The 57,671-nt window shown below is 34.1% G+C and carries 63 protein-coding genes, 7 tRNA genes, 1 other RNA gene and 2 pseudogenes (2 of these 73 running past the window's edge); 22 read left to right on the forward strand and 51 right to left on the reverse strand.

Annotated elements, in window-relative coordinates:
• A protein-coding gene (locus SSOP1_RS00985) for a DUF460 domain-containing protein (RefSeq protein ID WP_009990437.1) crosses the window boundary here: on the forward strand, positions 1-418 show its final stretch. 1,424 nt of this gene lie to the left of the window's left edge; the window shows 418 of its 1,842 coding nt (coding positions 1,425-1,842); the start codon falls outside the window, past its left edge; the stop codon is at positions 416-418.
• Here the strand turns inward: SSOP1_RS00985 and SSOP1_RS00990 are convergent.
• Both SSOP1_RS00990 and SSOP1_RS00995 read right to left on the reverse strand, forming a co-directional pair.
• Positions 392-1,606 carry a methionine adenosyltransferase gene (locus SSOP1_RS00990; RefSeq protein ID WP_009990439.1) on the reverse strand — a complete coding sequence of 405 codons (1,215 nt, stop codon included), beginning with the start codon at positions 1,604-1,606 and terminating at the stop codon, positions 392-394. The genes SSOP1_RS00985 and SSOP1_RS00990 overlap by 27 nt on opposite strands.
• A gap of 33 nt (positions 1,607-1,639) precedes the next feature.
• Positions 1,640-1,903, reverse strand: a complete 264-nt coding sequence (locus tag SSOP1_RS00995; RefSeq protein ID WP_009990440.1) for a U6 snRNA-associated Sm-like protein LSm6 — start codon at positions 1,901-1,903, stop codon at positions 1,640-1,642.
• A 106-nt stretch (positions 1,904-2,009) separates the two neighbouring features.
• On the opposite strand from SSOP1_RS00995, the gene SSOP1_RS01000 reads away from it, so the two are divergent.
• Positions 2,010-2,309 (forward strand): ArsR/SmtB family transcription factor, encoded by a 300-nt coding sequence (locus tag SSOP1_RS01000; protein WP_009990442.1) that lies wholly within the window; start codon positions 2,010-2,012, stop codon positions 2,307-2,309.
• Here the strand turns inward: SSOP1_RS01000 and pyrG are convergent.
• Positions 2,277-3,884, reverse strand: coding sequence for a CTP synthase (gene pyrG / locus SSOP1_RS01005; protein WP_009990444.1), 1,608 nt, complete (start codon positions 3,882-3,884; stop codon positions 2,277-2,279). The two genes, SSOP1_RS01000 and pyrG, sit on opposite strands and share 33 nt — an antisense overlap.
• A 90-nt stretch (positions 3,885-3,974) precedes the next feature.
• On the opposite strand from pyrG, the gene SSOP1_RS01010 reads away from it, so the two are divergent.
• Positions 3,975-4,652, forward strand: coding sequence for an orotidine 5'-phosphate decarboxylase / HUMPS family protein (locus tag SSOP1_RS01010; protein ID WP_009990446.1), 678 nt, complete (start codon positions 3,975-3,977; stop codon positions 4,650-4,652).
• A gap of 22 nt (positions 4,653-4,674) precedes the next feature.
• Positions 4,675-5,142, forward strand: a complete 468-nt coding sequence (locus SSOP1_RS01015; RefSeq protein ID WP_009990448.1) for a DUF1411 domain-containing protein — start codon at positions 4,675-4,677, stop codon at positions 5,140-5,142.
• An 11-nt stretch (positions 5,143-5,153) separates the two neighbouring features.
• On the opposite strand, the gene SSOP1_RS01020 is transcribed toward SSOP1_RS01015, so the two are convergent.
• The 5 genes from SSOP1_RS01020 to coaBC all read right to left on the reverse strand — a co-directional run bounded on the left by SSOP1_RS01020 (position 5,154) and on the right by coaBC (position 8,799).
• The gene (locus SSOP1_RS01020; RefSeq protein ID WP_009990449.1) at positions 5,154-5,573 is read right to left on the reverse strand and encodes a DUF2153 domain-containing protein; all 420 of its coding nucleotides are present in this window, start codon (positions 5,571-5,573) and stop codon (positions 5,154-5,156) included.
• A 42-nt stretch (positions 5,574-5,615) separates the two neighbouring features.
• Positions 5,616-6,005, reverse strand: a complete 390-nt coding sequence (locus SSOP1_RS01025) for a Trm112 family protein (RefSeq protein ID WP_009990451.1) — start codon at positions 6,003-6,005, stop codon at positions 5,616-5,618.
• Complete coding sequence (glmM, locus tag SSOP1_RS01030) at positions 6,002-7,369, reverse strand: phosphoglucosamine mutase (RefSeq protein ID WP_009990453.1); 1,368 nt, start codon at positions 7,367-7,369, stop codon at positions 6,002-6,004. Before glmM ends, SSOP1_RS01025 begins: the two co-directional genes overlap by 4 nt.
• Positions 7,370-7,433: 64 nt before the next feature.
• A tRNA-His gene (locus SSOP1_RS01035) sits at positions 7,434-7,507 on the reverse strand.
• A 50-nt stretch (positions 7,508-7,557) separates the two neighbouring features.
• Positions 7,558-8,799 (reverse strand): bifunctional phosphopantothenoylcysteine decarboxylase/phosphopantothenate--cysteine ligase CoaBC, encoded by a 1,242-nt coding sequence (coaBC, locus tag SSOP1_RS01040; protein ID WP_009990456.1) that lies wholly within the window; start codon positions 8,797-8,799, stop codon positions 7,558-7,560.
• Positions 8,800-8,831: 32 nt separating this feature from the next.
• On the opposite strand from coaBC, the gene rimI reads away from it, so the two are divergent.
• A complete protein-coding gene (gene rimI / locus SSOP1_RS01045; protein ID WP_173645072.1) occupies positions 8,832-9,335 on the forward strand; it encodes a ribosomal protein S18-alanine N-acetyltransferase in 504 nt (167 codons plus the stop codon).
• Here rimI and SSOP1_RS01050 read toward each other — a convergent pair.
• The 10 genes from SSOP1_RS01050 to SSOP1_RS01095 form a co-directional block, all read right to left on the reverse strand.
• Positions 9,316-9,822: a metallophosphoesterase family protein gene (locus SSOP1_RS01050; protein WP_009990458.1), complete on the reverse strand. Its 507-nt coding sequence runs from the start codon at positions 9,820-9,822 to the stop codon at positions 9,316-9,318. The genes rimI and SSOP1_RS01050 overlap by 20 nt on opposite strands.
• Positions 9,773-10,660 carry a triphosphoribosyl-dephospho-CoA synthase gene (locus SSOP1_RS01055; RefSeq protein WP_009990460.1) on the reverse strand — a complete coding sequence of 296 codons (888 nt, stop codon included), beginning with the start codon at positions 10,658-10,660 and terminating at the stop codon, positions 9,773-9,775. The genes SSOP1_RS01050 and SSOP1_RS01055 overlap by 50 nt, the downstream gene beginning before the upstream one ends.
• The gene (locus SSOP1_RS01060) at positions 10,632-11,531 is read right to left on the reverse strand and encodes a nucleotidyltransferase (protein ID WP_009990462.1); all 900 of its coding nucleotides are present in this window, start codon (positions 11,529-11,531) and stop codon (positions 10,632-10,634) included. The genes SSOP1_RS01055 and SSOP1_RS01060 overlap by 29 nt, the downstream gene beginning before the upstream one ends.
• Positions 11,495-12,385, reverse strand: coding sequence for a DUF1464 family protein (locus SSOP1_RS01065; RefSeq protein WP_014511509.1), 891 nt, complete (start codon positions 12,383-12,385; stop codon positions 11,495-11,497). The genes SSOP1_RS01060 and SSOP1_RS01065 overlap by 37 nt, the downstream gene beginning before the upstream one ends.
• A 180-nt stretch (positions 12,386-12,565) precedes the next feature.
• Positions 12,566-12,638 (reverse strand) — tRNA-Asp (locus SSOP1_RS01070).
• A 93-nt stretch (positions 12,639-12,731) separates the two neighbouring features.
• Positions 12,732-12,834 (reverse strand) — tRNA-Met (locus tag SSOP1_RS01075).
• A gap of 263 nt (positions 12,835-13,097) precedes the next feature.
• Positions 13,098-13,181, reverse strand: a tRNA-Ser gene (locus tag SSOP1_RS01080).
• Positions 13,182-13,212: 31 nt separating this feature from the next.
• Positions 13,213-13,521, reverse strand: coding sequence for a 30S ribosomal protein S10 (gene rpsJ / locus SSOP1_RS01085; protein WP_009990464.1), 309 nt, complete (start codon positions 13,519-13,521; stop codon positions 13,213-13,215).
• 24 nt (positions 13,522-13,545) lie between these two features.
• A complete protein-coding gene (gene tuf / locus SSOP1_RS01090) occupies positions 13,546-14,853 on the reverse strand; it encodes a translation elongation factor EF-1 subunit alpha (RefSeq protein ID WP_010922916.1) in 1,308 nt (435 codons plus the stop codon).
• Between the two features lie 45 nt (positions 14,854-14,898).
• Entirely contained in the window at positions 14,899-15,480 is a 582-nt protein-coding gene (locus SSOP1_RS01095; RefSeq protein WP_009990466.1) for a 30S ribosomal protein S7, read from the reverse strand.
• Positions 15,481-15,558: 78 nt separating this feature from the next.
• On the opposite strand from SSOP1_RS01095, the gene SSOP1_RS01100 reads away from it, so the two are divergent.
• Positions 15,559-16,035, forward strand: a complete 477-nt coding sequence (locus SSOP1_RS01100; protein WP_009990468.1) for a bifunctional nuclease family protein — start codon at positions 15,559-15,561, stop codon at positions 16,033-16,035.
• 71 nt (positions 16,036-16,106) lie between these two features.
• Here the strand turns inward: SSOP1_RS01100 and SSOP1_RS01105 are convergent, their stop codons facing one another.
• Genes SSOP1_RS01105 through SSOP1_RS01135 form a run of 7 tightly spaced genes read right to left on the reverse strand, consistent with a single transcriptional unit; the run spans position 16,107 to position 24,783 of the window.
• Positions 16,107-16,550: a 30S ribosomal protein S12 gene (locus tag SSOP1_RS01105; RefSeq protein WP_014511510.1), complete on the reverse strand. Its 444-nt coding sequence runs from the start codon at positions 16,548-16,550 to the stop codon at positions 16,107-16,109.
• 14 nt (positions 16,551-16,564) lie between these two features.
• Complete coding sequence (locus SSOP1_RS01110) at positions 16,565-16,996, reverse strand: NusA-like transcription termination signal-binding factor (RefSeq protein ID WP_014511511.1); 432 nt, start codon at positions 16,994-16,996, stop codon at positions 16,565-16,567.
• A 6-nt stretch (positions 16,997-17,002) separates the two neighbouring features.
• The gene (locus tag SSOP1_RS01115) at positions 17,003-17,320 is read right to left on the reverse strand and encodes a 50S ribosomal protein L30e (protein ID WP_009990472.1); all 318 of its coding nucleotides are present in this window, start codon (positions 17,318-17,320) and stop codon (positions 17,003-17,005) included.
• Between the two features lie 5 nt (positions 17,321-17,325).
• Positions 17,326-18,504: a DNA-directed RNA polymerase subunit A'' gene (gene rpoA2 / locus SSOP1_RS01120; RefSeq protein ID WP_009990475.1), complete on the reverse strand. Its 1,179-nt coding sequence runs from the start codon at positions 18,502-18,504 to the stop codon at positions 17,326-17,328.
• Positions 18,501-21,143: a DNA-directed RNA polymerase subunit A' gene (gene rpoA1 / locus SSOP1_RS01125; RefSeq protein WP_009990476.1), complete on the reverse strand. Its 2,643-nt coding sequence runs from the start codon at positions 21,141-21,143 to the stop codon at positions 18,501-18,503. The genes rpoA2 and rpoA1 overlap by 4 nt, the downstream gene beginning before the upstream one ends.
• Positions 21,144-21,148: 5 nt before the next feature.
• Entirely contained in the window at positions 21,149-24,523 is a 3,375-nt protein-coding gene (locus SSOP1_RS01130) for a DNA-directed RNA polymerase subunit B (RefSeq protein ID WP_009990478.1), read from the reverse strand.
• 5 nt (positions 24,524-24,528) lie between these two features.
• Positions 24,529-24,783 carry a DNA-directed RNA polymerase subunit H gene (locus tag SSOP1_RS01135; RefSeq protein ID WP_009990480.1) on the reverse strand — a complete coding sequence of 85 codons (255 nt, stop codon included), beginning with the start codon at positions 24,781-24,783 and terminating at the stop codon, positions 24,529-24,531.
• A 373-nt stretch (positions 24,784-25,156) separates the two neighbouring features.
• Between SSOP1_RS01135 and infB the strand changes: the two genes are divergently transcribed.
• Positions 25,157-26,959 (forward strand): translation initiation factor IF-2, encoded by a 1,803-nt coding sequence (infB, locus tag SSOP1_RS01140; RefSeq protein ID WP_009990481.1) that lies wholly within the window; start codon positions 25,157-25,159, stop codon positions 26,957-26,959.
• Here infB and ndk read toward each other — a convergent pair.
• Together ndk and SSOP1_RS01150 are read right to left on the reverse strand one after the other, a co-directional pair.
• Positions 26,948-27,364, reverse strand: coding sequence for a nucleoside-diphosphate kinase (ndk, locus tag SSOP1_RS01145; protein ID WP_009990482.1), 417 nt, complete (start codon positions 27,362-27,364; stop codon positions 26,948-26,950). The genes infB and ndk overlap by 12 nt on opposite strands.
• Before the next feature lie 3 nt (positions 27,365-27,367).
• Positions 27,368-27,553, reverse strand: coding sequence for a 50S ribosomal protein L24e (locus tag SSOP1_RS01150; protein WP_009990483.1), 186 nt, complete (start codon positions 27,551-27,553; stop codon positions 27,368-27,370).
• A 69-nt stretch (positions 27,554-27,622) separates the two neighbouring features.
• Between SSOP1_RS01150 and SSOP1_RS01155 the strand changes: the two genes are divergently transcribed.
• The 5 genes and pseudogenes from SSOP1_RS01155 to SSOP1_RS01175 all read left to right on the forward strand — a co-directional run bounded on the left by SSOP1_RS01155 (position 27,623) and on the right by SSOP1_RS01175 (position 31,249).
• Positions 27,623-27,874, forward strand: coding sequence for a 30S ribosomal protein S28e (locus SSOP1_RS01155; protein WP_014511512.1), 252 nt, complete (start codon positions 27,623-27,625; stop codon positions 27,872-27,874).
• A 9-nt stretch (positions 27,875-27,883) separates the two neighbouring features.
• The gene (gene upp / locus SSOP1_RS01160) at positions 27,884-28,534 is read left to right on the forward strand and encodes a uracil phosphoribosyltransferase (RefSeq protein WP_009990487.1); all 651 of its coding nucleotides are present in this window, start codon (positions 27,884-27,886) and stop codon (positions 28,532-28,534) included.
• 18 nt (positions 28,535-28,552) lie between these two features.
• Positions 28,553-29,968 (forward strand): annotated as a pseudogene (gatB, locus tag SSOP1_RS01165) (Asp-tRNA(Asn)/Glu-tRNA(Gln) amidotransferase subunit GatB); the annotation flags it as partial.
• A 1-nt stretch (position 29,969) separates the two neighbouring features.
• Positions 29,970-30,710: a phosphoribosyltransferase family protein gene (locus tag SSOP1_RS01170; protein ID WP_009990490.1), complete on the forward strand. Its 741-nt coding sequence runs from the start codon at positions 29,970-29,972 to the stop codon at positions 30,708-30,710.
• On the forward strand, positions 30,707-31,249 hold the full coding sequence (locus SSOP1_RS01175; protein WP_009990491.1) for an MBL fold metallo-hydrolase: 543 nt from the start codon (positions 30,707-30,709) through the stop codon (positions 31,247-31,249). Before SSOP1_RS01170 ends, SSOP1_RS01175 begins: the two co-directional genes overlap by 4 nt.
• Positions 31,250-31,470: 221 nt before the next feature.
• Here the strand turns inward: SSOP1_RS01175 and tes are convergent, their stop codons facing one another.
• The 4 genes from tes to purB all read right to left on the reverse strand — a co-directional run bounded on the left by tes (position 31,471) and on the right by purB (position 35,805).
• Complete coding sequence (gene tes / locus SSOP1_RS01180) at positions 31,471-33,219, reverse strand: tetraether lipid synthase Tes (RefSeq protein ID WP_009990493.1); 1,749 nt, start codon at positions 33,217-33,219, stop codon at positions 31,471-31,473.
• A 61-nt stretch (positions 33,220-33,280) separates the two neighbouring features.
• Positions 33,281-34,231, reverse strand: coding sequence for a thiamine-phosphate kinase (locus tag SSOP1_RS01185; protein ID WP_009990494.1), 951 nt, complete (start codon positions 34,229-34,231; stop codon positions 33,281-33,283).
• A gap of 57 nt (positions 34,232-34,288) precedes the next feature.
• Positions 34,289-34,376 (reverse strand) — tRNA-Thr (locus SSOP1_RS01190).
• A 55-nt stretch (positions 34,377-34,431) separates the two neighbouring features.
• A complete protein-coding gene (gene purB / locus SSOP1_RS01195; protein ID WP_014511514.1) occupies positions 34,432-35,805 on the reverse strand; it encodes an adenylosuccinate lyase in 1,374 nt (457 codons plus the stop codon).
• 55 nt (positions 35,806-35,860) lie between these two features.
• Between purB and SSOP1_RS01200 the strand changes: the two genes are divergently transcribed.
• The 5 genes from SSOP1_RS01200 (at position 35,861) to SSOP1_RS01220 (ending at position 41,476) form a co-directional block, all read left to right on the forward strand.
• Positions 35,861-36,874: a formate--phosphoribosylaminoimidazolecarboxamide ligase gene (locus SSOP1_RS01200; protein ID WP_014511515.1), complete on the forward strand. Its 1,014-nt coding sequence runs from the start codon at positions 35,861-35,863 to the stop codon at positions 36,872-36,874.
• Positions 36,875-37,924, forward strand: coding sequence for a formate--phosphoribosylaminoimidazolecarboxamide ligase family protein (locus tag SSOP1_RS01205; protein WP_009990498.1), 1,050 nt, complete (start codon positions 36,875-36,877; stop codon positions 37,922-37,924). It begins immediately after the preceding gene.
• 124 nt (positions 37,925-38,048) lie between these two features.
• Complete coding sequence (locus SSOP1_RS01210; protein ID WP_009990500.1) at positions 38,049-39,056, forward strand: adenylosuccinate synthetase; 1,008 nt, start codon at positions 38,049-38,051, stop codon at positions 39,054-39,056.
• Entirely contained in the window at positions 39,057-40,466 is a 1,410-nt protein-coding gene (locus SSOP1_RS01215; protein ID WP_009990501.1) for an NAD(P)/FAD-dependent oxidoreductase, read from the forward strand.
• Positions 40,467-40,492: 26 nt separating this feature from the next.
• Complete coding sequence (locus SSOP1_RS01220) at positions 40,493-41,476, forward strand: Lrp/AsnC family transcriptional regulator (protein WP_009990502.1); 984 nt, start codon at positions 40,493-40,495, stop codon at positions 41,474-41,476.
• On the opposite strand, the gene SSOP1_RS01225 is transcribed toward SSOP1_RS01220, so the two are convergent.
• From SSOP1_RS01225 to SSOP1_RS01250, 6 genes are read right to left on the reverse strand one after another with little or no spacing between them, the layout of a single operon-like run.
• Positions 41,453-42,262, reverse strand: coding sequence for a prephenate dehydratase (locus SSOP1_RS01225; protein ID WP_009990505.1), 810 nt, complete (start codon positions 42,260-42,262; stop codon positions 41,453-41,455). The genes SSOP1_RS01220 and SSOP1_RS01225 overlap by 24 nt on opposite strands.
• A gap of 28 nt (positions 42,263-42,290) precedes the next feature.
• Entirely contained in the window at positions 42,291-43,508 is a 1,218-nt protein-coding gene (ilvA, locus tag SSOP1_RS01230; protein WP_009990508.1) for a threonine ammonia-lyase, read from the reverse strand.
• A 23-nt stretch (positions 43,509-43,531) separates the two neighbouring features.
• The gene (locus SSOP1_RS01235) at positions 43,532-44,047 is read right to left on the reverse strand and encodes an HIT family protein (RefSeq protein WP_009990510.1); all 516 of its coding nucleotides are present in this window, start codon (positions 44,045-44,047) and stop codon (positions 43,532-43,534) included.
• 39 nt (positions 44,048-44,086) lie between these two features.
• The gene (gene radA / locus SSOP1_RS01240) at positions 44,087-45,061 is read right to left on the reverse strand and encodes a DNA repair and recombination protein RadA (protein ID WP_009990512.1); all 975 of its coding nucleotides are present in this window, start codon (positions 45,059-45,061) and stop codon (positions 44,087-44,089) included.
• 56 nt (positions 45,062-45,117) lie between these two features.
• On the reverse strand, positions 45,118-45,663 hold the full coding sequence (locus SSOP1_RS01245; protein WP_009990513.1) for a hypothetical protein: 546 nt from the start codon (positions 45,661-45,663) through the stop codon (positions 45,118-45,120).
• Positions 45,642-46,661 carry an RsmB/NOP family class I SAM-dependent RNA methyltransferase gene (locus SSOP1_RS01250; protein ID WP_009990515.1) on the reverse strand — a complete coding sequence of 340 codons (1,020 nt, stop codon included), beginning with the start codon at positions 46,659-46,661 and terminating at the stop codon, positions 45,642-45,644. Before SSOP1_RS01250 ends, SSOP1_RS01245 begins: the two co-directional genes overlap by 22 nt.
• 9 nt (positions 46,662-46,670) lie before the next feature.
• On the opposite strand from SSOP1_RS01250, the gene cyaB reads away from it, so the two are divergent.
• The 3 genes from cyaB to SSOP1_RS01265 are packed head-to-tail and all read left to right on the forward strand — an operon-like array spanning position 46,671 to position 48,503.
• Entirely contained in the window at positions 46,671-47,231 is a 561-nt protein-coding gene (cyaB, locus tag SSOP1_RS01255; RefSeq protein WP_009990516.1) for a class IV adenylate cyclase, read from the forward strand.
• On the forward strand, positions 47,194-48,030 hold the full coding sequence (locus tag SSOP1_RS01260; RefSeq protein WP_009990518.1) for an SAM hydrolase/SAM-dependent halogenase family protein: 837 nt from the start codon (positions 47,194-47,196) through the stop codon (positions 48,028-48,030). Before cyaB ends, SSOP1_RS01260 begins: the two co-directional genes overlap by 38 nt.
• Entirely contained in the window at positions 47,985-48,503 is a 519-nt protein-coding gene (locus SSOP1_RS01265) for a nicotinamide-nucleotide adenylyltransferase (protein ID WP_014511516.1), read from the forward strand. The genes SSOP1_RS01260 and SSOP1_RS01265 overlap by 46 nt, the downstream gene beginning before the upstream one ends.
• A 5-nt stretch (positions 48,504-48,508) precedes the next feature.
• Here the strand turns inward: SSOP1_RS01265 and SSOP1_RS01270 are convergent, their stop codons facing one another.
• Both SSOP1_RS01270 and SSOP1_RS01275 read right to left on the reverse strand, forming a co-directional pair.
• On the reverse strand, positions 48,509-49,048 hold the full coding sequence (locus tag SSOP1_RS01270) for an endonuclease dU (RefSeq protein WP_009990520.1): 540 nt from the start codon (positions 49,046-49,048) through the stop codon (positions 48,509-48,511).
• Entirely contained in the window at positions 49,029-50,222 is a 1,194-nt protein-coding gene (locus tag SSOP1_RS01275) for a Cdc6/Cdc18 family protein (protein WP_009990521.1), read from the reverse strand. Before SSOP1_RS01275 ends, SSOP1_RS01270 begins: the two co-directional genes overlap by 20 nt.
• A gap of 454 nt (positions 50,223-50,676) precedes the next feature.
• Between SSOP1_RS01275 and SSOP1_RS01280 the strand changes: the two genes are divergently transcribed.
• Positions 50,677-50,750 (forward strand) — tRNA-Ala (locus SSOP1_RS01280).
• 4 nt (positions 50,751-50,754) lie between these two features.
• Here the strand turns inward: SSOP1_RS01280 and SSOP1_RS01285 are convergent.
• The 7 genes from SSOP1_RS01285 to SSOP1_RS01315 all read right to left on the reverse strand — a co-directional run bounded on the left by SSOP1_RS01285 (position 50,755) and on the right by SSOP1_RS01315 (position 54,740).
• Positions 50,755-52,086: a tRNA(Ile)(2)-agmatinylcytidine synthase gene (locus tag SSOP1_RS01285; protein WP_009990523.1), complete on the reverse strand. Its 1,332-nt coding sequence runs from the start codon at positions 52,084-52,086 to the stop codon at positions 50,755-50,757.
• On the reverse strand, positions 52,083-52,334 hold the full coding sequence (locus SSOP1_RS01290) for an Lrp/AsnC ligand binding domain-containing protein (protein WP_009990524.1): 252 nt from the start codon (positions 52,332-52,334) through the stop codon (positions 52,083-52,085). The genes SSOP1_RS01285 and SSOP1_RS01290 overlap by 4 nt, the downstream gene beginning before the upstream one ends.
• A gap of 350 nt (positions 52,335-52,684) precedes the next feature.
• An RNA gene (rnpB, locus tag SSOP1_RS01295) (RNase P RNA component) lies at positions 52,685-52,988 on the reverse strand.
• Positions 52,989-53,012: 24 nt separating this feature from the next.
• Entirely contained in the window at positions 53,013-53,180 is a 168-nt protein-coding gene (locus SSOP1_RS01300) for a preprotein translocase subunit Sec61beta (protein WP_009990527.1), read from the reverse strand.
• A 24-nt stretch (positions 53,181-53,204) separates the two neighbouring features.
• Entirely contained in the window at positions 53,205-53,951 is a 747-nt protein-coding gene (locus SSOP1_RS01305) for a phosphoglycerol geranylgeranyltransferase (RefSeq protein WP_014511517.1), read from the reverse strand.
• Positions 53,902-54,225, reverse strand: coding sequence for a transcriptional regulator (locus SSOP1_RS01310; protein WP_009990531.1), 324 nt, complete (start codon positions 54,223-54,225; stop codon positions 53,902-53,904). The genes SSOP1_RS01305 and SSOP1_RS01310 overlap by 50 nt, the downstream gene beginning before the upstream one ends.
• Before the next feature lie 155 nt (positions 54,226-54,380).
• Positions 54,381-54,740: an SWIM zinc finger family protein gene (locus SSOP1_RS01315; protein WP_009990533.1), complete on the reverse strand. Its 360-nt coding sequence runs from the start codon at positions 54,738-54,740 to the stop codon at positions 54,381-54,383.
• 511 nt (positions 54,741-55,251) lie between these two features.
• Between SSOP1_RS01315 and SSOP1_RS16035 the strand changes: the two are divergent.
• A pseudogene (locus tag SSOP1_RS16035) lies at positions 55,252-55,425 on the forward strand (putative integrase); the annotation flags it as partial.
• A 21-nt stretch (positions 55,426-55,446) separates the two neighbouring features.
• On the opposite strand, the gene SSOP1_RS01320 reads toward SSOP1_RS16035, so the two are convergent.
• The 5 genes from SSOP1_RS01320 to SSOP1_RS01340 all read right to left on the reverse strand — a co-directional run.
• Positions 55,447-55,521: transfer RNA gene (locus SSOP1_RS01320), tRNA-Val, on the reverse strand.
• A 26-nt stretch (positions 55,522-55,547) separates the two neighbouring features.
• Positions 55,548-56,012: a RecB-family nuclease gene (locus tag SSOP1_RS01325; RefSeq protein ID WP_009990536.1), complete on the reverse strand. Its 465-nt coding sequence runs from the start codon at positions 56,010-56,012 to the stop codon at positions 55,548-55,550.
• The gene (locus SSOP1_RS01330; protein ID WP_009990537.1) at positions 55,984-56,961 is read right to left on the reverse strand and encodes a DNA cytosine methyltransferase; all 978 of its coding nucleotides are present in this window, start codon (positions 56,959-56,961) and stop codon (positions 55,984-55,986) included. Before SSOP1_RS01330 ends, SSOP1_RS01325 begins: the two co-directional genes overlap by 29 nt.
• A complete protein-coding gene (tfe, locus tag SSOP1_RS01335) occupies positions 56,939-57,475 on the reverse strand; it encodes a transcription factor E (RefSeq protein ID WP_009990539.1) in 537 nt (178 codons plus the stop codon). The genes SSOP1_RS01330 and tfe overlap by 23 nt, the downstream gene beginning before the upstream one ends.
• Positions 57,468-57,671, reverse strand: the 3' portion of a protein-coding gene (locus SSOP1_RS01340) for a tRNA methyltransferase (RefSeq protein WP_009990542.1). It continues 279 nt past the right edge of the window; the window shows 204 of its 483 coding nt (coding positions 280-483); the start codon falls outside the window, past its right edge; its stop codon occupies positions 57,468-57,470. Before SSOP1_RS01340 ends, tfe begins: the two co-directional genes overlap by 8 nt.

A 57,671-nucleotide genomic window follows, 5' to 3' on the forward strand; every position in this document is an offset into this window, starting at 1 on the left:
TAATAAGGAAATAGAGAGAGACAGGAAAATTTACGAACTAAATCTAAACCTACAGAATGCGTACAAGGTAATAAGTCAACTTGAGAATAAATTAAATTATAATGAGAAACAAATTGAGAAACTAAGGGAAGTGCTATATAAACTGTTAAATGGAAAGGCAATAGTAGTTAAGAAGGATAGTAGAGTTGGCGATATAGCATTTGATGGAAATAACATCTATATTGGAGAGGAAAAAGTTAACAATGAGATAGCGGAATACGCAGATAAGGAGATTATAATATTAGATAAACAGCTCTTGAACGATCTGGAAGTATTACGTAAAGAACTACAAATAGAAAGGTCTAAGAATATTGATATAAAAAGAATAATTGACGAGTATAGAAATAAAAGGTTAAAAGAGAGTAGCTTTCCCTTCTAATATTAGTTCAGTTAATTTATTGAAGGAACTTAACATTTCATCTACAATCCCGCTTATTTCATTTTTAGTCTCATCAGTAAGTTTGCCATCATAAGTAATTACATCAACATTAGCTATTAAAGGATCGTCTATTGGTCTCCCTATTTGCCCTAGAACTTGAACTTGCGAGAATTTCACATCCTTTACTTCTTGAGCTATTTTATTAGCTATAAGATTAGCTAAGACATTATATAGTTTACCAACATGATTAACGGGATTCTTTCCAGCAGTAGCTTCTAATGACATAGGCCTCATTGGTGTTATTAGCCCAACACCTCTATTTCCTCTCCCTGTCATTCCATCGTCACCATGTTCAGCAGAAGTACCAGTTACGGTTAAATAAAGTATATTCTTATCTATTTTATCTCCAGTATTAACATAAACTCTTACATTGTAGCCTGGAGCTATCTTTGATGCGAGATCTAGAATTTGATTCCTTACTTGTTCTTTTACGTTAATATAGTGGTTAACGTCTTCTATTAGTTCGCTAATTGTTGCCATCGCTATCGTAAGGTCTACCTCATTCCCTCTTCTTAACCCCATTACTTTGATATCTTCTCCTACTTCGGGTAGTTTGGCTTTGAATTGCTTTGAGTTCAAATGCCTCTCCGTTTCATAAACCAGTTTTTCTAATTTAGTTAATGGAGCAAAACCTACTCCAAAACTAGTATCATTAGATAGTGGAACTCTCTTGCTTGCCTCAAATATACCCACTAAATCACTTGAACCTTTGCCTATCTTATAGTCAACTATAACATGCCTTTCCGCATCGAGATATCTAAAGTTATTTCTGATCCACTCTTTTACGCTCTCTATAATGATAGTACCTACGGGGATTTGGTCTATCCCGCTTTCTGTTTTTACCTCAGTCGTAGCTCTGCCCGCAACTATGATATATATTGGTTGTATTATATCTCCACCTTTAAAACGAGGTGTAGCTTGTCCTCCAACCACCAATGTCTTATCTAAATTATGATGTAAAATCACACCATATTTTTTAAGATAATACAAGGAAAGCTTTCTGCTAGCTTCTTCAGCAACTGCATCCGCAATATAATCTGGATGACCTAATCCTTTTCTCTCTACTAGTTCTACTTGAAGTTTCTCTATATCTGAAAGGGGATTTAATTGCACATTTATATTTCTCATTATAGGTTCCTCAAACAAGTACTAATTTAAATTTTATTTCTCACTATTCATAACTGTCTCATAGTCAACACTAATAAATAGTATATTACTACCTCTTATAAGTACCCTACCGTATTTTGCTACTGGTTCAGAAGTACCTTCCCTAATTTCAGTACAATCTCTTAATACTAAATTCATAGTTCCGTCAGTTTGTTCTAATTTTCCAATGTACTCTGAGCCATCCTTAAGTTTTACCAGCACGATTCTATTTATTGCCGTTCTTAAACTCTTCAACGGATTTTCTACTTTTGCTTGCACAATATCTTCCCCCTATTTTCTAATTTAAATTTTATCTTCTAAGCTTTAACTTGATAGAATATATGCATTATTGTTTATTAGAGTTAGCAATTAGAAGCTAATATTTATGGAGCTAATAATTGATGATCCAGAAAAAATCTACGAAATTTCTAAGGCGTTATCTACAATGACTAGAATAAATATACTACAACTAGTCTCTATAACGCCGATGAGCATATCAGAGCTCACCGAAAAACTTAATATGAGTAAGGGAAACATAAGTTCTCATATTTCTGAGCTTGAAAATCTAGGTCTAGTTGAAGTTGAGTACCAGAATGGAATAAAAGGTATAAAAAAGATTATAAAAGCTAAATATGATAAAATTATAATAGTTTTAAAGACTAGCAACAGCTCTAATGAACCCTAAATATATCGGAGATGGATTCGTTGGCCTACTCTTGAATTCTGGATGAGCTTGGGTAGCTACGAAGAACTTATTAGATGGCAATTCTATAATTTCAACCAATCCATTTTCACTGATACCAGAAACTACTAATCCTGCATCTTCTAGTATATCTACATATTTAGGATTTACTTCATATCTATGCCTATGCCTTTCATATACGACCTTTTTACCATATAGTTGATAGGCAATCGTTCCTTCTTTTAATATAATCTTCTGAGCCCCTAGTCTCATAGTCCCTCCAAGTTGAGTTACATTTTTTTGTTCGTCTAGCAGTGTGATAACCGGATCTTTAGTATTTGGATTAATTTCAGTTGAATTGGCTTCACTCAGACCTAAAACATCTCTAGCAAATTCAACAATAGATAATTGAAAACCGAAGCATATACCCAAGAATGGTATATTATGTTCTCTAGCGTACTTTATAGCCTTAATTTTACCTTCAGCTCCTCTACTTCCAAATCCAGGTAAAACTATTATTCCATTTACATTTCCTAAGATCTCATTTAAATTCTTGGTATCACTTTCTAGATCAGTTGATTCTATCCATATAAGTTTAGGCCTTACTCCTATATAGGCTGAAGCATGATAAATTGCTTCCTTGATACTAATATAACTATCCTTTAGTTTTGTATATTTTCCAACTAATGCGATATTAATAGTCTTTTTGCTATTAATTCCTTTTATATTATTGACAAAGCTTATCCAATCTGTCAAGTCTACTTGTCTATCCTCTAATTTAAGCCTACTAAGTATCTTAGAAACCAATTTCTGGCTTTCTAGGATAATGGGCACTTCATAAGATGTTTCTACATCGTAGCTAGAAACTATATGATCTACCTTAACGTTAGTAAACAGAGCAATTTTACGTCTGGTTTCATCATCTAAGGGCAGTGTTGCTCTACCTACAATGAAATCTGGTTGTATTCCAATTCTTCTTAATTCTTGTACACTATGCTGCAATGGTTTCGTTTTCAGTTCTCCAGTTACAGACAAATATTCTACTAAAGCTATATGCACAAAAATAACATTATCCTCACCTTCTTCTAGTTTAAGTTGCCTAACAGCTTCTAGGAATGGTAAGCTTTCTATATCACCTACCGTGCCACCTATTTCTACTAAGGTAATTTCTGCGTTATTTATCTTACTCGCATATCTTATCATATCCTTTATCTGATCCGTAACGTGGGGAATAATTTGTACGGTTTGACCTAGATATTTACCTTCTCTTTCCTTTTTTATAACCTCGAAATATACCTTGCCTGCTGTTATATTATTGTACTTTGTCATATTAACATCCATAAATCTCTCATAATGACCTAAATCTAAATCTGTCTCGGCCCCATCCTCAGTTACAAATACTTCACCATGCATATAAGGATTCATTGTACCTGCATCGACATTAATATATGGATCTATTTTTACTGCAGTTACATTATATCCTCTTCTTTTGAGTAGCATGCCAATAGAGGCAACTAACGTACCTTTACCAACACTTGACAAAACTCCACCTGTAACGACTATGTACTTGTTTGGCACTAATATCCACAGTAATTTGCCTTTACTGCTATAAAATAAAAAGTCACTGTCAATTACTTTAAGTACTTTTAAAGCACATATTTACCTTAAATGAGAGAGGTACTACTTGAAAAACTTCGTACTGAAAAATTTTTACAGATAGCTTTAGATTTTATAGATATCAATGATGCAATAAAAGTGGTTAATGAAGTCAAAGATCTAGAAAATGAAATCATTGAAATAGGAACACCACTACTAAAATCATTCGGGATAGAAGGAATAAGAAAAATAAAATCATTAGTTCCAGATAAAATAATTGTAGCTGATACTAAAACTGCAGATGCAGGAGATGTTGAGGTTGAAATAGCTAAACTAGGCGGAGCTCATATAATGACGGTTTTAGGAATAATGGATGATTCAACTATTTATTCAGCTGTAAAAAAAGCTAGGGAATTAGATATACTAGTCCAAGCTGACTTAATTAATGTTAAAAACGTATATGAAAGATCAAAGGAGCTTAAGCAATTAGGAGTAGATATTATAGGTTTCCATGTTGGTTTAGATGTACAAAAGAGTAGAGGCATAAGTGTAGCTGATTTAAAGAATGAGATACGAAAGGTGTCTGAGCTAAACTTAATAATATCAATAGCTGGAGGCTTAAATAAAGATAGAATTTTAGAACTCATAGATCTGCCAGTAAGCATATATGTAGTAGGAGGAGCGATAACTAGAAGTAAAGAGCCTAAGAACGTATCTAAAGAGATAGTTAACATATTAAAGGGTAGATAATAAGTATATATGGGGTTTAAATTTGTCACAACCAGGTCAACAGAAGTCTAAGGATGTAAAGATGGTATCTAAACAAGTTATAAGTACGAATATAATAAACGAGGATAAAAGAAAATTACAGTTATTGTATATAATAAGACAAATAGGAAAATTAACCGAAAAATCAATAATAATGCTGTTGTACGAATTGAAACAAAAAGGTATTGATCTAGGATATCAATTCAATGTAATAGGAAATAACGTATTCAGTTTAATGGCAAAAGAGGATCTAACTTCGCTCTTATATCTAGGGCTGGTAGAAAATGACCCCGTAACTAAGAAGATAAGCATTTCGAATAACGGTATAGAGATATTAGATAAAACTCAAATAGACGACGACTTCAAAAATAAACTAGCTCAAGCTCTAAATGAAATAAAAACAAAAATACTCGCTTATGACGAAGAATATAACTTGAAGATAAAAAACGAGATGAAATTAAGAAGGAGGTAATTTAAAAATTTTTAAATCGTGGATAATGGACCTCTTCTTTCTCTTTCTGGATGCTCTTCAGTTACAGGTCTTGTCCATATTAATGGATCTAGCTTACCTTCTTTGCTCATTTTCGATATCATTTCCCTAAATTGGCTCGTATGTCTAATATCTAACTCTAATAGTCTCTGAAGCAATTCCCAACTGGTATTCTTTACATCCTCTAACATCTCTCTAGGCATATGCTTTATAACCATTGGATCTTGTAGCCATTGATCAAAGGCCTTTAATGTTCTCATCATATGCTGGAATGCAGTTCTAGATGCTAATATTAAGTCCAATCTATCCATGTCCTCAGTCTTCTCCTTTTTCTCCATATCTTTTAAAGTCGTCAATAAATTCTTTTGCAACTTTATCCATTCATCTAAATTTCCTATAAATGAACTTTCCATCGCTTACACCATATTATACACTCGTTAAACAAATTAATAAGCTCATTTTAAACGAAAAGGAACACCATTAGTTAGTATGGACTTCGGAATCTTGTCTTTATATTTCTCCAAAAATTTAATGTCGTCCTCTTCTTTTCTCAGTTTATCTGGTAACATTCTTGGAATTTCGTCAATTATTGGATACCATCTATTACAAGATTCACAATAAAGCATACCTTCTTCTATTTCATGCCTAATACATTCCTCACAAGGAGGTAGAGAATCTAAATCCTTAGTAAACGCAGATTTATATGTACAATATAATTCACACAAAGGTTTCTTATCTTCTTGGCTCAATTTTCTATCTATTTCCCTTTCTGAGAAAACTAAAAGTTTAAGCGGAAAGTGTTTACACATAGGGCACGCAAGCAAATCCATAAGCCTATATTTCATACTAGTTCACTCACTAACTTTTCCAATTCTTTAGCTAATTCTTTAGATTTATTCTCATCTTTTGCCTCAACTAGTATTCTTATTATCGGCTCCGTACCACTTTTCCTAACCAAGAGCCAGAAATCACTACCTATAATCTTAACACCATCTATTGTAACAGTATTCCCGTAATTTCCGTACTTATTCATTACTTCATCATAAATCTTCTTTATATCACTCTTTTCCGTAACTCTAACTTTCGTTTTTACCAAATAATAAACGGGGAGTCTATTAAATAGCTCAGCAGAACTTTCGTTCTCAGATGCCATCATATCCAGCATTAAGGCGAACGACATTGCGCCATCTCTTACCGTCTGATGAGGGGGATACATGAACCCACCATTTTCCTCAAATCCAGCTACTCCTTTTTCTTTAAATAACATATGCGCAATATCTATGCTACCTACCTTAGTCCACTTAACCTCTATATTATACTTTTTCAGATACTCCTCAACCAAGCTAGAGCTAGAAACTGCAGTAAATATGCGTCTAGGTAAATTTGGAGCTTTAACCGAGGCCCAATATGATAATAGAGTACCGCTCCTATCACCCCATTGGACCCTACCCATGGAATCTATAAAAATTGCCCTATCTGCATCACCATCATGAGCCACTGCTAAATCAACTCCTAATTGTTTAGCAACTTTTGCGGATTCGGTAAGGCTCTCGAAAGTAGGTTCAGGAGTTCTAGCTGAAAATAAAGGATCTAAATTCCCATTAATAGTAAAAACTTTACATCCCAACTCCCTTGCAACAATGGGCGTTACTAATGTACCTACACTATTAGCAGGATCTATGAGAACTTTATACTTTTTACTCTTAATTTTTTCAGTATCAACATGAGAGAGAATACCTCTTAAATAAGTCTCAATAACCTTGTCTTCTCTTTTCACATCGTTTACTAAACCATTCCACTCTACCACATGAAACCTGCTATTAAAGTATATATCTTCTATCTTATCCTCATCTTCTCTAGATATCTCAATACCGTGTGGAGAAAGGACTTTGATACCATTATATTCAGCTGGATTATGACTGGCAGTTATTATAACACCACCGTCATATCCTAAAGCCTTCACACCATATTGGAAAGCTGGAGTAGGAGCCATCCCTGCTTCATAAACCAGTACACCACTACTTAACAATCCACTCTCAACAGCTTTAAGTAGCATATCTCCTCCTGCTCTTACATCCCTACCTATTAGAATTCTAGCACCTTTACCAAAATATGTTCCTATAGCTTTTCCAATCTTTAACGCAAACTCTGGTTGTAATTCAGTATTGGTAACTCCTCTTATTCCATCAGTTCCAAACAACTTACCCATATACTACTATAAATGCCATGAAATATAAAAATAAGCCTATATAGGTCACTATGATCAAAAGAAGGGCTCGGGCCGGGATTTGAACCCGGGACTTCCGGGTCCACAGCCCGGCGCTCTTCCAGGCTGAGCTACCCGAGCCAGCCGCTATTGTATATCATTATCTAATTCATTTTAAACTCTTCTTTTTATCATCTTCTTAATTGCTCCTTTACTATATCCAATATCTTTCTCGCTATTACCGTCTTAAAATTCTTTGGTATTTTCCTTACATCACCATTCTTATCTATAACTATAACCTCATTATATTCAGACGAAAATCCTATATCCTTTCTTCTCACATTATTAGCTACGATTAAATCAAACCCGTGTCTCCTCATTTTGATTTTAGCTTTCTCAATCAGCTCTTCATCAGAATTTACAGTCTCTGCGGAAAAACCTACTAGCAATACATTATACTTCCTAATGTATTCAGAAATTTTCGGTGTTCTTTCTAATTCAACTTTAGGTATTTCTGTATGACTGTCTATTTTAGTGTCAGATTTATTTTTAAACTTGTAATCAGCAGGCGCTCCAGCTAAAATTACAACATTAAACTTACCATTTTCTATACTTTTTACAACTTCATTTAGCATCTCCTCAGTTGTCTCTACATACACTATATCCTTAACATAAGGTTCTATCTTAGAACTTATAGGTCCACAAATAACTCTAACTTTAGCTCCTCTGAAATACGCCTCATTCGCAATAGATATACCCATAGTTCCGCTACTTGGATTTGAAATAAATCTAACAGAATCTAAATACTCACGTGTAGGCCCAGCAGTAGCTAATATATTAAACCCAGATAAGTCTTTCCCTCTTAAAACATATGAGGTTATTCTACTGGTTAAGTATTCTAACTTAGGATAGTGTGCTAAATCTCCAACTATCTCTGGTTCTATTACCTCTACTCCTATCCTTTTTAACCTATCTGCTGCATCTGCAACTTGAGGTGAAATATACATTTGTAAATGCATTGAAGGAACTATAATTAAGGGCTTTTTCATCCCAACGAAATTCAGCGCAGTAGCCGTTATTGGTGTATCAGCTATTCCATAAGCTATCTTTACCATAGTATTTGCAGTAGATGGAGCTACGATCATTACGTCATTGTCTTCTGCCAATGAAACATGCTCTAAGTCACCAGTAAGCTTAGTAACTACATTATTTCCAGTAGCCCACTTAAACATCTCTGGGGAAATTAGCTTGGCAGCGTCTTTACTTATAATGACACTCACTTCTGCACCGTTCCTCATTAAACTTCTGGCTAAATCTAATGACTTATATATTGCGACGCTCCCAGTTACTGCTAATAGTATCTTCTTATCAGCTAGTTCATTACTTATGCTCCCAATTATCTTCTTTGAAGGATGCGTCATGTATGTGTGCATATATATTAACTACATTATATAAAGATATTGATATGGAGCTCGCTGAAAAAGATAAAGGAAGAGATTTCACACTAAGAAACGCAAGAATGGATGATATAGACCAAATAATAAAAATAAATAGGCTAACATTACCTGAAAATTATCCATATTATTTTTTTGTTGAACACTTAAAGGAATATGGCCTAGCATTTTTCGTAGCTATAGTTGATAATAGCGTAGTAGGATACATAATGCCTAGAATAGAATGGGGATTCAGCAACATTAAACAATTACCCTCGTTAGTCAGAAAAGGACATGTGGTTTCAATAGCAGTATTAGAAGAATATAGAAGAAAAGGAATAGCTACTACATTATTAGAAGCCTCGATGAAGAGCATGAAAAATGACTATAATGCTGAGGAAATATATTTAGAAGTAAGAGTCAGTAATTATCCCGCAATAGCCCTATATGAGAAACTGAACTTTAAAAAAGTTAAAGTACTAAAAGGTTATTATGCTGATGGGGAAGACGCATATCTTATGGCAAGACCACTCTAGCCAGTTTTACTTCGCCTTGTTCGGGATAATATTCACCATAATACCCCATACTGAAATTACCAATAGATATCACTCTGGTATTATTTATATAATACTCTTTCTGAACCTCGGAATGCGCATGCAAAAGAATCCTAGGCTGATTAGATAATACCTTAGCTAGAACCTCTTGAGAACCAACTCTAACACCATTTATAATTCCAGTAATTGAGCCTTTCGGAGGATAGTGTGAAATAACGATATCTGTAGAGAAGTCTGAAGAGATATTTAAATACTTATTGAGATATTTACCAGTGCTCTTCAAGTATTTTAGTACTGAAACATCCTCCATATCCCCAGTTATACCTATAAACCCTCTTATAAACTGAGGACACTCTATATCCCCTAACCCCACGAAAAGATCAGCATCGAGCTCGTTTACAAAATTTATAAGATCTAAATTACACTGAAAACCCGCTATGAGGATTACCTTTCTTACCATACCACTCATCTAGATAATATATAGCCAACGCTGAGGCTATAAGATCGGCTGTTGACCCTGGATTAAAATTGTTGTTAATCAGATACTTATTAAGCCATTCTAACTCATTAGAAGATGGGCAATCGCCAGAGAAAACTAACCTAGCAACCTTAGATGCTTCTAATGCAGCGTGAGCTCCATACTTCTTATAAATTAAAGTATCCGGGTAGTTTGAAAGTATGTATAAAAACGCTCTTTGCACATCTCTTTCAAGTCCACATAAACCTTCCTTTATAACTTTATATGCAGCAAAAGTTATCGAATAATCATTAACCATATTAAGTGCTACTATATCATATTTCGATGAAAACTCCATAAGCGTAAAAAAATCAATATTCTCTATTTCTCTATAATCCATTGAACTTAATTTACCTAAATATTTCAAATTTAACTCCTTTAATGCATCGAGAAACCATCTAGTCTCGAGAGCTCCTAAACTCCTTAGAAGTTTAGCAGCCTTTTTCCTCAATTCAAAAACATTATTAATCTTAGCAGCCTCATATGCGAAGGGCGCAATTAAAAGATAAGTACCAAACAACTGGTATTCGAATCCAAATTTATTAGAACGAGTTACCAATTCTACTAACGTATCATAAATTCTACTAATCCCTCTAAATCCCCTTATGCATAATTCTTTATAATACGTAGAAGAAATTAATGCACTTTTCACTATATCAATGTATTTCACATTTACAAGATCTTGGGATCTACTTGCATTACCGGGTTTAAAAATATAAGATTCTATTATTGAGGCTTGAGATAAAATGTAAGAGACATCATTACAAAGGTCTAATAAACCCTCTAACATCTTTGTCACCGATAATTACAACGTTCTCCTTCTCACAGCTCATTAATAAACCCTCAACCTCAACTTGTCTCTTTCCAAATAAAGCTGATGAAAAAATACCCTCATAACTCACTATCTTAGAAACATTATATTCATTATTATCTAAAACGTATGCAACAGAAGGATAAATTAAAGCTTCGTAATCCCCCGAAATATGAGCTTTAAATTTTACCTTACCTATTTTTTTACAAATATCGTTACAATATCTCCAAGGTTTATCATCGGCAAAAAGTACAGAGATCTTTATACCCCTATATATCCCTCGTCTCCTATTATCATACAGTAAACTTGAGAAATTTATACCGTAATTCTCATTAGCCTCGATAATCCATTCAGAATCTTTTTCAAATCCATCAAAAGATTCAATGAAATCTAATGCACTCTTACGCCCATATATTATTATATCAATATCAGAATTGCTGTGATAATTACCTAGTAAAATAGATCCAGTAACACCTATATCGTTAACTCTTACATATTCTTCTATAAAACTGATAAGAGCATAAATTATACTATCACTGACACTCTTCTTTAATATCTCTCGTAATCTTTCTTCAGGCTTTAAATGTCTAGAAATATTAGATAGAAGAACTATAGGAAAAGATGCATCATAGCAACTCTCAAAATTAAACCGTTGATTAATCTTGATTAGATTATGAACACCATACTTCTTAAATATCCTCTCATATCCATTCCAAATACCTTTGCCGGTATAAACATATTTTAAATAGGCAAAAACATAACCAGGGGGATTATAATTGGTTAAAACAGTATACACGTTACCCTCTTTATCAATTATAATGTCTCTATCCAAGAAATAATCTCGTCCCATTCTTTCAACCTCACAAACGAGATTGGAGTCCCACTACTATCCAACATACTAATATAATGACGTAGAAGCCCACCAGAATACGCATTAGCGATAAATGCCGCACCGACTGCTGCTTCCTTAAACTTAAAATCATATTTCTTACCAATCTCCAAATAGTTCTTATTATATCCAGATACTATAATCGGCAACTTATACTTATCACTATACCATTCCACTATAATTCTGGTAAGCTCTAAATTCCTACCAACATTATAAACAGTTGACTTATCTATCCTAGAATATTTATGAAGAAGATAAGCTATTTCTCCATCTAAACCAGATAAATAGGTTCCGCCATAACCATCAACTATCTTACCGTTAATAACGATAACAATTGCAGTAAATCTTCTTCCCATTTCAACTAGAATAAAATTATCTAGTTTAAGATAAACCCTATAGAAAAATGTAGAAGCAACCTTATCTGCAGTGCCCTTATCAATAACATTTACCTTCCTATCATTAGGTAGACTATTTAGTTCAATAACTGAGGGAATCGTAAAAGAATTATAAAAAGACAAATATTGTTTTGAAGCTAGTAAGAAATCTCTTAAAGGGCCATGAGATAATGGATCTTTTAACGTAAGGATAAATATTTCTCGATTGTTAATATTTCTAATATTGTAGAAAGGTAGACCATGACCAGAAGGCAAAGCCACTGCCATAGGTCTATAATCGGCTATTAGTTTGGCTAAAAATATAGAGCTTTTCTCTACTAGATCTGTACATATTTCAAAATATTTGATCAAATTCCCTAGTTCATCAACAAAGGCGAAAGCATAAGTCTCACTACCTGGATCGATACCAACATAAATCATCAGTGGCTGCCTCGCCATATCATTATTTCAAAACGGCTTTTCGTCATCATCAAAATCAGATAGTACAACACAGATATATAAAGTATAGTATTCATTCTAACTCCTTCCTCGCTTTAAAATCTTTCACCCTCATTCTTCATAAATATAATAAAGATATGTACAAGGTTCACAATTTAAATACGCCGCGGCCGGGATTTGAACCCGGGTCAGGGGCTCGACAGGCCCCCATCCTAGACCACTAGACTACCGCGGCAACTTTACGTATGCATGAGTATCTACTAATAACTTACTTAAAAAGCCTTCGCTTGCTAAAATCCTCCAATATCACATAAGACGAGAAATAATATGGTAGCGGGGCCTGGATTTGAACCAGGGACCTCGGGGTTTCCCAACGCGTGCTTTAAAGAGTATATGAGCCCCGCGGCCTTACCAGGCTAGCCCACCCCGCTACTTTACCCCGCTATCTAAGATATACTCTATAGTACCTTTAAAGTTATTGTTATCATTCACTAAAATAACCATGCATCTTCTAGCGTTAACTAGAGAACTTATAGTTAGATTTTAGAGTTTATGGCCTAACCTACTATATAGCCCAAGCTTTACTCCACTTCTCATACATTCATTGAGAACCTTATTATTTATGAATAAAATTACTCAATACAATAACAAGAGTCAGATCATTAATGTAAATTTTTTATATAAATTTAAATAGCGCCGGGGGCGGGATTTGAACCCGCGCGGGGAAACCCCCACTGGCTCTCCAGGCCAGCCCCTTAGTCCGCTCGGGCACCCCGGCACTCTACTATATTATAGAAGAGTAAAAAGATTTATATCAATTGTATCTCAATGTAAACGTCCTCGGGTACTCTCACTCGCATTAGCTGTCTCATCACACGTTCATCTGCTGCAATATCTATTAATCTTTTATGTACCCTCATTTCCCATTTTTCCCACTTTTTCCTTCCTTCTCCATGAGGAAGTCTCATAATCGGAACTTCTAGTTTGCTAGTTGGCAATGGAATTGGACCTCTCATTTCTATCCCTGTTTTCTCAACGATACCCCTTATTTGCGTTATAACATAATTTAAATTCTCAACGTTAGTACTCCATAATCGAATTCTAGCTTTTGTAGGCATAAAATCACCAATAAAAAATTAAAATTATTTAATTTCTACTTTGGCTGGTTTTACATCAACAATTATTCCTACTCCAACAGTCTTACCCATATCCCTCATCGCGAATCTGCCTAGTGGTGGGAACTCATTATACTTCTCTACGCATAGTGGCTTAATTGGTTTGAATTTGACTATCGCTACATCTCCTTGTTTCAAGAACTGTGGATTCTTTTCTGCTTCTTGACCAGTTCTTGGATCTAGTTTTGATACTAATTCTGAAACTCTGCATGCCACACTCGCAGTATGAACGTGAATCACTGGTGTATAGCCATTTGCCAAGGCCGTAGGATGCCATACTACTATTATTCTTGCAGTGAATTCATCAGCAACAGTAGGTGGATTATTCGGATGACCTACAACATCTCCTCTTTTTATATCTTTCTTTTCAACACCTCTAACGTTAAATCCAATATTGTCACCTGGCTCCGCTTTATCCATCTTAGTGTGGTGAGTTTCTATTGACCTAACTTCACCTACTTTGCCTGCTGGCATGAATACTATCTTATCACCTACCTTTAACACTCCGCTTTCTACTCTACCTACCGGTACAGTACCTACTCCAGAGATTGAGTAGACGTCTTGAATTGGAATTCTTAATGGTTTATCTACTGGTTTTGGTGGTAATTCTAACTGATCTAAATATTCTTCTAAGGTAGGACCGTTATACCATTTCATATTTTCTGATCTATGAGTTATGTTATCGCCTGCAGGTGCAACTACTGGTACAAATCTAACCTTATTTGTATTAAATCCATAACTTCTCATAAATTTACTGACTTGGTCAACAATCTCCTTATAACGTTTTTCATCATATGGTGGCTCTGTTAAGTCCATTTTGTTTACTGCAACTATTAATTGATCTAAACCCATGGTCTTGGCTAGAATTATATGCTCTCTTGTTTGTCCTTCTACGCTCATTCCAGCTTCATATTCACCCTTCTTAGCTGAAACCACTAGAATTGCGGCATCTGCTTGGCTAGCACCAGTTATCATGTTCTTTACGAAGTCTCTATGACCGGGAGCATCAATTATTGTAAAGAAGTACTTTTTAGTTTCAAATCTCATGAATGTTAGATTTATTGTTACACCTCTTTCTCTTTCTTCTTTTAGTCTATCTAGTAGAAATGCGAACTTTTCAGATTCTTTACCTAATTTTTTAGCAGCTTCTTCTGCTTCCTTCACTGTTTTTTCATCTATGAAACCTCTATCCATTAGTAGTCTTCCCACTAGTGTGCTTTTACCATGATCGATATGACCTATTACTATTAAATTAAGGTGAGGCTTTTGAGACATTTATAACACTCTCTTAACCGATATAGTGATAGAGTTAATAAAAGTTTACCTTGAACTTAAGGCTATTCTTTCTATCTCTTCTTTTCTTTTAATTGCAAAACTCTTAGAGTCATTGTTTGCTGCAGCAATTATTTCTTCTGCTAAAACTTCCTCAATAGGTTTTGGATTATTGAACGATGCATCCTTAGCACCGGTAGCTATATGCCTTAAGGCTAAGTCTATTCTTCTTTGTGGAGATACGTCTACTGCGACGTAATACACTATACCACCGTACATAATTCTAGTAACTTCTTCTCTAGGTGCGCTATTCTCTATGGCTCTAACTAATACTTGGATTGGGTTTTGACCAGTCTTTAAATAAATTATGTCGAATGCTAATTTAACAATATTATATGCTAAGTGTTTTTTTCCTTTATTTCTACCAGGTCTCATTATTTGATTTATTAGCCTTTCAACTATTGGAACTTTAGCCTTACCAAATCTCCTATGTTCATGCCTACCCCCAGTGTGTGGCAAATAAACTGGCATTAGAGAAATGTACTTCTTTAAGCTAGGATCTCTGATTTCAACTTTAGTATCCCACTTACCAAACACTTTGATGTCTAATTGTAAGTTCTCTAAGGACATCTATTTGTTACCTCTTAATGGTATCTATGATTTGGATATTTAAATTTATGATACATAAGTATATGTAGTGTATACGTGATGAGTCTTCAACCAATCAAGGACGAGGATTATATAAAAGTTAATTCTGTTGACGCATTCTTTATGCCTCTTCATGGTATACCAACTATAGTATGTTATTTGGAAGACGGAAGACAATTTTATCTATTCAGCGTACCTGCAGAAATCGTTATAGCAATAAATAAAACGAAAGGGAATAAAGAGGAGGAGTTTGGCGATAAAAGAGAAAATATATATGATATCATCTCGTTTATACCAGAAATCACCGAGGAATTTTCCAAGCATATAGAAAAAGTTATTATAGACGATATGATAAGGGATACGGGAGTTTACGTAGCTACAGTTGAATTTAAATTTGATGGTGTAATAATTCAGAAAAGAATGATACCAAGTCATGCAATATTTCTTGCTATAATTTCAAATAAGCCGATTTTCGTTAAGAAAGGATTAGTTGATGAACAAGAAAAGGAAAGTAGAGAAGGACAACAAAAATTTTAGAATTGTTCATTTTACTATTACAATTACAACTTATTGCTTCTAATATTTTATAATGTTAGAATACAAAATAGTTACCTGACTGGCTTTTGCTTCTTACCCTTATATAACGCGTCTAGCGATACACCGTTTACCATTATAACCTTATACCTCACTCCAGGTAAGTCACCCATTGATCTACCTAATGTACCTCCAATTCCAGTAATTATAACTTCATCATGTTCATCAATGAAATTAACTCCACCGTCCCCAGGCACAAATGCAGTAACAACTCTGCCATTTCTTACTAACTGAACTCTTACACATTTTCTAACCGCCGAATTTGGTTGCCTTGATTCTATTCCTACTTTTTCTAAAACTATTCCTCTTGCCATTGGAGCTCCTCCTAATGGATCATATTTCTCCTTTAACTTTAGTATCTTCGTCTTATACTTTCTTTGACTTCTTCTGAATTTTAATCTTTTTAGTCTTAACTTCCTAGCAGCGTATATCCCCTTAGGTGACTTGCTTTTAACCACCTTTTCCAACCCCTTTAAACTATTACCACATTATCAATATCCATATACCTCTTTAAAATTAGCTTTGCTCTTGCTACATTCCTACCATTCTTACCTATTGCTAATCCTTTATCTTGAGGATCTATATTTATATATACTGACTTTTTAGAACTAGTATTTACTACTTTCACACTTCTAACTCTAGCTGGGCTCATTAGATTTTTTACCAATTCCTCTAAATTGTCACTATAAGCTACTAGTTCTATATCTTTACCTATAATTTTCTTTAACTTTTTAACGTTAATACCGCTCTTACCTATAGCGACTCCCATATCTTTTGAATCTACTAGAAATATTATCCTATTGTTTTCATTATCGATAATACAATCTCTCACATTAGCTCTTGTCACTTCTTGAAATAAGGAAATGTAACGTATCTCCTCTGGAGTTAATCTAATTTCTGGCAGAAAAAATCACCTCTCCTTTATAATATCTAAAATTTTGGAATCTCCCTCATCAATAATACTTATTGTAGAAATCATAAACGGTTTACCGCATAGTGTTCCAAGATCCCAGCCACTACCCTTGTATTCATATACAGGTATGTTAGATAACTTCGCATAATGCATTATATCTTGTTTAAGATCTCCTCTTAATGTCGATGCAACAATTACCATCTTCACTTTACTTAATTTTATATATTTTATCGCTCTCTTAGCACCAAAAATAACTTTACCAGTTTTCAAAAGTGATTTTAACTCTCCTTCAAATGAAACTTGTTGTTCTGACACTTTTATCACCTTAATATCGGCCTCATTGTTAATTCAACCATTCCAGTACCTAGTTTAATTGGATGACCAATTATAATGTTTTCTACTACACCTTTAAATTCTTCTACATCTCCTCTAGCCGCAGCATCTAAAAGATGTTTTACAGTAACTTCAAATGCAGCTCTTGCTAATACACTATTCTTCTCTCCAGTTACACCATGTCTACCTATCTGCCTTACAATACCCGTTCTCGTCATCACGTCCGCAATTAATAATATATGCCTTATATCAACATCCAATCCTTGTTCTGCTAATACTTTACTAATCTCCCTAATTATAATTTCCCTTGCCGCTTCTATTCCAAATACTTCCTCAATCTCACGGATATTATTAGTCTCTACTTTAGCTACGTCAACTCCTTTTACACTAAGAACACCAGATAAATTTGAACCATCGGTTAAAATGATATACTCATCGCCCTTTTTCTGGACTATAGCACGTTTTATACCCTTTATTCCCTTTATTTTGGTATTAAGTATCTTATCCCTTAGTTTAAATAGCGCAGCTATACTATCTATATTAGCGAAATTTATGTTTAATGTACTATCCTCAGATTCTTCTATCATAAAATCTCCTAATTTCAATCTACCTATAGCTTTTTTAACATCATCTACAGTAACGCCTTTATCTTTTAACATTTCATTATCGAGTTGGAGAATAATGGACATTGAGGCTATATCGATACTAGTTGAACTCACTACATTTTCTATTTTCGTATATTCTAATTTTCTGGCGACTTCTAACGCTTTATCCCTATCACGCTTGTATTCATCAGTTAAATAAATAGTCATCATTGGAGTAGATGGAACTTTCTTCGCATCCACAATTTCTATTAGCCTTGGAAGTCCTAAAGTTACATTTAACTCTCTTATACCCGCAAAATGGAAAGTCCTTAATGTCATTTGGGTACCGGGCTCACCTACTGACTGTGCGGCTACAATTCCAATAGCCTCTCCTGGAGCTATTAACCCTTCACTATACTCTTTAATAGCCAAATCGAAGATTTTATCAATCTCATCTCTCGTCACTATTATTTCCTTGTTTAATATCAAATTTTTCAAATCGTCTACAATTTTTTGAGGGAGGATATTGGAAGCTTGCTTCACTTTCTCCTCTAAATAGGGCTTATCTTTCTCATCAATCATGCCTTCCACCCCACGACTCTCTCAAAGATTCTATTTACATCTACCGTTTTACCATGAGCTGAATACATGGGAAATACACCATCATCACCATACGCTACTTGAACAACTTCGCCATATAAGCTTCTTACAGTCCCATCATACTCAGCCCTTAAGTCCGATAAGGCGTTTATTAATCTTCTTTGCATATAACCACTCTGTGAGGTTCGCACTGCAGTATCTACTAGACCTTCCCTACCTCCAGCTGCATGGAAGAATAATTCGGTTGGCTTCAGACCAGTTCTAAATGAAGAATAAATGAAACCTCTAGCTTCTGGTGAGATGTCATAAGGTTTAAAGTGAGGTAATGTTCTAGTCATATACCCTCTTTTTATTCTTTCCCCTCTAACTGATTGTTGACCTAACATAGCAGCCATCTGCGTTATATTTAATACGCTACCCCTGGCTCCAGTCCTTGCCATTACATAGGCGAAATTAAACGGATCTAAATATTTACTTGCTATATCACCAGCAGTACTTCTTAACTTATCTAATGTATCAAGAATGTAATTCTCTAAGCTCTCTTCTAAAGTTCTTCCCGGTATTGGTTCTAACTCTCCATTTTTATACTTCTGTATTAGATTATCGACTTCTACTTTAGCCCTATCTATTTCGTTGTAAATTTCTTTCTTTACATCATCTCCTAAAGATACATCTTCAAGTCTCATTGTAAACCCTTGCAATTCGACAAATCTAATAAATACTCTAAATAGGTTATCCATTAACCACTTACCATATTCATCAGAATACTCCTTAATCAGCCAATGGAGGATACTTTCTGGTTGCTGGTTTCCTATAGCCTTTTTATCAAATACACCTTCTAATAGTATTCCGTTCTTAATCACTACATACGAATCGTGTGGACAATCTTCGTTCTTGCACAGCCTAGGGCCACTACTAACGTTAGCTTGACCGTGGAAATTAAAATCTTTAGGGAGAAAAGCACTTATTACTTGTTTACCAGTGTAATACTCCCTAGGTGCTAAAATTGCCGGTTCCCCAAGATCAATTTTAACGTCTGCCACACCCAATATTTGCTGGGCTTCTTCTTTAGTTAATAACGTAGTTTTTACTGTTAGTAGATAAGCACCACTTATATAATCTTGAGCAGCTCCTATAATAGGGCCACCGTATCTTGGGGTTATTATGTTTTTATGTACAAGCATTATCTCCTTGGCTTCAGCTATTGCTTCTTCTGACTGTGGAACATGCAAGTTCATTTCGTCCCCATCGAAATCGGCGTTATATGGAGGACATACGAGCAAGTTCAACCTAAATGTAAGCCCTTTTAGTACTCTAACCCTATGAGCCATCATTGAAATTCTGTGAAGAGAAGGTTGTCTATTAAATAATACTATATCTCCATCAATTAGATGACGCTCGATTATATATCCAGGAGCTAAAGTTGATGCGAGTTCCTTCCTATCTTTAACATACCTTAAATCAATTCTTCTACCGTCTGGTCTAATTACGTAATTGGCACCAGGCCATTTATCGGGTCCATTTATAACGAACTGCCTTAATTTTTCTATATTCCATGGGGTTATTCTTTCCGGAACTGTAAGTGTTTTAGCTATAATTTCTGGAACCCCTACTTCGTCTATGCTAATATTAGGGTCTGGGGATATGACTGTTCTAGATGAGAAGTCAACTCTTTTACCAGATAAATTACCTCTAAATCTACCTTCCTTCCCCTTTAATCTCTGTGCTAATGTTCTTAATGGTCTCCCTGATCTATGTTTAGAGGGAGGCAATCCCGGAATCTCGTTATCAAAGTAAGTCGCAACATGATACTGTAAAAGGTCCCATAAATCTTCTATTATTAGCTGTGGAGCTCCCGCATCTATACTCTCTTTCAATCGTTCATTAATTCTAACTATATCAACTAACTTATGAGTTAAGTCATCTTCAGCTCTTATACCGCTCTCTATCATAATAGAAGGTCTAATTGTAATTGGAGGAACCGGAAGAACAGTTAATATCATCCATTCTGGCCTACTGGTTGTAGGATCATAACCTAGTATTTCAACATCGGAATCTGGTATTTTTTCCAATCTTTCTCTTATGTCGGAAGGAGTTAATTTAGCTACACCTTCTTTCCTCTCCTCATAGAAATTATATGGTTTCTCCAACTTTATCTTGTACTGCTTTTCATTACAGTGTGGACAAACTTGAGCTTTCATTGCAGTCTTCTTTACGTACTCAGTTAACCTCCTAGCTGCTGATGGCCATCTTTTCTTTATTGCATTATATATTCTAGAATATTTCTCTATTTCATCTTCAGAAATTTTAACCCTACCACATCTTCTACATGTGGCTTTTAGAAACTCATATATATGCTTTACAAGACCTACATGAATTACTGGTCTAACTAATTCTATATGCCCAAAGTGCCCAGGGCAGTTGCCTAAAGTGTTACCACAAGTTGGACATTTCTGTCCAGGTTCTATAACACCTAACCTAGGATCCATCACGCTTCCTTCTATTGGAGTACCGTCTTCATCATAAACGTCTGGTGTTATTATTGCAGTCACTGACATTTTTCTTATTTCGTCAGGAGAAAGTATTCCAAACTTTATTCCTTTTATATTCTTTTCACTCATTTCCCTTAACCTCCACTTAATCCAACTTTATCCTCCAAAACTAACCTAGGTGAGATAATCATACTCATTAGTTCTTGAATTAAAAGCTTAAATGCGTAAGATACAGTAACTGGGAACAAGTTACTCTTATCACCATGTATTGGGCATACATATTTATTCTTATTCTTATCGTACCAGCCTATATAACCACACTGATCACAAACGTAAATCATTGTCCTATCAGAGTTATCCAATAACCTGTCTTTAAGAAGCATTGCAGTACCAAAACCAATTAAGCAATCTCTCTCCATTTCTCCAAATCTTAAACCACCTTCTCTAGCTCTTCCTTCTGTTGGTTGTCTAGTTAAAATTTGGACTGGACCCCTAGCTCTAGCATGAAGCTTATCTGCTACCATGTGATGCAATTTCTGATAATAGACTACTCCAAAGTATATTCTAGATTTAATTTTCTGTCCAGTACGTCCATCATACACTACTTCAGTAGCATCTGGTAGATAACCGTATCTCAAAATCTCATTTTGTAATTGTTCTATAGGTGTCTTGTAGAAAGGTGTAGCATCTACAATATTTCCGGATAATGCTGCATATTTACCAGCTATTCCTTCCATAATTTGTCCTAACGTCATTCTAGATGGCAATGCATGAGGATTTAATATTATATCTGGCACAACGCCTTTAACGGTATATGGCATGTCAACTTGTGGTATGAGCATACCTATAACGCCTTTTTGTCCATGTCTACTGGCGAATTTATCGCCAATTGTTGGTATCCTAAGATCTCTTACTCTTACCTTAACTAGCTTATTACCCTCAGCAGTTTCGGTAATTAGAACTAAATCCACTATACCCATTTCACCATGTCTTGTAACTATTGAGGTGTCACGCTTAGCTTGCTCTGGAGATAATTCTTTAAATTCTTGTAAGAATCTTGGAGGGCTAACTTTACCTATTAAAACATCTCCTCCCTTCACTTCGACCTCTGGAGAGACTACTCCGTTATCCTCTAGAAGTCTGTAATATTCTTTGCCCTTATATCCTCTAACACCAGCTTCTGGCATTACTATTTTATCTTCTTGACCTCCAGGGTATTTTACCTCTTCCGTTGAGTAAAGCCTAAAAAATGTAGATCTATACATTCCCCTCTCCACGGAGGATCTATTCATAATTATTGAATCTTCCATATTGTAGCCAGTAAATGACATTACGGCTAATATAGCATTATTTCCGGCCGGCCTATTTGTATATCCTATAATATCTAATGCCCTAGTTTGAACTAGAGGTCTTTGTGGATAATGAAGTAAATGTGCTCTCGTGTCCGTACGTAATTGATAATTTGCTGCATATAGACCTAGAGCTTGTTTCGCCATAGCTGATTGGTATGTATTTCTAGGTGATTGATTATGCTCTGGATATGGTATTATAGACGCTGTTATGCCTAAAATAGCTGGAGACCATATTTCTAAATGAGTATGATCTGGAGTTAAGTCATTAGGTTCTAAAGCAACATAAGCGTTCTCCTCTTCTTCTGCATCTAGATACTCTATCTTTCCTTGTCTAACAAGATCGTCAAATGTAATAGCACCTGATTCTAACTTTTCAATGTCTTCAATAGTTACCAACGGGTTACCGTTAGAAACAATTATAAGTGGTCTTCTAACTCTTCCAGAATCACAATTAACATGAACCTCATTAATAAAATCTGTCACTATATGGCCTACGTTTACTTCATCACTAATTTCTCCTTTTCTCCTTCTTTCTCTTATCTTATTAGCTAATTCTCCACCATCTTGATAATAGCCTATTAATCTTCCATTGAGTATAACCTTAGACCATTTCAGATACTCATTCTGATCCTCTCCGCCTTCCGTTACTCTTCTTATGACCTCCTCCACTGGAACTACTCCCATTTCATAAAGTGTTTTTTCTACAATCCTCTCATTTATTCCTACAGCAATTTGAGCCATTAACGCTAGATTCTTAACTAGTCCACTATTTGGACCTTCTGGTGTTTCAAAGGGACACATCCTACCCCATTGCGTACCATGTAAATCTCTGGCTTCGAAATTAGGTTGACCCCTTGCTAGTGAGGATATTACTCTCCTCAGATGGCTTAACATAGAAAGCCAGTTGGTCCTATCAAGTAATTGGCTAACTCCAGTTCTTCCACCAACCCAGTTCCCAGTAGCTAATGCATGCCTTATTCTTTCTGTAACAATATCTGGTCTAACTAATGCCTTTAAAGCGAGTTTCCTACCTCTTACCTTAGATTTCTCTAATTGATATGTTAAATCTTTTACGAAAGCTTTGAAAGCTACTCTAAATAATGATGCAAACAAATCTCCAGCTAATCTTAATCTTTTGTTAGCGTAATGATCTTTATCGTCGGGTTCCCTTCTACCAAGATATAATTCAATTACTTTTGATATAGCGTAAGCTAAATAATACGCTTTCTTCTTTCTATCTTCTGCTGAAGTGCCTAAATGGGGTAGGAAATATTTATCAATTATCTGCTGTGCTTTTTCTATTCTGTTTTCTCTCTTTTGGCCTATAGCTACTCTACTACCTATAAAATCTAGTGCATCATCAACGTTGGCTATCGAACTTGCTTGCTCTAGAGAAGGAAATAATTCATTCTGAACCTCAGGATCTAATGATACCGCATAAACTATATCTCTATCGGTTAATATACCCAGTGCCCTCATTAGAATAACAAACGGAATCTTACCGGGAACTGCTGGAAAAGATACATGAAATGTACCATCTTTTAATCTTTCTATTGTCACAGGCACTCTATAGCCCGCAGTACTCGAGATAATTTTCGCTGTATGCGTAATGTTTGATCCTGTCTTTCCAGTATCTACAAGAACTCTATTTGGAGCCAAATCTTCTTGAGTTACTATAACTCTTTCAGATCCATTTACTATGAAATACCCTCCTGGGTCTTTAGGATCTTCACCTATCTCAATTAGCTTATCTAGAGTATACTGTGATATTGGGTCTATGGCTGATTTAAGCATTATAGGCAGGTCGCCTATATAAACCTCTTCTGGTTCTGCTTCAATATTATTTTCAACTGGGATCATTGTAAGCCATAGTGGAGCGGCATAAGTTAAGTTCCTTAATCGAGCTTCCATGGGACTGATTTCTCTTTCTCCTCTATCCGATTCCCGGACTCTTGGTTTTCCTATCCTTATCTTGCCTAATCTCACTTTCAAACCTGGTATTTCTGTGGGTATTTCTCCTTGTTCGTCAATAATTTCTTGAAGCTTATTTCTAACAAAGTCATTGTATGAATCCAGATGCTGTCTAACTAAGCCTTTGGATTTAAAGTACGCTTCGATGACTCTCCATCTTTCATCAATGGTTAAATTAGATGCCAATTAGTTCACCCACTAATTACATACCTATATGAGACAACTTCTCCATATAATTGACTCTTCCTTATAATTCTAATTATATCCCCTGGTTTCGCATTTATACTCCTGGCAACGGGATCTGAAGCCCTTATCCAAGGTAATTGTTCTGGTCTAATTCCTAATTCTTTTAGAATTTTATACGCCTCATCGATATTAAGTACCTCATGCTTAGGTACAAGATAGTGAATTCTTGGATCAATTTTCTTATTAGATGATCCTCTCATTATTAACCATTATTCACATACTACATTTGGTTAATAAGAGTTTTACTCTGACTTACTTAATAGACTATATAATATTCGATGCGTTACCTTTCAAGTACTTTGTAATTTTATTCAGTAATTCATATATAAACATTAAATCCAATTTTAGAGACATTTACTCCTATTCGGCAATAAATTATCCTAAATAGTATCAAGCAACCTCTCAGTCGAAATATTCATCTATAATATATTGACTTTTTCAAATATATAAAATTAATTATTATAATATCATTTTAATCATAACTATAATAATATTATTAAAAAGAAAGTTTGTCTTCCACGCAATTTTGTAGTAAACTAATTTATTCTAATAATACATTAAGGTCATAGGTGAATGAAAATTAGCAACTCTGAGAGAAGGCTTAGGCAACCTATAGTAGTAGTATTAGGCCATGTAGATCATGGAAAAACTACACTACTTGATAAAATAAGGGGTACAACAGTAGTTAAAAAGGAACCTGGAGAAATGACACAAGAGGTAGGAGCTAGTTTCGTTCCAAGTTATATAATTGAAAAATTAGCAGAACCTCTTAAGAAGGTAATACCCATAAAACTTCAGATACCAGGATTATTGTTTATTGACACGCCAGGTCATGAATATTTTTCAAACTTGAGAAGAAGAGGTGGAAGCGTAGCAGATATTGCGATCCTAGTTGTTGATATAACTGAAGGCCTACAGAAGCAATCAATAGAATCAATACAAATACTAAGAGAAAGAAAAGTTCCATTTCTCATAGCTGCTAATAAAATAGATAAAATACCCGGATGGAAATCAAATAATGACATACCGTTTTTAGCATCAATCGAGAAACAGAGGAATGATGTGAAAGTTTATCTAGACAACTTAGTCTATAATTTAGTTTCTCAATTAGCAAACTTAGGCTTTAGCTCAGAACGTTATGATAGAATAAAGGATTTCACTAAAACAGTAGCAATAGTTCCGGTTTCTGCAAAGACCGGTGAAGGCGTTGCAGATCTTTTAGCATTACTAGCTGGATTAACCCAAAGGTACTTAGAGACTAGATTAAAATTTGCAGAGGGTCCAGCAAAGGGAGTTATATTAGAAGTAAAAGAAGATCCAGGGTTAGGACACACCATAGATGTTATAATTTATGATGGAGTGCTTAAGAAAAATGATACTATAATATTAGGAGGCATTAACGGCATTATTATAACTAAAGTTAGAGGAATATTTGTACCTAGACCATTACAAGATATGAAATTAAGCAAGTATGATCTAACGCCAATAGATGAAGTATATGCAGCAGCTGGAGTGAAGATATCTGCACCCAATTTAGAGGAAGCATTAGCTGGATCACCAATTTATGTGGTAGAAGACGAGTCTAAGGTTGAGCGATATAAACAACAGATAGAAGAGGAAATTAAAGAAGTTAGACTCTACAGCGATATTGACGGAATAATACTCAAGGCAGATAGTTTAGGAACATTAGAAGCCTTAGTTAGTGCTCTGCAGCGTGAAGGGATTCCAATAAGGCTAGCGGACATAGGGCCGATTTCGAAAAGAGATGTTATAGAAGCGAGTATAGTAGCTCAAAGATCAAAAGAATATGGAATTATTGCTGCTTTTAGAGTAAAGTTATTACAAGGAATTGATACTAGTGGAATAAAAATATTGTATAACGAAATAATTTATCAATTAATCGAAGATATCAAGAAGCATATTAATGATGTCAGGGAAGCGGAAAAAAGGCGCACGTTTGACACATTAATATTGCCAGGGAAAATAAAGATCTTGCCGGGTTATGTATTTAGACGCAGTGACCCAGTAGTAGTAGGTATTGAGGTTATAGGAGGCATTATAAGACCTAAGTATCCGTTAATTAAGGAAGATGGAAGGAGAGTCGGTGAGGTACTACAAATCCAGGATAATAAGAAAAGTCTAGAAAGAGCCACTAAAGGAATGGAAGTTGCAATATCAATTAAAGGCAATATAATGATTGGGAGACATGTAAATGAAGGGGATGTTTTATACACAGACGTACCTAAAGAAGACCTCGAGATATTAGTCAACAAGTATCCAAGTTCTATTACAGATGATATGAGGGAAGTAATAAAAGAAATAATAAGAATAAAGAGAAAAGAAGATCCTTTATATGGATTAGGATTACAGATCTGATTTATCGAAGAATAACGACATCTCTCGCTGAGCTTTTTCAATAGAATCAGATGCATGAATGACGTTTTCTGACTTAGATAACGCATAATCTCCTCTTATAGTGCCAGGAGGTGCCTCTTTAGGATCTGTATTACCAATCATTCGCCTTATCACTTGCACTACGTCATCGCCTTCTATCACCATGCATACTACTGGACCAGAGGTCACGTAATTTACAAGTTCTTCAAAGAAACTTTTTCCTTTGTGCTCCTCATACAATTTTTCAGCTGTGTCCCTTGACATTTTCACCATTTTAAGAGATACAATTTTTAATCCCCTTTTCTCAAATCTACTAATTATCTCGCCTATTAATCCCCTCTTAACTCCATCTGGCTTTATCATTACAAATGTTCTTTGTGCAACCATTTTTCATCGAACCTTCATATATCTAGTAGTCCATTTATACTTCTTTGGATCTCTATGATACTTCAGCATTGATTTCCTACACTTACTTGAACAAAACCACAAGATTGTACCATCATTCCTTACATACATTAATCCAGTTCCTGGAGGTATTTCATGACCACAGAAACTACATTGCCTAGTAGTAGGCATTTAAACCACAAATAAACAATATGGGTGAAGTATTTAAGTGAATTGTTCATAGTAATAGCTGGTGGAAAAATGAGTGAAAAAACCCAGCAATCACAAGGTTCATCTATAATAGAAGAATTTGGATTTCCAGCTGAAGTTATCCAAATTTTGGATAGGACTGGTGTAACTGGAGAAGTTACCCAAGTAAGGGTAAGGGTATTAGAGGGTAGGGATAAAGGGAGAATACTTACTAGAAACGTAAAGGGACCAGTAAGAGTAGGTGATATTCTAATATTAAGAGAGACAGAGAGGGAAGCTAGAAAAATAACAACTAAGAGGTAACAAAAACTAATGCCATTATACGTAATCGATAAACCAATAACATTACATATATTAACACAACTTAGGGATAAATATACCGATCAAATTAACTTTAGGAAAAATTTGGTAAGATTAGGGAGAATATTAGGCTACGAAATATCAAATACATTAGATTATGAAATAGTAGAAGTTGAAACACCACTAGGTGTGAAAACTAAAGGGGTAGACATAACAGACCTAAACAACATAGTCATTATAAACATATTAAGGGCTGCAGTACCCTTAGTTGAGGGTTTACTTAAAGCATTTCCTAAAGCGAGACAAGGTGTGATAGGGGCAAGTAGAGTAGAAGTTGATGGGAAAGAAGTACCAAAAGATATGGACGTTTATATATATTACAAAAAAATACCAGATATAAGAGCTAAAGTTGATAATGTAATAATTGCAGATCCTATGATTGCAACAGCAAGTACTATGTTAAAGGTACTTGAAGAAGTTGTGAAAGCTAATCCTAAAAGAATATATATTGTATCAATAATTTCTTCAGAATATGGGGTCAACAAAATTCTCTCTAAATATCCATTTATTTATCTTTTCACAGTCGCAATTGATCCTGAACTTAATAATAAAGGTTATATTTTGCCTGGTCTCGGAGACGCTGGAGATAGAGCATTTGGGTGATGAGATACGGATGATGATGTAAAAATAGGATTAGAAGTTCATGTTCATATAACTGCATTGAAAACTAAACTATTCTGTTCATGTCCATCGGATTATACTGGAAAAGACCCGAATACAGTAACTTGTCCCGTATGTTTAGGATTACCTGGGGCTATTCCCGTATTAAATGAAAATGCAGTAAAATACGGTATCTTAACTGCATTAGCCCTTAACTGTCAAATTGCTGAAAAATTGATTTTCGATAGAAAACACTATTTTTATCCAGATATGTCTAAAAATTATCAGATATCTCAGTATGATGGACCAGGTAGTATGGCCATAGCCAAAGACGGTTATATCAAATTAAATGATAAAATCATAAGAATTAGAAGAATAAATATAGAAGAAGATCCGGCAAAGATAGTCTACCCTACTGGTTCTATACTAACTAGCAAATATACGTTACTAGACTATAATAGATCTGGTACACCATTGTTAGAAATTGTAACAGAACCAGATCTAAGGTCTGCTAAAGAAGCCAGATTCTTCCTAGAAAAATTAAGGTCAATCCTAGAACATTTAGGTGTATGTGATTGTGGTATTGAAGGTGCAATGAAAGCTGATGTAAATATATCAGTAAAAGGAGGAGAGAGAGTGGAAGTTAAGAATGTGGGTTCTCCTAAAGACGTTGAGGATGCTATAAATTATGAAATTGCAAGACAGAGAGCTAGTATACTACAAGGTATCAAGATAGAAAGAGAGACTAGACATTGGGATAACGAAAGGAGAGTTACAGTACCTTTACGAACTAAAGAGACTGAGGAGGATTATAGATATTTTCCAGATCCAGATTTACCGCCATACTCAATAACACCAGAGCTTATCGAGAAGTTTAAACGTGAAATGCCAGAGTTACCAGACCAGAGAGCGGAGAGATTTGTAAAACAATACAACGTTACTCCATATCAAGCTCAAGTTTTAGTTAATGAAAAAGCGTTAGCAGATTTATTTGAAGAAATCACAAACAACTATAAAAACTATGCCAAAGTCGCAAATCTGCTAATTAACGATTACATGAGATGGCTTAACGAAAATAATATCACAGTAACACAAAGTAAAGCCAAAGCTAATCATATCATTGAACTATTTGAATACTTAGATTCTGGCTTAATATCAATAAAAATAGTAAAAGAACTACTACCTGAAATGATCTTAACTGGAAAAACTCCGGGACAACTAATTAAGGAAAAGGGTATGACAAACATCAAAGATGAGAACTACTTAGAAAGGATTATAGATGAAGTATTAAATGAAGAGAAAGAGGCTGTAGAGAAAGCTAAGAGAGATCCAAAAGTTGTAAATTATTTAGTAGGTATGGTAATGAAGAAGACGGGGAAAAGAGCTGACCCTCAAATGACAGTTGAAATAATAAAAAAGAAGCTAGGTTTAACTTAACATGGAGATTTTTATGTTACAGAGTAATCAAATAAAGGAAAAAGAATTACGGCTTAGGCTATTTAGTGTAGATATCTTAAAAGAATTGAAAAACATTTATACTTACAAAGAATTGTCCAAATTCTTCAATATTCAAGAAAGTTTGATATGTAGATACGTTAACGGGAGAACAATACCTAGCGAGAGACAAGCTTTAGAAATCGTTACAAGGATAAAGAATAAGGAATTTCTATATAACTTCTTTATAAGAAAAATAAGAGTTTATGAAGATGATTTCATAGATGTATCTAATTTGCTATTTTATCCTAACTTACTAAAAACATTTCTAGAATTATATTTAATTAAATTAAATAAAGTTAGTGATGTAACAAAAATAGTAGGCATTGCCTCAAACGGAATCCCATTTGCTACAATAGTAGCTTCAATATTAGAAAAACCACTCATAATATCGAAAAAACATAAGGACTCTACTCAGATACAATATATTGAGGAGAATATCAGAGAAAGTAATGGCGTAATTTCAACACTTTACATAAGGGGTGATTATATTTCAAAAAAGGATAAGATACTTATAGTTGATGATGTAATTAGAAGTGGAAAAACCCTACTTTCACTTTACAACTTGATAGGTAAAGCGAATGCAAGTGTAGTAGGGGCTCTTATAATAGCAACTAATACTGATACTTGGAAGGATAAATTCATAAACAAAGATATAAATCTTATGGTGCTTTTTAAAGTATGAGTATAGCTAAAATTCAAAGAAATGTTTACGTCATAGGTGGTAAGTTAATAGACGATAATGATACCAATGCATATCTAGTTTATGATGACGAAAAAAATTATTATACACTTATTGACACTACAACTGGTGCTAACATTCGATACGTAATAGAGAGCCTTTTAGAGATCTTAAAGGGAAAGGATAAACTAAAGTACGTCATATTAACAAGCTGTAAGTTTGAAAATAGTGGTGGATTATACTATATTTATAATTTATTTAAACCAATTACAATAGCACATTTTCCAGATTCTATAATGATCAGAAAAGGTGAGTGCGAAAATAGATTATATACCCCATCCCCAATATCATTAGAAATTAAGCAGAAACAATATATTTTGGATAATCTTTTAATACTCCTTAGTAAAAATATCACTAATGGAAATATAGTGGTAAAATATAATGATGTCTTGTTTTCTGGAAGTAATACAAAGATCACACAATATTCTAAATACATAAAATATATTTGCGATGTAAACAAATGTAGATCAGTGAGTGATTAAAATGGTATTCGAGGAAAGTTGTCAATCTTGTGGAAAAATAAAGGAAACGAAATACTGCTCAGTACTCAAAATTAATGTTTGCTATGAATGCTGCACATTATGCAAAAAGCGAATTGATTGTAATCTAAGAGTTTGGTTCAAAGATTTAATTCCAAATAAAAAACAACAGCTTAGAAAACAAGAAAAAACTACATTAGAAAAATACTTTTGATTAATATATGTCACATCTGTTGGAAGGATTTGTAAGTGTTCTTATAGATCTCGGAATTCTCTAAGGTTGAAGCAATACGTTTATACTTTATAGCATCGCCCAATGAGTTCTCTCCATGTTCCTTAGTCCATTTATCAAGGGGTATTTGATATTCTCTTAATACTTTATCTCTATACAAATCGTTTAATACATTATAGGTACAGAATGGAATTACTCTACCATCCGGAACAACATAGTGAATATCACATCTCATCACTCTTTGTACATCGTAATTATATAAGTCCATGAAGTGCATACTTCCTAAGAATAATGTTCTATAGTGCCACTCTCCAAGTGCTTCGTAGTTATGATGAATTATTATGTTATAGAGCATCTTATATACATCAAAGTCCTTAGGTCCTTGCTCTTTATCTATGAACTTCCTTATACTATACAATACTTTACTTGCAACCCATACCTTATTAGCGCCTTCCCTTAACTCTTCTTCTTTCTCTTTAAGATATTCTAGCAAACCTTCTAAATCAATAAACTTCGAAATTGGTATGAAGTGAGGTTCGTGATTCCTCCATTCTACATATACATATGTTCCAGCTCCACAAGAAGGATGATTAGCCATTTCGAATTGCTCCTTACCAGTTAAAGCTTCAACTAGCCTTGAGAAGACAACAGAAGTACCTATTGGATACCAACTATCCTTAGTTATCTCACCATCAGTTTGTTCTTCTATGTTCTTTATAACTTCGGGTATCGTGATTCTGAATTTAGCTCTCATATTCCTTTTCATCATTCCGGTTAAGCTCACTGGCTGGAAGTTTACTGATCTAACTACATCCATATTATATGCTGCAAACTTAACTATATTCCCTAGATCATTGTCATTAACTGTCTTTATTACAGTAGGAACTAGCACAACACTTGTCATTCCTGCTCTTCTGAATACTTCTAACGTGTAGGGAATTTCCCAATGATTCTTAGGATTAGTTTTTCTAGTTGTACCGTCAAAACTCATGTATACAGTATTTACTCCAGCCTCTCTAAGAGCTCTAGCGTATTTAATTGCCTTATCGGGATCTTCTAAATACAGTTTAGCAAAAGTGCCTCCCCAACTATTTAATTGAATATGTTTTACACCATTTTCTCTAAGCATCTTTATTATTTCTATTATGTCCTCCCTTAATGTAGGCTCTCCTCCAGTCACTTGGATAACAAGCGTAATATCTTGTTTCTTTAGTTGATCTACCATAAACTTAATTTGCTCTAACGTAGGTTCATAAACATATCCTGCCTTTTCAGCATAGAAGAAACAATACCAACAAGATAAGTCACATCTATTTGTTATCACTAAATTAACTAATGCTGAGTGTTGATGATGCATCGGGCATAATCCACAGTTATAAGGGCAGGGAGATTTCAAGTCAACATAGGGGACTTTAGGTCCTTTTCCTTCATACTCCCAATAGTCAAACTTATAGTATAGACTAGAATCTGCGTAATATAAGTCCTCAAATTCTCCGTGTTCTGGGCATATTTTTCTTATGAACAATTTCCCTTCTTTTTCAAATATAGTAGCTGGTAATAGCCTATAGCATGCTGGACATAGTGAATGAGTTACTCTAACTAATTTCTCATCTTTAGCTAATGTTGGTAAGGGTCCTCCTATATTAATTTCTTTATCTCCAAATTTGACTACTCCTTCCTCGAAACTTGACGGTGCAGGCAAAAGTCTGGAATGCCTTTCAGTATTTACTATCTGAGCCATTGAAAGTAAGATTTGCGATCTTTATATATAAAGATATTCTCTTTGACTTACATACATTCAGTTAATACCAACCGATGAAATTATCCCATCCAGTATTTTTAATCACGGTATTTTTATATGTTATTAATCTATTTTCATGAATAACTTGTCCGATAATTAATGGATTAAACGCTAGATATTGAAGTTCAGCTAGCATTTCCTTCACTGGGGAATTTTTGTCTATAATAAGTAAAGGCAAAAACTCTTCTCCAGCGTATTTTAAAATATCGAGTTCAGTTAAATTTAAGCGAAGCTTTAACGAGTTGAAGACATTTTTATCTATTGGAATTTCGGTAATATTTATCCCTAAGTTGAAATTATCAACTATTTTATATAAAGATACCATAAGACCGTCACTAATATCAGTAGAATATTTAATGAACTTGCAGTATTTTTTCATAAAAAATAGTAATGACTTTTTAACGATAGGATGTTTTACTTTAAGTAACGATTCTGGCAAGATTTGTATATTAAAATTGTTTATATAAGAAATAAAAACATTAGTGGTATAACCAATATAGTCACCAATTACTAAAAGATCACCATCATCAATAACTTTATCACTAATATCACATAAAACTTCTCCTTCTACAAAAACATCAACCCAGCCATTAGAATCGGAATCATTTAAATCTCCTCCTACATACCTTCCTCCATAATAATGAATAGCATCAGATATACCGCCAATAAGTTCCTCTGCTTTATTCACATCGAAATCAGGAGGTAAGCCCAATGAAATTAAATAGAATTCAGGTTTAACTCCCTTCGCTATAATGTCACTGGTAGAGGCTGAAATTGCCTTCCATCCAATATCGTAGAGTGACATAAATGGAAAAGCGTACGACAGCTTAAATCCATCCACCTTATATCCTCTTTTTTCATTGATGAATACATCATCTAATAATTTAATGTCCATATAATTCTTAATATATCTCTTAATAAACTCGTGCTCGCCTATGTTTTTTAGTTTCACAAAATACAAGTTACTTATCAAAGTCTTAATTTATTTCCCATAAATAATTAGATTCCAAGCCGCCGGCGGGATTCGAACCCGCGACCGCCGGCTATCTCACTTTGGGTACGAGGCCGGCGCTCTAACCAGGCTGAGCTACGGCGGCATCATTTTACTATATATTCAATGGATTATTTAAAGCTTAAAATGCGAACCTTATATCATCTATCTTGAGCTTCTCGTATTTCTGAACCTTTGATTACGCCTTTTGCATAGCTAATAGCTCTCTCTATTAATTTATCATAGGAACCCAAGTAGTTTTTAGGATTAAGTACGTTCTCAAGTTCTTGCTTAGAGAAATAACTTAAAATTAAACTATCCTCTAGGCAAACCTCTAATAACGTTTTTCCAGTTTGTCTTACTTTTGACGTCAGTTTGTTAACGTATTGATGAGCTTCATGCCTTTTCATGCCCTTTAAGGTTAAGTTTATCATCAGACTTTCTGCCATTATTTGTCCTTTAGTTAAGTTCAAATTCTTTTCAATATTCTCGAAGTTAACCCTTAAATTCCTCAAAAGACTTATCATACTATCTAATATTTCGTCAATAACTAGAAATTCATGTGATATTATTATCCTCTCTGACGAACTGTTAGTCAGATCTCTTTCGTGCCATAATGGAATATTTTCTAGTGACGCTACGACAAGAGAGCGTAAAACTTTTGCTAAACCCCCAATCTTTTCTGACGTGACTGGATTTTCCTTCTGAGGCATAGTACTACTTCCTACACGACCTTCTACGCCTTCACTTATTTCATTTATTTCCGGTCTCATTAGTTCCCTAACTTCTAATGCGAATCGATCACATTGAGATGCCAAAATTGCAAGATCAGAAGTTAATTCTGCAAATGCGTCTCGTGGAGCAACTTGAGTTGAAATCTCATGAGGTCTTAATCCTAAAAATTTCATAACATTCTCTTCTATTTCTAACCCTATATTGCCCCAAGCTGCCATCGTGCCAACTGCACCTGCCATTTTACCTTTTACTATTCTTTTCTCAACCTCATTTAACCTCTCTAGTGATCTAGAAAATTCATAGATATAATTTGCAATTTTAAAGCCTAATGTTATAGGCAATGCATGCTGCCCATGAGTTCTTCCTACCATTGCTAAATCTTTATACTTAATTGCTAAACTAACCATCATTTCCAATATTTCTACTACTTTTGTCTTTACTAATCTTATTGCGTCTCTAAATACTAACGCATAAGCTGTATCTACAATATCATAACTTGTTGCCCCAAAATGAACGTATCTTCCAGAATCTCCACTTCTTTCTGCCATTAAGACTACCATAGCCATTACATCATGACCAATTTTTGATTCAAGTTCATCTACTTCCTCTGGTCTTATTGTTAATGAAGCTTTCTCAACTTTTTGAACGTCTTCCTCTTTTACTAAACCATATTTGGTTAATGCTTTTAATAACGCTATTTCTACTTGAATTCTCCTTTTCAAGATTTCTTCTCTACTGAAAAACTTTCTCATCTCATTACTACCGTATCTCCATTCTAAAGGACATATACTATCCTCCATGGCTAATTGTAAAGTATGTTCAACATTTATTAACTTATACTGTAATCTCACAACAATGATAATCGCAACAATCGGTAGTCATTCTGCATTACAGATCTTACATGGAGCCAAGAAGGAAGGTTTTCAAACTATGGTAATAACTGATAATAAAAGAGAAAATTTCTACAAAAATTTTAGTTTTATTGATAACATTTATGCATATGCTAGCCTAGATGAAGCAGTATCTATAATTAATGGTATTAAGGATTATGGTATATTAATCCCACATGGAAGTTTAGTAGAATACCTAGGCAAGGAAAGAGTAGATAAAATTGAGACAAAAATTTTTGGAAACAAGAAAATATTCGAGTGGGAAGCAGATCAGAAAAAGAAAATGGAACTACTTAGAAAGTCAAACATAAAGATTCCAGAGATATTTGAAAGACCAGAAGATGTGGATAGATTAGTAATCGTAAAGCTTAACGGAGCTAAAGGGGGTAAGGGATACTTCCTAGCTAGGAATAAAAGTGAAGTAAAAGAAGGAATTCAAAAGCTCATTGAGAGTAAAATGATAAGAGACGAAAATGAAGTAATAATCCAAGAGTATGTCGTAGGAGTTCCGATGTATTTTCAATTTTTCTATAGTGACATTATAAATAGAACAGAAATCTTCGGAATAGATATAAGATACGAAACTAACATAGATGGACTTAGAAGGCTTCCTTTTGAGTATATGAAAGAACTTAAGATAAACCCTACGTTTGTAGTTGTTGGCAATATTCCAGCTGTAGCTAGAGAGAGCTTACTACCAGTTGCTTTAGAGTACGCTAATAACTTCGTTAGAACTACTAAGGAATTAGTACCTCCAGGGATGATAGGACCATTTTGTTTAGAGTCAATAATAACTGATAATTCAGATATAGTTGTTTTCGAGTTCTCTGGAAGAATAGTTGCTGGAACTAACTTATACGTAAATGGGAGTCCATATAGTTGGCTTTACTGGGATGAGCCCATGAGTATAGGAAGAAGGATCGCAAGAGAAATCAGAGTCGCAAACGAAAAAGATAAGTTAAGCCTCGTGGTGAGCTAAATGAATGTTAAGATAGCTGCATTAGCTAGTCATTCTGCACTTGACGTCTTCGATGGAGCTAAAGATGAAGGTTTTCAAACAATAGGGCTGTGTAAAAAGGGAAGAGAAAGACCTTATTTGGAATTTAAAGCAATCATGGATAAATGCATAATTTTGGAAGATTTCAAAGAAATAATCTCAGATAAGGTACAAAGTATACTACTCAGCGAAAATGCCATAATTGTTCCTAATAGGAGCTTAGCGGTTTATGTAGGTTATGATGGAATAGAAAAAATGAAAACGAAAGTCTTCGGCAATAGATATATGTTACGATGGGAAGAAAGGATAGGTGAGAAAAATTATTATAAAATACTAAATGAGGCGAAGATCTCTATACCCAAATTATTCAAACCAGAAGAGATTGATAGACCAGTAATAGTTAAACTACCTGAGGCCAAAAGGAAAGTTGAGAGAGGATTCTTTTTCGCTGTAAACAAGGAAGATTTCGAAGCTAAACTCAACGAATTATTGAGAAATAACGTAATAGATAATGAAGGTTTAAAAAATATGGTAATAGAGGAATTTGTGTTTGGAGCTCACTTTAATCTTAACTACTTCTACAGCCCAATATTTAATAGATTAGAATTAATAAGCGTGGATAGAAGAATTCAAAGTGACTGGGATAGCTTATATAGATTGCCTGCTGACATTCAAATAAAATTAGGTAGGATACCAAAACTAATAGAGGTTGGCCATGAGCCAGTAACAATAAGAGAAAGCTTGTTGGAAAAAGTCTTTGAGATAGGATATAGGTTTGTAGACGCCACACAAAAACTTGAGCCCCCTGGGATAATAGGACCCTTTACTCTACAAGTTATGGTGACCCCAGATTTGGATCTTGTCGTATACGATGTTGCCCCAAGAATTGGAGGTGGTACAAATGTATATATGGGAACTGGGAGTCAATACTCTAAATTTTACTTCGGAAAGCCAATAAGTTTAGGAAGAAGAATAGCATTAGAGATAAAGCATGCTATAATAAATAATCTTACCGAAAAAATACTAACTTAATATGTCATTATGATTTTTACGTTAATTAAGAAGATGTTATCGAAGTATCTAGGTTTCTATAATGACAGATAAGGCATAGATATACTTAAATAAGATAAAGTAGAGGTATACAAAACGGTGTTTAATGCTAGAATTAATTATTGGAGGATTTTTTGGTGATGAAGGAAAGGGAAAAGTAGCGGCATATTTGGGTATTAAAGATAGACCAAAATTAAGCGTGAGGACGGGATCTATTAATGCCGGGCATACCGTTACATATTCAGGGAGGATATGGAAGCTAAGGATCATCCCATCTGCATTTATAAATAAATCTACCGAATTAGCTCTAGGTCCTGGGGCGCTCACATCGTTAGACGCCCTATTTAAAGAGATGAGGGAAACAGAAACTTATGATAGATTATATATTGATTCTCATGTTGGAATTATAACCGAAGATGAGATAAGAGATGAGAAAAACGACCCTTATCTTATGAATGTAATTGGAAGCACTGGCCAAGGCGTCGGTTATGCAGAGAGCAAAAGAATATTAAGAAAATTAAAGTTAGCAAAAGATTATAAAGAACTTGAAAAGTTTATCATAGATGTTCCTAATAAAATATTGGATTACTTAGATAATGGTCATAATATTCTTATAGAAGGAACGCAAGGACACTATTTAAGTCTGTACCATGGCGAATATCCATACGTAACTAGTAGAAACACTACTGCATCAGGGGTATTAAGCGAGGCTGGAATAGGACCAAAATATGTGGATCACATAATAATTACCTTCAAGAGTTACGTTACCAGAGTAGGAAAAGGTCCACTGGAAGGTGAGTTAACAGAAGAAGATGCAAAAAAACTCGGTTTAACGGAATATGGTACCGTAACTGGAAGATTAAGAAGAGTAGCGCCATTTAACGTTAAACTTGCTAGGGAAGCAATCAGAATAAATTCAGCTACAATAGTTGCGATAACTAAACTAGACACCTTATTTAAGGACGCATATAGAGTAAGAGAATATGAAAAATTACCTGCTGAGGCTAGGAAGTGGCTAGATGAATTAGAAGAAGAGCTAAAAACGCCTATTGGGCTTATTGGAACTGGAGAGGACGCATATGACATGATAGATCTCAGAGAGGAGGTGGGGTAGATGAGCTCTTATGATGTTGTAATAATTGGAGGAGGGCCTGCAGGGCTATTTGCTGCATATGAACTAGCGGGTTTAGCTAAAGATAACGTCTCTAACTATAAGATACTGTTAGTCGATAAGGGAGCCAGAGCAAGTAAAAGAACTTGCCCACTTCTATCACCAAAAGAGAAATGTACATTTTGTGATCCATGCCATATCATGTATGGTTTTGGAGGAGCGGGAACGTTCAGTAGTGGAATAATAAACCTAAGGCCAGATATTGGAGGAGAATTACATGAAATAACGAGAAGTTGGGATAAGGCACAAGAATTAATAAATTACGTTGACGATATTTTTGTAAAATTTGGAGCGCCGAAGGACAGAGTATTCGAACCAAATATGGAAAAAGTCAGAGAGATACAAAGAAGAGCTGCAAAAGTAGGTGCTGAGTTCGTTCCAATTAGACAAAGGCATATGGGAACTGATAAAACACCACTAATAATAGAGAATATTGTAAACTATGTCGAGAAGAGGGGAATAAAAATTGGTGAGCTAACTGAGGTTATAGACATAGAAAAGAAGGGGAACAAATTCTTTCTCAAAACTTCAAGAGGCGAAATAGAATCTAGAATAGTCCTCGTAGCTCCAGGTAGAGCCGGGGCTAAATGGTTCTATGAACAATCTAAAAAATTAGGAGTAGATACCATACCAGGACCGTTAGATATAGGAGTCAGAGTAGAAACAGAGTCGTTTGTATTTGACGAACTTACAGAAGCTGTGTGGGATCCTAAGGTTATACTATACTCTAAGAGATATGATGATAAAGTAAGAACGTTCTGTGTTAACCCAAGAGGATATATTATGAAAGAGGTTTATGATGATGGAACTATTGGAGTTAATGGAGAAACCTATGTCGATAAAAAGAGTAATAATACTAATTTCGCATTCTTAACAACTATTAAGCTTTCAGATCCACTTGAGGATACTATAGAATACGGTAAAAGTATAGCTAGACTAATGACTAGACTAGGTGGCGGTAAACCAATATTACAGAGACTTATAGATTTTCAAAAAGGAAGAAGGAGCACATGGGAGAGAATAAATAGATCCACTGTAAAACCCACTCTAAGAGATGTGACACCGGGAGACATAAGCATGGGACTTCCTTATAGGGTAGTAGATAATCTAATAGATGGTTTAGAAAGGTTAGATAGCATAGCACCAGGTATATTCTCTTCTAATACGCTGTTATATGCACCAGAAATAAAATATTATAGCGTTAGGGCTGTTGTGGATAATAACATGGAAACTGTGGTTGATAATCTATTTGCAGCCGGTGATGGAACTGGACTTTCTAGGGGGATAAATGTCGCTGCGGCAACTGGAATACTAGCTGCTAGAGGTATCGCTATAAAACTAGGGTTAGATTAATATATCACGTTATCACTTTTTAAATTATGAATTTAGTCGAAATTTCAGATATTGATAAGGAAATATTAATGAAACTAGAGTACGAATTTCCCTTTGATCCTCAACCTTTTAATATTATTAGCGACGGTTTAAAAATATCTGAGGAGGAATTATTAAATAGAGTTAAAAAATTATTGGAAGATGGTATAATCAAAAGAATAGGTATGTATGTTAGTTTTAGAGCAAAAGGAATGGATGGGGCGTTAATTGCAGCACGTATACCTCAAGATAAAATAGAAAAGTTTAGAAAGATTGCACTAGGAATCAGAGAATTAACTCACAATTATGTTAGAGATCATCCAAAGTTTAACATATGGTTTGTTTTAAAGGCAAATGATAGAGATACATTAAACGAGAATGTTAAAGAATTACTTAGTCATGTAGAGAGTAATGATTATGTTATATTATATTCTAAAAAAACATTGAAATTAAGCGTAAAATACGATGTTATAAGAGGTGTATCATGGAGTCCTAATAATACCATAAGGAGTCTTAGTAAAGTTCCTACTGCTGAAGAATTAGGGATAAACAAACAACTACTAACCGAGTTATCTTATCCACTAAAAATCTCACAAAGACCATTTAAAGAAATAGCGGAAAAATACAAAATGAAAGAAGATGAATTGGTCGAATTAATTAAGGAATTATATGATAAAAATGTAATTAAAGATTATGGAGCAACGCTTAATGGAGAGAAAATAGGAATAGTTGAAAACGGCATGGTTCTACTAGATACTAGTAATGTAGAACAAGCTTGTGAAAAACTAGCTTTAAACATTCCAGAAGCTACGCACGTAGTACTTAGAGAATCTAATGATGAAAACTGGAAATATTTATGCTATAGTATGATACATGCGAGCAAGAAAGAGACTATAAGAAACGTAGCAAAAGAGATTTCAAAAGAAACAAATTCAAGAAGTTACATGATACTATTTAGCCTAGAGAATCTAAAACCCGGGATCGTTATTTAGCTTAGAGAAAGATCCTTTTATTTTTAATACAGATGTGGATTTAACTAGCTTTTCAATAAACTCACGATTTGAGATACCGCCTTCATACTCTAAATAAAAATAATATTGCCAAGGTATAGATTTCAGTGGTCTAGAATAGATCATCGAAATATTTATGTTGTACTCATAAAATACTTGAAGAACTTTATAAAGAGCACCAGGTTTATGAGGAACAGTAAATAATATCATGGACTTATTTCCATTAGAGTTCATTTCCTTAGATAGAACTATGAATCTAGTATAGTTATTATGTGAGCTAATAGTAATGAGAACTTTCAAATTATAAAGTTTGGCTGCAAAATTAGAACAAATAGCTGCTGCCTCTGAATCTTGAGACACAATCTTTGCTGCTTTTGAAGTGCTTTCTACAGGTATATATTCATTAAAGCCTAATTCCTTTAACTTTTCTCTAGCTTCGTTAAATGCGTGAGGATGCGAGTATATTCTCTTAATCTGACTCAAATTATCACTTCTTGCTGCTAGAACTAGTTCTATCTTTTTCTCAATCTCGCCTATAACATATATATTATCATAATTGTAGAGATTATCAAGCGTTTCATTTACTGGTCCTTCGAGGCTATTTTCTATGGGAACTATGCCTATTGAACTTTCTCTTTCATAAACTCTCTTAAATACTAAAGATATCGTTGATTCTGCCTTAAGATCTTTTCCTTTAAACAAACTAGCTGCTTCGTGTGTAAAACTTCCCTCTGGACCTAAATAATAAATTCCATCCGCATCTACCACCTAAATCTCTACATAGAAGACTTATAAACTATTCTACAATTTTCACGTCTATTCCCTCGTTTGCCAGATTTGTCAGAAGTAAGGTAATAGCCTCTGAAGACTGAAGCTCGAAAGTTATATATATTTTAGTGTATCCAGGCAATACATCACTACTGTGCCTATCATGAACAATATCTATTATATTACCTCTGATCTTAACTACATAGCTTAATACTTTATTTAACTGTCCTGGCTTATCTGGAACTATTACCCTCACTTTGACTACCCTTTTTTGTCTATATAAAAACTTCTCTGTTAGAGTAGACAATAATGATAAGTCAATATTTCCCCCACTTACTAATGAAATTACTTTTTTGTCTATTCCATTTACTTTAACCTTCCCTGAAATTAGTGACGCTAATGCTGCAGCTCCTGCTCCTTCTGCTAGCGTTTTACTTCTTTCAAGTAGTAAAACTATTGCCTCAGCTATTTCTTCATCATCCACTAATACTATATCATCTACTAACTCATTAATTATACTAAAGGTTAATTCAGAAGGAGACTTAACCAATATGCCATCAGCTATGGAATAACTAGGCTCTATTTCTACAAGCCTCCCAAGATCCTTAGAAACCTTCATTGAAGGAGAAGAAGAAGACTGAACGCCTATTATCTTGACGTTTGGGAATCTATACTTTAAAGCTATACTTATACCAGAAATCAATCCTCCACCCCCTATTGGAATAATTACGTAATCTGGTTCGATATCATACAATTCTAATCCTATGGTACCTTGACCCGTTATCACATCTAAATCACTATAAGGATGAACAAATATTAAACCAGTATTTTGAATCAATTCTTCCGCTTTCTTCATACTCTCATGCAAGTACTTACCATAAAGAACTACTTCTGCCCCATAGGATTTTGTAGCTAAATACTTGGAAGCTGGAGCTGTTTCTGGCATCACTATAGTCGATTTGATATTTAACGTGGAGGCTGCATAAGCAACTCCTTGAGCATGATTACCTGCTGAAACTGCAATAACGCCATTCTTTTTTTCTTCCTCCTTTAAAGATAATAACTTATTAAAGGCACCTCTAACTTTGAATGATCCAGTTTTCTGTAGATTTTCCAACTTAAGATAAACTTTTGCGTTTATAATTCTGGAAAACGTTGTAGAATAATCTATTGGAGTAATATGCACATATTTTTCTATTTTCTCTTTTGCTAGTCTAATTCTATCAAAATATTCTAAGTAATTCATCTGTAAAACCCTGCCTTCATCAATTACTCAGATCTCGAGGGCTTCTTCATAATCTCATTAACTTTTGTATTTAATTTTTTAAACGTATCGCTGAGTGTTTCTGGCATGACCTTAGTGTTAAAAATGACCGGCATAAAATTGGAATCACCATTCCATCTCGGCACGATATGAACGTGAATATGAGATTCTATACCTGCTCCTGCCACTCTACCTATGTTTACGCCTATATTAAAACCGTCTGGAGCATAAATATCTCTTATAGCTCTTATTGCAATAGTAGATAAAGTAAATATGTCTAATGCCTCATCATTACTTAAAAGCTCAACTGAAGGGACGTGTCTGTAAGGAACAACCATCACATGAGCGGTATTATAGGGAAAAGCGTTGAGTATTATAAAAGCGTGTTTTCCTCTATATACTATGTAATTTTGTTCGTCATTTTCTTCTTTTATTACTCTACAAAATAAGCATTCATCTTGTTTTACCTTGCTAGTTTCAGAAATATATTTAGCTCTCCATGGTGCCCATAAAATATCCATAAGTAAAATAGACTATAATAACACATAAAATATTAACTTTTACTCTTCCGCATCCCTTATTCCTTCTTCAGTTAATGCAAACACTACTTCTCCTTCTGGCAAATGTGGAGCATCGACAACTCTAGCTATTCTTCTATTTCCTCTACTCTTCTTAAGTTGAATTCTTATACCCGGTACATGATAAAGAGTATGACCACCAACTGCCACAGTAGGGTCTCCATAAAACATATCTGGCCTAGCCATTACTTGATTAGTTATAATCACTGCAATATCGTAAACCTCTGCAAGTCTAGTTAATTGGTGTAAGTGCTTGTTTAGCTTTTGTTGCCTTACGGCCAGATTTTCTCTTCCAGGATACTCTGCCCTAAAATGAGAAGTTACAGAATCCACAACAATTAATTTAATTGAAGGGTCTTTACTAACTAACTCTTGTAAGTCATCAACAATAGCTATCTGATGATCCGTATTTATCGCTCTTATATAATATATGTTATTCATAACATTATCGATATCCAATCCTAGAGCCTTAGCCATATTTTCAATTCTTTCCCATCTGAAAGTACCTTCTGTATCAATGTAAACTGCCTTACCAGATAAGCCACCTTTCTCTGGTGGTAGTTGTACATTAACACTTAACTGATGACATAGCTGTGTTTTACCAGACCCAAACTCACCGAAGAATTCCGTCATAGTTCTAGTTTCTATACCTCCAGCTAAAAGACCATCTAATGCTTGACTACCAGTAGATATCTTCTTAACGTTCATTCTCTCCTTTTTGACTTCCAGGGCCGTCTTAAATCTTATATCTAATGCGTCTCTCGCTTCTTTAATTATCTTTTGTGCTGTAGATAATGGAATGCCAGCTGCTACACTTAGATCTTGTGGAGATGCAACGGCTAAGGTTTCTAAGGAAGAGTAACCCGCTTCGATTAGCTTATTAATTACAGTCTGACTAATCCCAGGCAAATCGTTAATGGTTTTTATATTCTTTTTCTGTTCAACTTCATTTGACATCTATTATCACCAGTCACTTATACTAGAAAAATACCTCTACTTTCTAATTTTTATATTTATCCTCCGCGCCTTAAATACCATCCTATATCTTTAACTGGTATTACCTCATGCACTCCTCTCTTCTTACTTTTAACCTTTGCATAAGCTATAAAATTATTCATTTTATCTACAATTATCACATCTTTATAATTATATGCATAATTGATATATATAGGTTTTTTATATATAATCTTATAGATTAAATTGTAATTGAATATAACTAGTTTATTCTCACATATCTCGGCTAAATATCTTCCAAAAGCTAAAGTAGGCAAGATCTCAGACATATCGTAAATAATTATTGGTATACCGATAGAGTAGGGATGAAGCCCTTTGCTTAATAGACCACTTAGGAACTCTAGTAGACGATCCTTATCTACATTATTAGTAAGCATAAATAGCTGATTATATTTGCCTTTAAGTTCATAGAACGACTTGTTACATATAAATTCACTCAATTTATTCATACAATTATATCTTGAGAAAATAACCTCAAGTTTAGATCTAACTTCGTCTATCCTAGCCTCACTAAAACTCATCCTTATTCCTTCTTTAAAAGGCATAAGAAAAACCCCTCCGTGCCTTGCTTATGTGGGAAAAATCTTAAACAATTCTTCACATCGTTACTAAATCTAGTAGTATAATACTCTATATATCCGTTAGAGGCAGGATATCCTTCTACACTCATTGCCTTCATACCTAATTCTTCGATAGCGAAATTAACAATTAATTCGTCCTCTTCTGGTGCTACACTACATGTGGAATAAACAATATAACCTCCCTTTTTCAAGAGTTCATATGCGATCTCAATTAGAGATAACTGCAAGTGCGCAAAATCCCTTAAGTCGTCCATTGTGGTTTTATATCGTCTAGTAGGGTCCTTCTGTATTAATCCTTCACCACTACAAGGCGCATCTAATAATATTTTATCAAATTGAGATTTGTTTATATTTATTAAATTTAAGGCATCAGTTTTAATTAGCACCACGTTTTCAGCACCTAGCCTATTAACGTTACTGAGAAGAGCTCTTATCCTACTACGCTTCTTCTCAACTGCTATCACCAAACCTTTATTCTGCATAATTTGAGATAATTGTGTAGTTTTTCCGCCTGGTGCTGCAGCCATATCCAAAACAAAATCATCATATGAAGGATTTAGAACGTATGCAGGTACCATAGAGGCTAGACCTTGGATATGATAATATCCCATTAGATACTCGAGTGTAGAACCTAAAGATGGCTTAGGTGGAGTTCTTTTAACTACATAGCCATGCTGCAACCACTTAACTTTTTCCAAAACAAATCCTTTCTCTAACATTATCTCTTCTAATTTTTTGCAATCAGTTTTCAGTGTATTACATCTAATGCTCTTTTTTAATGGAAAGCTACAAGAATTTAAATATTCTTCTAATTCTTCTTCAGTACTAAACATATTCAAATATCGCTCAATCATATAATCTAAAAATCTGTACTTAGATGCTAACCTTTTAGCCTTATAGCTAGGAGAAATTTGAAACAAATTGTAATGTGCACTTAAATACTTCGCTATGCGATTTTCCATCAGAGAATAATGATCGAAAAAGAGGTTAAAATAGTAGTTGAGTATCCATCATTAGAGGAGTTAAGAGAATCATTAGGAAAGGATATGAAATTATTAGATGTAGAAAAACAAGAAGATGTCTATTTTAATTATGTTTACCGAAATTTCAAAATAACCGATGAAGCAGTTAGAATAAGGATTAACAACAAGGGAATAGAGCTTACATATAAAGGGCCTAAATTGCATTCCTCATTAAAGGCTAGAGAAGAAATATCTATAACTGTAAATGACCTTAATAAAACAATTGAACTTCTGAGGAAAATAGGGTTTTATCCCGTTATAACTATCAAAAAGACTAGAATAAATTACTTAGATAAATCATTTATTGTGTCATTAGATTTAGTCAAGGACTTAGGTCAATTTATAGAAATAGAGGCTATTAATGAAATTAGCGATCAAGAGATCCAGAACTATACTTCCAACTTTATTAGAAAATATAAGATAAAAGGAAAGTTAACGACAAAATCTTATCTGGAGCTATTAATTGATAAATATGAGGCGAGTTCCAAATCAAATAGCAATACTTACTGACTTTGGGCTTAACGATAACTATAACGGGGTAATGGAGGCAGTAATAAAGAAAATAAACCCAGAGGCCAAAATCACATACATAAGTGGAAATAGCAAACCTTTTAATCTAATTGCAGGTGCGTATTTATTATATACCTCTTATAAATATTTTCCTAGGAATACGATATTTCTTGTAGTTATAGATCCAGGAGTAGGTACTAGTAGAAGACCCTTAATAATAAAAACAAAAAACTACGTATTTATAGGACCAGATAATGGTGTATTATATCCAGCCATAACTTCTGAGGAAATAGTAAAAATAATAGAGATAAAAAACGAAAAGTTATATTTAGCTAAAACGATTTCAAATACCTTCCACGGTAGAGATATCTTCTCCGTAGCTGCTGCTTTTATCTCGATTGGAGTAGAAATTGATACATTCGGAAACCAAGTAAGATACGAAGATCTTACAAAATTAAATTTTACCTATAAACCATCAAAAAGTGAAATTTGTGGAAAGGTACTTTACATAGATCATTTCGGAAATGTAGCAACTAGCATACCCAAAGAAGTTTTGTTAAACAACTTCAAATATGACGAAAACATAGAGATAAAAGTAAATAACTCCAAACATAAGTGCAGATTCGTGAAAACCTTCGGTTATGGAATGGAAAACGAGTTGTTGATCTACTTCAACGGTTATTTTCTGGTCGAGATAGGAATTAATAAAGGGAGTGCAAAAGATAAATTAAACGTTAGAGAAGGTGATGAGATCTGTCTAGAGGGTTATATCCAGGAAGATTTCAGCCATTCCATCTAGGTCATTTAAATGTAATTAAGTGGAGCTTAGAGAGAGTAGACGAGTTAATAATTTTAGTAGGTAGTTCGCAAGAAAGCCACACTGTAACCAATCCCTTTACCGCAGGAGAAAGAGTAGAAATGATAAGAAATTCCCTTAAGGATGTTGGAATGGATTTATCTAGAATATATATAATACCAATGCCAGATATTTTAATGAATAATATTTGGGCACACTACGTGAGTACTTATACCCCTAAATTTGAAGTTGTATTCGCCAGAAATCCATTAGTAGTTAGAATATTCAAGGAAGCAGGATATAAAGTAGAGATTCCTCCAGCTTTTAATAGAGAAAAATATAACTCAACTTATATTAGACGTCTTATAATCTTGAATGACAATTGGAGTGAGCTAGTACCAAAACCAGTATATAAATATATCTTAGAAATTAAAGGGGATCAAAGATTAAGAGAGATAGTAGGTACAGATAAGTAAATTTTTTATATTTTTTTCTTATAGTGAGCTAAAAACCTTCCCAAACTACTTGCGATTATATGAGCACTCTTCAACACCTCCGGTATTTTCGAATAAATTTGATATTTCTCTATAATTGATTTAGCAAGACTTAATTCAACTGTAGAGTAAAGAAAAACGTTTCCCCTCTTTGTGGGAATCTGTTTAAGATTATTTAAAACATAGAGTATCTCTCTTACTCTTTCCGTATCAGATTGGAAGTGCTTCATAAGAGTCTTTTTAATCAGATCTATTTTCGGCATCTTAGAATAAAAGAAAATCATCCTATCGGAATAAGGTACAATATAGTTGAAACCAGCAAATATCACACCATCTAAAATAACAATATCACCTTTTCTTAACTGTTTAAAAACATTAGTAGCATCATTTCCATCAACAGTTATGAAACCCCAATCTAAATCAATAATCTCGTAATCGTAAAAAGTAACCACAACTAGTGCAGTTTTGCCTTTTCCTCCCTTATACGATAATGGAAAGTAACCATCATCAACTCCAGAGATCAGCAAACCTACTATCGCTTTCTATTAAAGATCTAACAATTATATTCTTATCAACAGCTAAACCTATCTCCTTAGTCTTGCCATATCTACCCCGGTTAACAACCTTGGCTGTTAGTATCCCTACCATATCTAATTCATTTATAATATCACTAACTCTTCTTTGAGTAACAGCTTCTACACCTAACTTCTTACAAATGTTCAGATAAGTCTCATATACAGCACCAGTAGTTGAAACTACATTTTCTTCGGAGGATATAGAAACAACTGCCATAAGAACTAACTTAGAGTGAAAAGGAAGAGTTAATATAATATCTCTTACTCGATCTCTCTCTATTTCTTCCTTAGCCATATACACATACTCTTCTTTAACCTTAGTGTCTTTCATTCTTTCAGCTATTTCACCAGAAACTCTTAAAAGATCCAAGGCTCTACGCGCGTCACCATGCTCTCGTGCAGCTAGTGCAGCACATAATTTAATTACATTATCTGGTAAAACTCCAGGCTTGAATGCCATTTGTGCTCTCTTTGTCAAAATATCTTCTAACTCTTCCGCATTATAAGGGGGGAAAATTATCTCCTCTTCACTTAAACTACTTTTAACTCTAGGATCTAACAGATCTACAAACTTAACATCATTAGTTATTCCTATAAAAGATATCTTACTCTTGTTCACCTCACTATTAATCCTACTTAATTTGTATAGAATATCATCATTATACTTTTTAACGAAAGCATCAATCTCATCTAAAACTATGACGACTTGTGAACCGTAGTCTCTCACTGCTTTTACCAATCGTCTATACAGTTCGGCTATTGATAACCCGGTAAATGGAACCTTTACATCTAGTGATTCCAACAGATCAGCCAATACCCTATATGGCGTATCTATCTGTCTAGTATTAATATATACATGTTTAAATTTACCAAGAAATTTCTTATGTAATTTAGATAAAACAAACTTCACTACGGCTGTCTTTCCCGTCCCAGTCAGACCGTATATGAAAATATTGTTGGGTTTCTCTTCCCTATATAATGGAGCTAAAATACTTGCAATCTTTCTTATCTGATCCTCTCTATGTGGTAACTCGTCTGGGATATAATCAGGCAACAAATATTCCCTATTTATGAAGATGCTTGATGTCTTGAATGAAGAAATGACCTCATCAATTATATCACTCATCTCTTAACTTACTTTTACTGATACATCTTTTAAGACGGATGTTATTTAACTGGGGAGTAAAAAACCCCTTTGTTTCCACTGGAGAACTTAAGGTAAATATAAATTAAGTTTACCAGAGACCTACCCCATTGTTTCGTTTGGAAAATTATTAATATGATATAAGCCTAGAATTGTCTTCTTATCAATTCCTTTTGTATAATGTTTATCTTATTTATCTCAATTAGCTAGATTAAGTAATTTCCAGAGGAAATAGATGGGTCCCACTTCGCTTTTAAATGGTATTTTGTGGACTTGTAGAATTTTCATTAAGAGTTAAGAGGCATTATAAACCTAAATTGGACATCTAATCAATAATTGAAAGTTAATAGTAGATCAGTAAAAATCTTCAACAGATTAACTAAGCATATAAACGGGTAAAATTTTTAACCTATACTTGTCTTTATTTTTATTCGAGGGGCCGGTAGCTCAGCCTGGAAGAGTGCTCGGTTTGCACCCGAGAGGTCCCGGGTTCAAATCCCGGCCGGTCCACTTTCTATAGATGATAATCAAGCTTATATAATGTTGATCTATACATCTCTAGGAACTTTCTCTCCTCATAAAAACTTGGTTTATTGTTTTCTAGTTCTAAGAATATAGGCTTAGTAAGATGTCTGTAAGATCTAGTTTGGTACATTCCTAATGATAAGTTTCTCATTATATTTTTTGTACTCTTATTAGTTGTATTTATAATATATTTACACTTTTTACATCTATATCCCTTATTTTTTCCTAGAGAGTTTGTAGATCCGCCACATCTGGGACATTTGGGATTGACTAACTCTAAATCGTATAATTTTAATATTTCAAACCTCTCCAGCTCTATGATCTTTCCATAAGCTATGGATGGTTTTACGGCTCCATAAGCTACTATTTCGTCACCCTTTTTTAATAATTTAGCTGCACTATTTAACTCCCCAGTTTCTTTATACACAAATAATATGTCATTATCAGTAGTTTCAACTATTACATCTCCACCTTCAAGTATCCTTACATTTTTTACTTGTACAACTTTCTTAGTTTCCTGGTAGAAACGGTTACCGATTTTTTGGAAGTGAATATCAGTACTTTGATTGGTCTTAAAAATGGCAAAGAAATCAATATCCTCATTTGACTCTATTAGTTCCATAGCCTTAATTAGATGTTGTATGGAGGCTCCTCTAATTCCATATAGGATTGGATCAGTTCCATGTGGAGTTATAAGGGGAGTGTCATTTATGTAATCGTAATTTGCAAATGTTAACGGAAACGTTGATTCATCAACCCTCTTTACTGAATCTTTATTTATCATTCTCTTTTTGAGCCAATTTTCTTTTTTCCTGTAAGTAATTAATTCATATGTGTAATCCCCACTCATTCCTAGCCCAGCAATACTTCCAATAATACCTCTATCTCCTCTAAGTTCTATATCGTTTTTCTCAGCGAATTTTTTCGCATAGTCAATAGGAATGATATCTGATATTCCCTTAATATAGAAATCGTATAATTTGTCGAATAAAGTGATATATTTATCATATTCCATAATTGCTATTCCAGGTTTTCTTCCATGCTCTAGTGCTAGTGAAACATCTTTAACGTATTCAATAGAATATGAAAAAATTATATCTGCTAGTTCTTTTTTTGTTCCATTAAACTCAACAATAAGTTTTATGCTCGCATTGCCTCTTGTCTTCCAAGGTATATTGGGGTTTAATCTAACTAGGTAAGGTAAGTCTAATAAAATAGTACTATGATTTTTATATAAATAGGAGGTTAGAATTACAGAAAAATGTGTAGTGCATCCAAACTTGTAGGAATCGTGGTCGTCAATCCCTATTACATATTTCATTTCTTTATTACACTTCTTCCCTCCATTATTATCATTGTTAATGTTGATCTTACTTTTGGTATCTTTCGAATAGAATTACTGATAAAATTCTTAAGTTTGTCCATATTTTCAGTTTCAACTTTTATTACAATATCATATACTCCATAAACTACATACGCTTCTACTACTTCATTCATGTTTTTTAGCTTTTCGAATACTTCTTCCTCTCCTCCAGCATCTGTATTTATAAGGACTATTGCACTAGCCACTTTTATCCACAGAGTTTTAATTTTATATAGCTATAAGAACTTTGCGACAATTAATGTACTTTCCATGATTGATTTTGTAAAGAAGAATATATAAAGGTATCCTGAAGTTAAATGATTTCCAAAACGATGTGGATGACGAGGAGTGTACAAACATTAGCTTTTAGAGAGATTATAATTAATATATTTTATCCTAAATATTAATTTTTCTCTTTTATAACGTTTCAAGATCTTATTGATAAGGCATAATACTTCATATATTAAGATAATATTAATGTCCAGATCCATACATACTTTTATATTTAGATTAGTATATTTCAATACAGTCAAGTTTTCCCGTTATATATTAGTAGGGATCCCTAGCATAACCCGGCTTCTGTACTGAGGGGATTCGACTAAGCGTACTATAAGGAGTCAACCCTTTGCTCATCCCCCTTCAACTTGCTCCCAAGAGGTCTACCGTTTCAAGCCCTAATACTTTCATCTATCATGTACTACTAGCAATTACTTGCTAGTAGGTCCAATCATCTATCTAGTATTAGGGCTTCGTTTCTGTGTAGTAGCCAGGGATTCTATCCCTACCCCTTACGGGGTTCTTGTAAGGGTTGGAGGCCGGAGTTTCCTCAGGGTTTGCCCCGTTACCCCCGCTAGGGATCCCATAAATAATGTTCTGTTATATCTTTAAAATAGTTTTGTAATCACTATAACGATAATTGTTAATGCTAAACTTGCCCCTATTACGATTTTAGGACTTATCTTCACCTTCTCGTTTTCCTCTTCGTAATATCTAATTAACCCTGCCATTGACATTACTGGCACAGTTTCTTTTTTCTTCTTTGAGGAAGGCATTATAAATCACTCCCTTTCTTTGTATTATTTATTCTTTATTCCCCTTATTATTTTTATTGCCTTATTAACGTCGCTTTCAATTATATTTCCGGTTACAATTATATCTGCTCCAGCTTCGACTAATTTTAAAGCAACTTCTACGCTTCTTATTCCACCCCCTACTATTAGCGGAATACTGGAAGCATTTTTGATAAAAGATATCATTTCCGGCCTTATTGGTTCTGGGGCTCCAGATCCGGCCTCGAGATAAACGAAACTCATTCCTAAATATTCCGCAGCTAAAGTATAGGCAGTTGCCAACTCAAAATTATCATAAGGTATTACTCTGGCCTTACCTATATGCGCTGCAGTACCTCCGTGTCCCACTATTACATAAGCAGTTGGTATTACCTCCATTTGTAACATTTTAATGATCGGAGCAGCGACTATTTGCGCCCCTATTATATAATAGATATCATCAGAGTTTAATAGTGACATAAATAACAATGCGTCCGCTTTCTCAGATAATAGGTTTATATTGCTAGGGAATATAATCTTTGGTATTTCATAATCATCAAGTAAGGATATAACAAAATCTAATTTATCTTTAGAAACACCTAATGTACCTCCAATGAGAAATGCGTCAGTTCCAGCGTTGTATAAGTTCTTAGTAATATATTTAAGTTCATCACTAGAATTAATTTTAAAGGGATCTATGAGAGAAAAATGTAACTTCTCATTATCATTCAACTTGTCTATGAGATATTTCTTCACTTTCCCCTTCAATTTCATTTTCTTCTTCAGTATTCTCATTAGTCCTCTCTTTTATTTGTAATCTTCCTTCCAGATACATGTCTATGAACTTCGAGTAAGCATTTGCTTCATCGAATACAGGAGGGACTTCAACTTCAGTATAAAGTCCACAACTCCCGCATGTAATTGTTGCGATATTATCCTTTATCTTTACACTAACTGAAACCTTTCCACATCTAGGGCACTCAAAGGTTTTTGGTAACTTTGGCTTTACCCTGATAATTTTAGTTCTCTTTCGTCTTTTTCCTCCCATACTCGACCACTATTTATTTTTACTTTTTCTCTTTTTCGTATAAATGTCTTTTGTAGTTGAAGGCTTTATTGGAAATTCCATTAGTATTATATAAATTATTATAAATGTCAATATCAAAATCCCGGATATAAATACTAACTGTATATCGTTCAAAGTCAACTCTCCACTTTGTTCAATATTCTTCTTAGTTTTAAAGATTTTCCATAAGCGTATATCTCAGTCAGTATTTCTTTGAAATCATCTGCATATAATTCTATCTTTGTTATTTGATCCTTCTCTAATGCATATTTTAAACCTAAAACGTGATAGCAAAAATCATACTTGCCTCTTAGAACTACATTGAATATATAGAAGGAACAACTACAGAAATTTAGGTTAAGAATGTAATCGTTATTACGTCCAATGTAAATAAATATTCTAAACAGCGCATCATTGAGAGTTAGACTTACAAATCTTCCCTCTTTAACTACTCTTCTAGCTTTCAATAGAAGCCTATTAGTTTGATTTGAAGACACTTATAATTGTTTACCACATTTATGGGTTAATAATTTATCTGGTAATAAGTTTCAGCTATTGTTAATGGTCTGTAAAAATGTTAATATCTGGTAGAATTTCTAATTTCGTTATTATATTGTGTTTGGTTACTCGTTACAAGTAAAACTCTCGTAATATTATGTGTAAACTGCTTAAAGGATTATGTAATATCAAAGCTTGGTTAAATTACAAAATTAAGTATTTTTGTGATTACCTTTCAATTCTAGCATTTTTATGGTAGAATTTTACTAATTGTATAGCTTATAAACACGTCTCGGCAACTGCAATATGGAGCATAAAAATAACGGAAAGAGAAGACGCGTTATAAATATGGTGTAGCATTTATAGGAAAATCGTTACACTTTTACGTTACGTTAAAAATATATAATAAATCTTTCCTGGTTAGATGAAAAATGTTTATTGATAAGCTATAATATTAAGAAGTATAATGAAAGATATTTATAAATACATGGATAAATATTTTGACTTTTTATGATAAGGGAATTTCCTAAAACTACTAATGGTGATGTAATCATAAGGGAAAGAAAAGGGAAGTATTATGTCTATAAATTGGAAACGATAAACGGTGAGGTAAAGGAAACTTATGTTGGTCCTTTAGCTGACGTGGTTGAAACATACGAAAAATTGAAAGATAGCAGTGGGGGTGTGAGGGTATCCCCCACAACATGGGCCCGCTGGGATTTGAACCCAGGACCTCCGCCGTGTCAGGGCGACGTCCTAACCAGGCTAGACGACGGGCCCTTAATACTAGGTTATTGTTTTCTCTTTTAAACTTTACCTTCTACTAGTTGTAAATACTTACATAAAAAGAAGGATGCTAGACTCACGGCTCCAAGATCTTGAGTATCTTCTAATATTCTTACATATTCGCCTAGAGATTGCTCAATTTTGTTAAAACCACCTCCTTCTAGCCCAGAAAATACTATCAAGATCTTATCATGTTTTATCATATCATTAAAGTCAATTTGTTTTTCAGCATTCTGTGAGACTAGGAGTGTAATTTCTGGTTTTAATAACTCTATAGCATCCTTTAGTTCTGGTAGAACCAAAATAGGCTTATTGTATTTAAATGCTAGTTTGTTTACTTCAGGGACTCCAGATTGGGCTGCTGTTCCGCCTACCTTTGTAAGAACGAGATACTTTACGTATTTTACATTAAAGGCTAATTTGGAAAAGTCTAAGAGTCTTTGATTACTAGTGAGATTATGTAGGCCGAAATATAGTTCTTTCATTTAAGATACCCAAAATCTCTTTAGCTATAGCAGTAGATAAGGCTACTGGAACAGATTCACCTACTTGATTATATTGCTCATCTTTACTTCCTAAAAATACATGATCGTCAGGATAACTCATTAGTCTAGCTTGTTCTCTTACAGTTAAGAATCTATCATGGAATGGGTGTATAAATCTGGAATTGCCCAAAATCGTAGGTGCTAGATCAAATGGAGAAAGTCTGATATATAATGGTATACTTCTTCCTTTACTCGCCCTATACATTGTTAAATACTTACCATATCCAATTTTAGAAATTTTCAGAAGTTTTTTCTCATTAGGCTCACTTACTTCGTTATTAGGAACATCCAGCTTGTTATCTAAATCATGAATCGCGTCGTAAACTGTGATTCTTTTTTGATTTTTAATAGGTGATATTCTAACGTTTGAGATGAACACTCTACTTCGTTTAGATGGATTACCATAATCTTCAGCATGTAGTATATTGAAGAATATATTGCCATATCCAGCTTTCTTAAATTCATTGATCAGAGCATCTCTTAATGATTGAGTTTCTATAATTGCTGGAACATTTTCCATAACAAAAATTTTCGGTTTCACTTCGTCCACAATCCTTATGAATTCCAGTGTTAAATTCCCTCTTTGATCTAAATATAGTCTGTCTAAAGGATCTTGCATACGTAAGGGGTTAGCTGCAGTATATCCCTCACATGGAGGGCCTCCAATTACTACGTCTATATCATTCCCCACGTTTTTTAAGATTTCTCCTCCACTTATTTCTCTTATATCATCTTCTATTACTATTGTATTTGGAAAATTTAATGAATATGTTCTAGTTGCTGCATGATTTATGTCTATTGCTAATTTAGGTTCTATTCCTAGTTTTTTAAAACCTAATGAAAATCCTCCAGCTCCAGAAAATAGATCAATGATTTTTATTAGCTCCAAGTTTTGTCTCCTTGTCTATTTCCTCCTCTATTTGTCTTATTTTTTGCTCTAAGAAGGACTTAATTTTATCCGTATCATAATAGGTTAGTTGCGATCCACATTTCAAGCATTTAAATTCATTTTCAAACGCTTCTTCAAATGAATATCTACTATTATCTTGAGGGCATATAAAGAACGTATTATTTTTCTCATATTCCAATCTTGTCTTTAATTTATCTAATATTAATCTTTTCCTATTTAACAGTATTTCATTAATCTGGTCTATGTTAGGTTTCCAGTAGTAAATGAACCAACCACTATCTTTATCTCTTGTTTTCCTATAACTTACAAAACCTTGCTCCTCTAGTAAATTTAATTTCTTCCTTACATCATTAACTTTTATATTCAACTGATTCGCTATTTCTTCATCAGTCATTTCGGTTCCTTTATCTAATAATATTCTTAGAACATCAATTACATCATCCCCTAACAAACTTTTGGCTAGATTGATAAACAGATCCTCTGCGTTAACCACTTCTTATCACCTTCTTACCGGCTTTCTGAGGTAATATCTTTATTTTTGCATCTTCAAATTCCATATATAGCTCTCGTCCTTTATAAATTCTGTCTAAAAAGATTGCCAGTGCAGCCACTTCAGAATGTGGTTGATTCCCTATTGCTATGTTATAATCTGCATTGTGGTAATACCAACCTTCAACTTTTTCTGCTCC

This window comes from Saccharolobus solfataricus (genome assembly GCF_900079115.1).
Classification (GTDB): Archaea; Thermoproteota; Thermoprotei_A; order Sulfolobales; family Sulfolobaceae; genus Saccharolobus; species Saccharolobus solfataricus.

Bases quoted from the DNA above. Each gene is read 5' to 3' on its own strand.
- purB (WP_014511514.1), bottom strand. From the start codon at position 35,805: ATGGAGGATAGTATATGTCCTTTAGAATGGAGATACGGTAGTAATGAG.
- SSOP1_RS01025 (WP_009990451.1), bottom strand. From the start codon at position 6,005: ATGAAATATAGGCTTATGGATTTGCTTGCGTGCCCTATGTGTAAACAC.
- SSOP1_RS01055 (WP_009990460.1), bottom strand. From the start codon at position 10,660: ATGTTAGAGGGTTTATTAGACCTTTGTAATGATGTCTCTTACATTTTA.
- SSOP1_RS01000 (WP_009990442.1), top strand. From the start codon at position 2,010: ATGGAGCTAATAATTGATGATCCAGAAAAAATCTACGAAATTTCTAAG.
- SSOP1_RS01215 (WP_009990501.1), top strand. From the start codon at position 39,057: ATGAGCTCTTATGATGTTGTAATAATTGGAGGAGGGCCTGCAGGGCTA.
- SSOP1_RS01260 (WP_009990518.1), top strand. From the start codon at position 47,194: ATGAGGCGAGTTCCAAATCAAATAGCAATACTTACTGACTTTGGGCTT.
- SSOP1_RS01250 (WP_009990515.1), bottom strand. From the start codon at position 46,661: ATGGAAAATCGCATAGCGAAGTATTTAAGTGCACATTACAATTTGTTT.
- SSOP1_RS01155 (WP_014511512.1), top strand. From the start codon at position 27,623: ATGAGTGAAAAAACCCAGCAATCACAAGGTTCATCTATAATAGAAGAA.
- tuf (WP_010922916.1), bottom strand. From the start codon at position 14,853: ATGTCTCAAAAGCCTCACCTTAATTTAATAGTAATAGGTCATATCGAT.
- rpoA1 (WP_009990476.1), bottom strand. From the start codon at position 21,143: ATGAGTGAAAAGAATATAAAAGGAATAAAGTTTGGAATACTTTCTCCT.
- infB (WP_009990481.1), top strand. From the start codon at position 25,157: ATGAAAATTAGCAACTCTGAGAGAAGGCTTAGGCAACCTATAGTAGTA.
- SSOP1_RS01300 (WP_009990527.1), bottom strand. From the start codon at position 53,180: ATGCCTTCCTCAAAGAAGAAAAAAGAAACTGTGCCAGTAATGTCAATG.
- SSOP1_RS01050 (WP_009990458.1), bottom strand. From the start codon at position 9,822: ATGAGTGGTATGGTAAGAAAGGTAATCCTCATAGCGGGTTTTCAGTGT.
- SSOP1_RS01325 (WP_009990536.1), bottom strand. From the start codon at position 56,012: ATGAAAGAACTATATTTCGGCCTACATAATCTCACTAGTAATCAAAGA.
- SSOP1_RS01095 (WP_009990466.1), bottom strand. From the start codon at position 15,480: ATGTCCTTAGAGAACTTACAATTAGACATCAAAGTGTTTGGTAAGTGG.
- SSOP1_RS01235 (WP_009990510.1), bottom strand. From the start codon at position 44,047: ATGGATATTTTATGGGCACCATGGAGAGCTAAATATATTTCTGAAACT.
- SSOP1_RS00990 (WP_009990439.1), bottom strand. From the start codon at position 1,606: ATGAGAAATATAAATGTGCAATTAAATCCCCTTTCAGATATAGAGAAA.
- glmM (WP_009990453.1), bottom strand. From the start codon at position 7,369: ATGGGTAAGTTGTTTGGAACTGATGGAATAAGAGGAGTTACCAATACT.
- rpsJ (WP_009990464.1), bottom strand. From the start codon at position 13,521: ATGCCTACAAAAGCTAGAATTCGATTATGGAGTACTAACGTTGAGAAT.
- upp (WP_009990487.1), top strand. From the start codon at position 27,884: ATGCCATTATACGTAATCGATAAACCAATAACATTACATATATTAACA.
- tes (WP_009990493.1), bottom strand. From the start codon at position 33,219: ATGGCTCAGATAGTAAATACTGAAAGGCATTCCAGACTTTTGCCTGCA.
- SSOP1_RS01010 (WP_009990446.1), top strand. From the start codon at position 3,975: ATGAGAGAGGTACTACTTGAAAAACTTCGTACTGAAAAATTTTTACAG.
- SSOP1_RS01100 (WP_009990468.1), top strand. From the start codon at position 15,559: ATGAGTCTTCAACCAATCAAGGACGAGGATTATATAAAAGTTAATTCT.
- coaBC (WP_009990456.1), bottom strand. From the start codon at position 8,799: ATGCACACATACATGACGCATCCTTCAAAGAAGATAATTGGGAGCATA.
- SSOP1_RS01245 (WP_009990513.1), bottom strand. From the start codon at position 45,663: ATGCCTTTTAAAGAAGGAATAAGGATGAGTTTTAGTGAGGCTAGGATA.
- SSOP1_RS01220 (WP_009990502.1), top strand. From the start codon at position 40,493: ATGAATTTAGTCGAAATTTCAGATATTGATAAGGAAATATTAATGAAA.
- cyaB (WP_009990516.1), top strand. From the start codon at position 46,671: ATGATCGAAAAAGAGGTTAAAATAGTAGTTGAGTATCCATCATTAGAG.
- SSOP1_RS01060 (WP_009990462.1), bottom strand. From the start codon at position 11,531: ATGGGACGAGATTATTTCTTGGATAGAGACATTATAATTGATAAAGAG.
- ndk (WP_009990482.1), bottom strand. From the start codon at position 27,364: ATGGTTGCACAAAGAACATTTGTAATGATAAAGCCAGATGGAGTTAAG.
- SSOP1_RS01275 (WP_009990521.1), bottom strand. From the start codon at position 50,222: ATGAGTGATATAATTGATGAGGTCATTTCTTCATTCAAGACATCAAGC.
- SSOP1_RS01135 (WP_009990480.1), bottom strand. From the start codon at position 24,783: ATGAGAGGATCATCTAATAAGAAAATTGATCCAAGAATTCACTATCTT.
- SSOP1_RS01200 (WP_014511515.1), top strand. From the start codon at position 35,861: ATGATAATCGCAACAATCGGTAGTCATTCTGCATTACAGATCTTACAT.
- SSOP1_RS01310 (WP_009990531.1), bottom strand. From the start codon at position 54,225: ATGGGAGGAAAAAGACGAAAGAGAACTAAAATTATCAGGGTAAAGCCA.
- rimI (WP_173645072.1), top strand. From the start codon at position 8,832: ATGGAGCTCGCTGAAAAAGATAAAGGAAGAGATTTCACACTAAGAAAC.
- ilvA (WP_009990508.1), bottom strand. From the start codon at position 43,508: ATGAATTACTTAGAATATTTTGATAGAATTAGACTAGCAAAAGAGAAA.
- SSOP1_RS01210 (WP_009990500.1), top strand. From the start codon at position 38,049: ATGCTAGAATTAATTATTGGAGGATTTTTTGGTGATGAAGGAAAGGGA.
- radA (WP_009990512.1), bottom strand. From the start codon at position 45,061: ATGTCAAATGAAGTTGAACAGAAAAAGAATATAAAAACCATTAACGAT.
- SSOP1_RS01175 (WP_009990491.1), top strand. From the start codon at position 30,707: ATGAGTATAGCTAAAATTCAAAGAAATGTTTACGTCATAGGTGGTAAG.
- SSOP1_RS01285 (WP_009990523.1), bottom strand. From the start codon at position 52,086: ATGAAATATGTAATAGGGATTGACGACCACGATTCCTACAAGTTTGGA.
- rpoA2 (WP_009990475.1), bottom strand. From the start codon at position 18,504: ATGATTGATGAGAAAGATAAGCCCTATTTAGAGGAGAAAGTGAAGCAA.
- SSOP1_RS01065 (WP_014511509.1), bottom strand. From the start codon at position 12,385: ATGATTTATGTTGGTATCGATCCAGGTAGTGAGACTTATGCTTTCGCC.
- SSOP1_RS01150 (WP_009990483.1), bottom strand. From the start codon at position 27,553: ATGCCTACTACTAGGCAATGTAGTTTCTGTGGTCATGAAATACCTCCA.
- SSOP1_RS01170 (WP_009990490.1), top strand. From the start codon at position 29,970: ATGGAGATTTTTATGTTACAGAGTAATCAAATAAAGGAAAAAGAATTA.
- SSOP1_RS01305 (WP_014511517.1), bottom strand. From the start codon at position 53,951: ATGAAATTGAAGGGGAAAGTGAAGAAATATCTCATAGACAAGTTGAAT.
- SSOP1_RS01205 (WP_009990498.1), top strand. From the start codon at position 36,875: ATGAATGTTAAGATAGCTGCATTAGCTAGTCATTCTGCACTTGACGTC.
- SSOP1_RS01020 (WP_009990449.1), bottom strand. From the start codon at position 5,573: ATGGAAAGTTCATTTATAGGAAATTTAGATGAATGGATAAAGTTGCAA.